Source organism: Segeticoccus rhizosphaerae (assembly GCF_005222685.1).
Classification (GTDB): Bacteria; Actinomycetota; Actinomycetes; order Actinomycetales; family Dermatophilaceae; genus Segeticoccus; species Segeticoccus rhizosphaerae.
The window spans coordinates 1-57671 of record NZ_SWMA01000013.1 but is presented as its reverse complement, the minus strand read 5'-3'; the positions used below and the strand labels follow the sequence as shown (position 1 = coordinate 57671).

Genomic DNA, 57671 nt, shown 5'->3' with positions numbered 1-57671 from the left:
TCCACCGGCGAGCTGTTCCAGCTGCGGGCACGGGGCCGTGTCCCCGGTGTAGACGAAGGAGCCTGCGGGTGCATCGAAACGGACGGCGACGTTGGGGAGGTGGTGCGGGGTCGTGACCGCGGTGAGTCGCCAGGGCCCCACGACGATCTCACCAGGCAGGGCCACGAAGTCGAGGACCTGACTCGGGCCGTCAGGATCCTCGGGGTCGATCCCCGACAGGGTCTGCATCACCTGCGGTGGCGCGTACAAGGGCAGTCGGTGCCCTGTCCCGTGCATGGGGGCTGCATAGCGCCGCGCCCGGTAGAGCCCGTGGACGTCCACGAGATGGTCGGGATGTGCGTGTGTCACCACCACCGAGTCAACCTTTTCCGCGTCGCCACCCAGCACCGTCATCAGCCGGGACAGCGCACCGTAGCCCAGGTCGACCACCACTCGATGGCCGTCCAGCACCAGCAAGAGGCCGGCGCACGCTCTGCCGGGCTCGGGCCACGCACCGCAACTGCCCAGGATCCGCACGCTTGCGTTGGTCACTCGGCACAGCCTAGGGAAGCGGGCCCCGTCGGAGCAGCGTGCGCCGAGAGCCAGAGCCACCTCAGACGTCCCCGGCTCGCTCCCGCAGGAAGCGCCGCACCGTGGACGAGACGTCTCCGGCGAACTCGTCGAAGAACCCGTGCCGACCCCCCGCGATCGTGACGAGCTCCGCTCCGCGGATGCGCTCGGCTATGAGCTGGGCGTTCACGACAGGCGCCATCAGATCATCGCTGCCGTGCATCACCAACGTCGGCACAGCGACCTCGCCGAGCCGGTCCGCAGCATCGTGCCGAGCGCTGACGCGCAGGTGGAGAGCCTGCGCCCGCGAGGTCATCGTCGGGTCCCCCAGCAGCTGGCTGCGCCGTCCGTGTCCGAACCAGTCGGGGGTGTACTTCAGCCGCAGCAGGGCCCGCGTGCGCTCACGCGGATCTGGTTGCGACAGCTCCCTCCTGACTTCCTGGCTCCGCTCGACGGCGACCGCGCCACCGGGCGACGTGCAGGCCAGCACCAGCCTCTCGACGTGCCCGGGAGACTGTATGGCGAGCATCTGCGCCACCCCTCCCCCCATGGACGTGCCGTAGACGAAGGCACGTGGCGCCCCCGACGCGTCGAGCACCTCGCGGGCATCGTCCGCGAAGAGGCTGGTGGACCACTTGTCCTCCGCGGCGCGCGTCCCACCCGTCCCGCGGTAGTCGAAGGTGATGGTGCGGTGGGTGTCGGCGAACCGCTCCCGCAGACGCGTCCACCACGTGTGCGAATTGGCTTGTCCCTGCAGAAGGAGCAGCGCCGGCGCGTCGGCTCGGCCTGACTCCTGCACGGCGAGTGCGGTTCCATCGGCAAGCTCCACGATGCTGTGCCGCACCACGGACTGCTCAGGCCTCACCGAGCAACTCCGTGAGGGTGTGGCGGTAGCGGTCGAACGCCGCCTGTCCCGCGGACGTGATGTGCACCGAGGTCTCCGTGCTCCCCCGACGTCGCGACTTGGCCATCTCCACGTAGCCGCCCTCGTCCAGCTTGCGCAAGTGGGTGATGCGGTTGCCCGCCGTCAGATCGAGCAGCTGCTGCAGCCGCGCGAAACTGAGCGTGTTGTCGGCGCCGATCCCGGCCAGGGTCACCATGATCCGCAGCCTGGCAGGAGCGTGGATCAACGAATCGAGACCCTCGGTGGCCGCGCTCATGTGCCGGAGCCGCCTCTCGCGCGGGCGTCCGGCGAGTCACGCTCCTCGTCCGGCACCAGCGTTCCTCTCGACAGCGGTTCGTCGATGCCGATCCGCACGGACCTGCCCCGCCCCACCGCCTGTCGCAGGACCTCGAGCCGCGGGTCCGGCAGGTTCCACAGCTCCCGGCGCGGCAGCCGCGCCAAGGCGGCCAGCCGGCGGTCGGCCAGCACGTCCCGCACCAGCGCGCGGTCGCCGCCGACCACCAGGGCCGAGGGTGGCGAGCCCGGAGCAGGAATGATGATGCGTATGACGTGTTCCACCACCGAGCCGACCAGCGCCTCCGCCTGGTTGCCGCGTCGACGGGCGAAGCGCTGCTGCGACCAGCCGCCCGCCGCGGTGCGGGACTGCACGTAACGGGTCCCGCACTTGTGGCTGGTGAGCGTGCGGCCCTCGGCCCGCCCCACGGCATACCCTCCCCGTCGCACGAGGACGAGTCCGAGTGCCGCGGGCGGTGCGGCCCACTGTGCCAGTCCCTCCCCCATCACCGGAGGCGTCCCGCTCGCGGCGAAGGGCGTCAGGGACGCGCGAGCCCCGTCCGCTGCGCTGAGCAGCAGGCGGGGCCCGTCGGTGGTGCGGTCGGTCGCGCCATGGCGCTCCGTGAATCCTGCGACCCACCGGTCGATCCGCTCGGGATCGACCTCGAGCCAGCGCGTCACGCGGCCATGGCTGCCATGGCGGTCAGACGTTGAAGCCGAGGGCGCGCAGCTGCTCGCGGCCGTCGTCGGTGATCTTGTCCGGGCCCCACGGCGGCATCCAGACCCAGTTGATCCGGTGGCTGACGACGACGTCCTGGAGCGCCTGGCCCACCTGGTCCTCGATGACGTCGGTGAGCGGGCAGGCCGCGCTCGTAAGCGTCATGTCGATGATGGTGTGCGAGTGCTGGTCGACGGTCACGCCGTAGACGAGTCCGAGGTCGACCACGTTGATGCCGAGCTCGGGGTCGACCACGTCGCGCAGCGCCTCCTCGACATCGGCGACGTTGGGCGGGGTCGGTGTGCTGGCAGCGGTCGTGCCAGTGGTGGTCTCACTCATGAGGTCTCCCTGCTGGTGCTGGCGGGTTCTGGGGTTGGTCCGGCCTCACGGCCAGTCTGGTCGGGGATCGCGGTGATGTCGACCCCGGCCCGGGCGAGGGCGTCGGTCAACGCCGACCACCCGAGCATGGCGCACTTGATGCGCCCGGTGTACTTGGAGACACCGGCGAAGGCGACGCCGTCACCGATGACGTCCTCGTCGCCGCTGTCGGCGCCACGGCTGGTGAGCATCGTCCGCATGGCGGCGTAGACGCGCAGGGCCTCCGGCACGGTGCGGCCGATGACCTCGTCGGTCAGGACGGAGGTCGAGGCGGTCGAGATCGAGCAGCCGAGCGCGTCGTAGGAGACGTCGCGGATGGTGGCCGTGTCCCCCTCGCCCTCGAGCCGCACCCGCAGGGTGACCTCGTCACCGCAGGTCGGGTTGACGTGTTCCACCTGGCTGTCGAACGGCTCGCGCAGCCCGGCATGGTGCGGTCGCTTGGAGTGCTCGAGGATGAGCTCCTGGTAGAGATCCATCAGATGCTCACCTCGAAGACCTCCGGGACGCGGTCGAGAGCCGCGAGGAGCGCGTCGACCTCGTCGAGAGTCGTGTATGGCGCGAAGCTCGCCCGGGTGGTCGAGCTCAGCCCGAACCGGCGGTGCAGCGGCCACGCGCAGTGGTGGCCGACGCGCACGGCGACACCCGAGTCGTCGAGGACCTGGCCCACGTCGTGCGGGTGCACGTCCTTGACGACGAACGAGACGGCGCCGACGCGGTCGTCGGCGTCGGTGGGGCCGACGACCGTGACCCAGGGGCGATCGGCCAGGCCGGCCAGCAGGGCGGCGATCAGCTCGTGGTCGTGTGCGGCCAGCCGGGACATGTCCAGGGCGGTGAGGTAGTCGCAGGCGGCGGCCAGGCCGACGGCCTGCGCCGCCATCGGCACACCGGCCTCGAATCGCTGCGGCGGCGCGGCATACGTCGAGCCCTCCATCCGGACGACCTCGATCATCGAGCCCCCGGTGAGGAAGGGCGGCATCGCCGCGAGCAGCTCGGCCCGGCCCCAGAGCACCCCGATGCCCATCGGGCCGAGCATCTTGTGCCCGCTGAACGCGAGGAAGTCGACGCCGAGCCCGGCCACGTCGACGGGCAGGTGCGGCACCGACTGGCACGCGTCGAGCACGGTGAGGGCACCGACCTCTCGCGCACGTTCGACCAGGGTGGTGACGGGGTTGACGGTGCCCAGCACGTTGGAGACGTGGGTGAAGGCGATCACCTTGGTGCGCTCGCCCACCACGGTGTGCAGGTCGGACAGGTCGAGCCGGCCCTCGTCGGTGAGCCCGAGCCAGCGCAGCGTGGCCCCGGTCCGCCGGGCCAGCTCCTGCCACGGCACCAGGTTGGCATGGTGCTCCATCTCGGTCACGACGATCTCGTCACCGGGACGCAGCACGAATCGCTCCGCGACCTCGGGGTCCACCCCGGTCATGGCCCCGGGAGCACCGGCGTTGCTGAACGCGTAGGCCACGAGGTTGAGCGACTCGGTGGCGTTCTTGGTGAACACGACCTCGCCCGCCGGGGCGCCGATGAAGCGCGCCACGGTCTCGCGCGCGCCCTCGAAGGCGTCCGTGGCCTCCTCCGCGAGCAGGTGGGCACCGCGGTGGACAGCCGCGTTGTGCTGTTCGTAGAACGCCCGCTCCGCGTCGAGCACCCGCACCGGCTTGTGCGAGGTGGCGCCCGAGTCGAGGTAGACCAGCGGGCGGCCACCGCGCACGGTCCGGGTGAGGATCGGGAAGTCGGCACGCAGCCGCGCGACCTCCGGTGCCGTGAACGCCGTGGCACCCGCAGCCGAGCCGGATCGGGTCGGGCGGGTGGTGGTCGTCACAGCCGCCACGGCGCTCAGGCCTCGACCCTCGCGAAGCGGTCGTAGCCCTCGGCCTCGAGGCGGTCGGCCAGCTCGGGGCCACCCTCCTCGGCGACCTTGCCGTCGATGAAGACGTGCACGAAGTCGGGCTTGATGTAGCGCAGGATCCGCGTGTAGTGGGTGATCAGCAGGATGCCGACGTCGCTGCCGCTCCGGACCCGGTTGACGCCCTCGGACACGATCTTGAGGGCGTCGACGTCGAGGCCCGAGTCGGTCTCGTCCAGGATCGCGAAACGCGGCTTGAGCAGTTCCATCTGGAGGATCTCGTGCCGCTTCTTCTCACCACCGGAGAAGCCCTCGTTGACGTTGCGCTCGGCGAACGAGTCGTCCATCCGCAGGTTGCCCATCGCGTTCTTCACGTCCTTGACCCAGTGCCGCAGCTTGGGCGCTTCGCCGTCCACGGCGGTCTTGGCCGTGCGCAGGAAGTTGGAGACGCTGACGCCGGGCACCTCGACGGGGTACTGCATGGCGAGGAACAGACCGGCGCGGGCGCGCTGGTCCACGGTCATCGCGAGCACATCCTCGCCATCGAGGGTGACGGTGCCACCGGTCACGGTGTACTTGGGGTGGCCGGCGATGCTGTAGGCGAGGGTCGACTTGCCCGAGCCGTTGGGGCCCATGATCGCGTGCGTCTCACCCGACTTCACCGTCAGGTCGACGCCGCGCAGGATCTCCTTGACGCCGTGCTCGGTGTCGACGGTGACCGTGAGGCCACGAATCTCGAGGGTTGCCATAGGTTCAGTTCACTTTCCGGTAGCTGAGGGGTTCATGGGGTCCGCGCCGACGAAGACGTCGCCGTCCTCGATCTTGACCGGGTAGACCTGGACGGGACGGGTGGCCGGCAGGCCCGTGGGTGCGCCACTGCGCAGGTCGAAGCGCGAGCCGTGCAACCAGCACTCGACCTCGCCGTCCTCGACCTCGCCCTCGGACAACGAGATGTTCTCGTGCGTGCAGGTGTCGTCGATGGCGTGCACCGCCCCGGACGACTCGCGCACCACGGCGATGGCGTGCCCGTCGATCTCGACGCACACCGCGCCCACGTCGGGCAGGTCGTCCAGCGAGCAGACCTTGACGAAGGTGCCCTGGCTGGTGTCGATCTCGGTCACGCTGTCACCTCCGGTGCCACGGACGGGATGTCGTCGATCGTGGCCTCACCCATCGACACGGCCAGCTCGGCGTCGATGGCGACCATCAGTGGCTCCTGGACCTCCGGCACACCGATCCGGTGGATGATGTCGGCGAAGAAGCCGCGCACCACGAGCCGGCGCGCCATGTCCTCGGGGATGCCCCGCGACTGCAGGTAGAACAGCTGCTCGTCGTCGAACCGACCGGTGGCGGAGGCGTGCCCGGCGCCGATGATCTCGCCGGTCTCGATCTCCAGGTTGGGCACCGAGTCGGCGCGCGCGCCGTCGGTGAGGACGAGGTTGCGGTTGAGCTCGTAGGTGTTGGTGCCCAGCGCCTCGGCCCGGATCAGCACGTCACCGACCCAGACGGTGTGCGCCGTCTCCCCCTGCAGTGCGCCCTTGTACTCCACGTTGGAGATGCAGTTGGGCGTGCCGTGGTCGACGAACAGCCGGTTCTCCTGGTGCTGCCCGGCGTCGGCGAAGTAGACGCCGAGCGCCGTGGCGTCGCCGCCCGGCCCGGCGTAGCGAATGTTCGTGCAGACGCGCACCACGCGTCCACCCAGGGTCACCGCGATGTGCTTGAGCCGCGCGTCGCGACCGACCAGCGCGTCGTTCTGGGCCAGGTGGATCGCGTCCTCGTCCCACTCCTGCACGGTGACGAAGGTCAGGTCGGCGCCGTCGCCGACCCGGATCTCGACGTTGCCGGCGTGCTGGGCTCTACCGGAGTGGGCGAGCACCACCGTCGCCTTGCTGAAGGCGCCCGCGTCGACCACGGTGTGCCCGTTGCCGCGCCGCCCCTCATGGCCGGTCAGCCGCACCACGACGGGTTCGGTCAGCTCGGCCTCGGCCGGGATCCCGACATACATCGCCGAGGCGGTCCCGGCCCAGCCGGCGACCGCGGCCCGGTCGGCGGGGACGAAGGCCGTGCCGACCCGCGCGTCGTCCATCGGCAGGTCGAGCAGCTCGACCTGCTCGGGGGCCGAGGTCTCGCGGGTGATGGCACCGTCCTCGCTGCCCTCGATGGCGAACAGCCCGACCAGGCGGTCGACCGGCGCGAAGCGCCAGTCCTCCTCCCGCCCGCTCGGCTCGGGGAAGTCCGCGACGTCGAACGACGTCTTGCGCGCCGCACGTGACTCGTCCGGGATGAACGCCCCCTCTGTGTGGGGCTTTTCGGTGATCAGTGACATGTTTCCTCTGAGGCGTCGGTGATGGCTCGGGGTCCCCGCGAAGTGTCGGTGAGGCGAAGGAGCGGAGAACGTCGTGGTGCATCCATCAACCGACCGCTCCTTCCATCTGCAGCTCGATCAGGCGGTTGAGCTCGAGGGCGTACTCCATCGGCAGCTCACGCGCGATGGGCTCGATGAACCCGCGCACGATCATCGCCATGGCCTCTTCCTCGGTCAGACCGCGCGACATCAGGTAGAACAGCTGGTCGTCGCCGATCTTGGAGACGGTCGCCTCGTGGCCCATCTGCACGTCGTCCTCGCGGACGTCGACGTAGGGATAGGTGTCCGACCGGCTGATCTGGTCGACCAGCAGCGCGTCGCAACGCACCGTGGCCTTGCTGTGGTGGGCACCGTCCATGATCTGGACGAGCCCGCGGTATGACGACCGCCCGCCTCCGCGCGCCACCGACTTGGAGACGATGCTGGAGGAGGTGTAGGGCGCCGCGTGCACCATCTTGGCGCCGGCGTCCTGGTGCTGGCCCTCGCCCGCGAACGCGATCGAGAGGGTCTCGCCCTTGGAGTGCTCGCCGAGCAGGAACACGGCGGGGTACTTCATCGTCACCTTGGAGCCGATGTTGCCGTCGACCCACTCCATCGTGGCGCCCTCGGCGCAGCTCGCCCGCTTGGTCACCAGGTTGTAGACGTTGTTGGACCAGTTCTGGATCGTCGTGTAGCGCACGCGGGCGTTCTTCTTCACGACGATCTCGACGACGGCCGAGTGCAGCGAGTCGGACTTGTAGATCGGTGCCGTGCAGCCCTCGACGTAGTGCACGTAGGAGCCCTCGTCGGCGATGATCAGGGTCCGCTCGAACTGGCCCATGTTCTCGGTGTTGATCCGGAAGTAGGCCTGCAGCGGGATGTCGACGTGGATGCCCGGCGGGACGTAGATGAACGAGCCGCCCGACCACACCGCGGTGTTGAGCGAGGCGAACTTGTTGTCGCCGGCCGGGATCACCGAGGTGAAGTACTCGCGGAACAGGTCCTCGTGCTCGCGCAGGCCGGTGTCGGTGTCGACGAAGATGACGCCCTGCTGCTCGAGGTCCTCGCGGATCTGGTGGTAGACCACCTCGGACTCGTACTGCGCGGCGACGCCGGCCACGAGCCGCTGCTTCTCGGCCTCGGGGATGCCCAGCCGGTCATAGGTGTTGCGGATGTCCTCGGGCAGGTCATCCCAGGAAGCGGCCTGGGACTCGGTCGACTTCACGAAGTACTTGATGTTCTGGAAGTCGATGCCGGTCAGGTCGGAGCCCCACGTCGGCATCGGCTTCTTGTCGAACAGCCGAAGCGCCTTGAGCCGCAGCTTGGTCATCCACTCGGGCTCGTTCTTGCGAGTCTGCGAGATGTCGCGCACGACCTCCTCGGACAGGCCTCGTCGCGCCGTCTCGCCGGCCAGGTCGCTGTCGGCCCAGCCGTACTCGTAGGTGCCCAGCCCCTTCAGGCCGGGGTTGAGCTCTTCAATGTGGGTGCTCATCGAGAGAACCTTTCATCAGAGGTGTGCTGGGACGGGCGTGCCGTGCGCTCGGGGGTGGACGGGGTCGGGATGAACGTGGTGCAGACGTGCTCGCCGCCGGCGAGCGTGGCGAGGCGCTGCACGTGCACCCCGAGCATGCGGGAGAAGGCTTCGGTCTCGGCCTCGCAGAACTGCGGGAACTGCGCTGCGACGTGCTGCATCGGGCAGTGCCCCTGGCACAGCTGCACGCCCGCGAGCGGCCCGCCCTGGCCGACCGGCCGCGCCGAGGCAGCGTAGCCCTCGGCCGTCAGCGCCCGGACCAGGGCATCGGTGCGCGATGCCACGTCGTCGTCAGCTGCCTCGAGCTCCGCGGCACAGCGTGCCTCCAGCTCGGCGATGCGCTGGCGCGCAAAGGCGGACACGGCGTCCTCGCCCGCCTGCTGCTCCAGGAACCGCAGCGCGGCGGTGGCCACACCGTCATACGTGTTGCGCAGGGTCCGGTGCCCGCTCTCAGACAGGACGTAGCCGCGTGCGGGGCGGCCGCGCCGGCGCAGCCCGGCCGTCGCGGGCTCGCGCTCGTCCAGCGTGCCGTCCTCGACGAGGGCGTCGAGGTGCCGTCGCACCGCGGCAGGGGTCAGCTGCAGGTGCTCGGCCAGTCCGGCTGCGGTGATCGGGCCCTCCTCGGAGACGACGCGCAGCACCCGCTGTCGGGTGCTCGCTTCCATCTCTTCGATAAACACCACACCAGTGTGACGTAATTCCCCCGAGACCTCCAGAAAGGCTCACCTAACCTGACGGCCGCCCGGACGTGATCCTCGTCATACTCTCACCCGCCCCCCGCGCGAGGCGGCCCACCGCGGTCGGAAGCGCTCAGGGCGGCTGCCTAGACTCGGTGGTCGTGACCGATGCCGTGCGCCTGCGCAACCTCGCCAAGCGCTTCGGTCGCGTGGCGGCCGTGGACGGAATGACCTGGTCGGCGCAGCCGGGGCGTGTCACAGCGGTCCTCGGCCCCAACGGTGCGGGCAAGACCACGACCATCGAGTGCGCCGAGGGACTGCGCCGCGCGGACACCGGAGAGGTGCGCGTGCTCGGCGAGGACCCCTGGGGAGCCGGCGCCGACCACCGCGCCAGGGTGGGTGTGATGCTGCAGGACGGCGGGCTGCCCACCGGGAGCCGCCCCCTGCGCCTGTTGCGCCACCTGAGCCAGATGTATGCCGCGCCGCTGCCCCTCGAGCCTCTGGTCGAGCGTCTCGGCATCGCCGACTTCGACCGGACCACGGTGCGACGCCTCTCCGGCGGCCAGAAGCAGCGCGTCGCCCTCGCGGCAGCGCTCATCGGCCGACCCGAGGTGGCCTTCCTGGACGAGCCCACGGCCGGCCTGGATCCGCACGCCCGCCGCGACGTGTGGGACCTGGTGCGCGAGACCCGCGACTCCGGCTGCGCGGTGGTCGTCACCACGCACTCCTTCGCGGAGGCCGAGCGGCTGGCGGACCATGTCGTGATCGTCAGCGCAGGGAGGGTCGTCGGGGCCGGTTCGCTTCGCGAGCTGACCGCCGCGTGCTCGCTGGAGGACCTCTACTTCGACCTGACCGGGGAGGGCGACCGATGACCGCGGCGCCCACAGCCCCCGACAAGTCGATGGTCGCCGCGCCGGCCCGCGACCGGGTGCTGGCCCAGGCGCGGTTCGAGGCGGGGACCCTGCTGCGCAACGGCGAGCAGCTGCTCGTCTCCCTCGTGCTGCCGTGCCTGGCGTTGGTCGCGCTCACCCTCTCGTCGGTCCCGTCGCTCGGCGCCGGTCGCCGCGTCGACCTGGCCGTGCCGGGCGTGATCGCGCTCGGGATCCTCTCCACGGCGTTCACCGGACAGGCGATCGCGACCGGGTTCGACCGCCGCTACGGCGTCCTGCGGCTGCTCGGGGTCTCTCCGCTCGGCCGGTCCGGCTTGCTGGTGGCCAAGGCACTCGCGGTCCTGGTGGTCGAGGCGCTGCAGGTGGTGGTCATCGGTGTGATCGGCCTCGGTCTGGGCTGGGAGCCGCACTGGGTGGGTGTCCTCCCGGCGCTGCTCATCGGGCTGCTGGGCACCTGGACCTGGGTGGCCCTGGCCCTCCTGCTCGCCGGGACGGTGCGCGCAGAGGGCGTCCTCGCCGTCGCGAACCTGCTGTGGATCCTGCTGCTCGGGCTCGGCGGCGTGATCCTCCCCCGCGACCAGCTCTCCGGCGCCGCGTCGACCATCCTCGCGTTCCTGCCCTCCAGCGCCCTCGGCGACGGGTTGCGCACGGCCTTCACCCAGGGCCGGCTGGACCTCGTCCCCCTGGTGGTGCTCCTCGTGTGGGGCGCCGTGGCCACGCTGCTGGCCTCCCGGCTGTTTCGCTGGTCCGACTGAACGGCTCGCCGGCCCGACGTGGGGAGTGATCGTGGGGTTTGCGACAGCGGGCTGTCGCAAACCCCACGATCATTTCCTACGGGTGAGACCGGCGCCGACCACCACGTCGGTCCCCGACTCGGTGCGGGGCCGCCTCACCACGGCGGCGTGCAGGGCCACCACGGGAGCCAGCAGCAGCGCCGCCCCGATCCAGACCGGGTGCTCCCCGAATCCGCAGGCGAGCAGCAGCAGGACGGCGAGGACTCCGGGCAGGACGAGGTATGGCGCGTCGCGTCGCCTCGAGCGCGCCGGTCGCATCAACCAGGCGAGGCGCGCTGCCATCAGCCCCATGACCGCGTAGGCCACCGCTCGCGCCGGCTCCGGCGTGGTCAGGGCCGACCAGGTCCCGGCGGCCACCATCGTGGCCGCGGACGCGCCGGCCAGGCGGTCGCCGGGGGCACCCCTCGCACGCCGACCACGTGCTCGAGCGCCGTGACGTGCCGCGTCCGCTGGCGCAGGACGCGAACCGGTGGCGAGATCGTTCGGGCGAGGGTCGGCAGGGGTTGCGCGGGGTGCCACGTGGACAGGGCGAGCGGGCCTCGTCAGGTGCCGGGTCGTCATACCCTCCAGTCAGCCAGCCGAGGGGCGGGCGCACCATCGGCCACCACCCCGAGCCGTCCCTGAGCCGACCCTGATCCGGCCCTGAGCACCGCTCGACCTACCATCGGGGGGTGGCAACCCCCTCCCCTCGGGCCTCGCTGTGGCTGCGGCGCGTCCTCGTCTTCAACCTCGTCGTCGAGGTGCTCATCGTCGTCACCGGTGGGCTGGTCCGGCTCACCGGATCGGGCCTCGGCTGCCCGTCCTGGCCGCACTGCGTGCCGGGGTCGTTCGTCCCGGTCGCCCACCAGGCGCAGGGCTTCCACAAGTACATCGAGTTCGGCAACCGGACGCTGACCGGTGTCGTGAGCATCGCGGTGGTCGCCGTGATCGTCGGGCTCTGGTTCTGGGCGCCGACGCGCCGCCGACTGCTGCGACCGGCGTTCCTCGTCCTCGCGGGAGTCGCCGCCCAAGCGGTGATCGGGGGCATCACGGTCCGCACCGGCCTCAACCCGGCGATCGTCGCCGGGCACTTCCTGGTGTCCATGCTGCTCGTCGCCACGTCCGCGTGGCTGCTCGAGCGCTACGACGAGGGCGACGGGCCGCCACGGACCCTTGTGCGACCCGAGATCCGCGGACTGGCCGCGCTGGCGAGCGTGCTCGCGGCCGTGATCCTGGTGCTCGGCACCCTCGTGACGGGCTCGGGACCGCACTCGGGCGACGCCCAGGAGCCCGCCCGCCTCGGCCTCGACCCGCGCTCCATGTCGTGGTTGCACGCCGATGCGGTGATGCTCTTCGTCGGTCTCGTCGTCGCCGTGCTGCTCGCGGTCAAGGTCACCGACGCGGGCGCGCGTCCCCTGCGCGCCTGGCTCCTCGTGCTGGCCGTGACCCTGGGCCAGGGCGTCGTCGGTTACGTGCAGTACTTCACCGGGCTTCCCTGGCCGGTCGTGCTCGTGCACATGCTCGGGGCGAGCCTGCTCGTCGTCTCCCTGGTGCACGGAGTGCTCAGCCTGCGCGTGCGCGAGCCCGTGCCCCTCACCGCGCCGGTCGCGCACGCTCCCGACACGGCCGAGGCGCCCGCCTGAGATTGATGGCAGGACGCCCTGCCGTGCCAGTTCCGCGGGTCCGTGGACTCTGCACCCGGCTGGGCCGAGCGGTCAGAGGGAGAGGTGCAGCAGAGGGTCGATGGCCACGCCCAGGAACAGCAGCGTGAGGTAGCTGATCGAGTAGTGGAACAGGCGCATCGCGCGGAGCGCCTTGGCGTCCGCGCCGGCCCGGGCCCGGGACAGCAGGCGGTGCGCCTCCACGAGGAACAGCGCGCCGGACACGACCGCGACCACCAGGTAGAGCCAGCCCATCGACGCGACCGGCACCAGCGCCAGGGAAGCGGCCACCGTGGCCCAGGTGTAGAGCACCACCTGGCGGGCCACCGCGAGGTCCTTGGCCACCACCGGCAGCATCGGCACGTGCGCCGCCGCGTAGTCCTCCTTGAACCGCATCGACAGCGGCCAGTAGTGCGGCGGGGTCCAGAAGAAGACCACCAGGAACAGGACGACCGCCGGCCATTCGACCTTGTTGGTGACGGCCGACCACCCGATGAGCACCGGCATACAGCCCGCGACCCCACCCCACACGATGTTCTGGGACGTGCGCCGCTTGAGCAGCATCGTGTAGAAGCCGACGTAGAGCACGATCGCGCCGAGCGAGAGTGCGGCCGAGAGCCAGTTCACGAGCAACCCGAGCCACACCACCGAGAGCGCGCCCAGCACGATGCCGAAGACCAGGGCCGCCCGCGGGGTGATCGCTCCCGTGACCAGGGGCCGGTTCGACGTGCGGTGCATGACCTTGTCGATGTCGCGGTCGAGGTAGCAGTTCAGGGTGTTGGCCGAGCTCGCCGAGAGCGTGCCGCCCACGAGGGTCGCGGCGACCAGCCACGCCGGCGGGAAACCGCGCTCGGCCAGGAACATCACGGGAAAGGTCGTGACAAGCAGCAACTCGATGATCCGGGGCTTGGTCAGCGCCACGTAGTCGTGGACCACGCTCCGGAACCCGCCGGTCCTGACGGCACCGGAGCCAGTCGTCGACGCGTGGGAGCGCGGCTCGAGAGCGGTCACGATGTCCTTCGGTCGGTGGTGCGGTGGGAGTGTGTCGTGGCGGGGGCGGATGGCCGTGCCGAGTCTATCTCGCCGAGACCTCCACCCGGGCCCGGCCTACCCGAGGCCGCCGTGCCCTGACGGGACTAGGCTCGCCACGAGCGAAGGACCACCAGCCCACGAAGGAGCCGTGATCGTGACCGCAGGGACCGAGCAGAACCGACTGGGCCGGCGTGACCCCGCCCTGGCCCTCCCCGTCGCCGACCAGGTCGGCTGGAACGACCTCGACGTGCGTGCCGTCGACACGGTCCGCGTGCTCGCGGCGGATGCCGTGCAGAAGACCGGCAACGGTCACCCCGGCACCGCGATGAGCCTCGCGCCGGTGGCCTACCTCCTCTACCAGAAGGTCATGCGCCACGACCCGAGCGACGCCCACTGGCTCGGCCGCGACCGGTTCGTCCTGTCCTGCGGGCACTCCAGCCTCACGCAGTACATCCAGCTCTACCTGTCCGGCTACGGCCTGGAGCTGTCCGACCTGGAGGCCCTGCGCACCTGGGGGTCCAAGACGCCCGGCCACCCCGAGGTCCACCACACCACCGGCGTGGAGATCACGACCGGCCCACTCGGCTCCGGGCTCGCCTCCGCAGTCGGTATGGCGTTCGCCCAGCGTCGCCAGCGGGGCCTGTTCGACCCCGACGCGGCACCCGGCGAGAGCCCGTTCGACCACCACATCTACGTGCTGGCGTCCGACGGCGACATCATGGAGGGCGTCTCGTCCGAGGCGAGCTCGCTGGCCGGTCACCAGGAACTGGGCAACCTCACCCTGATCTACGACGCCAACCAGATCTCGATCGAGGACGACACCGACATCTCGTTCTCCGAGGACGTCGCCAAGCGCTACGAAGCCTACGGCTGGCACGTCGAGACGGTCGACTGGCGCGAAGGGCACCCCTACACCGAGAACGTCGACGCGCTGTATGCCGCCATCGAGAGCGGCAAGCACGTCACCGACAAGCCGACCCTCGTGGTGCTGCACACCATCATCGCGTGGCCGGCGCCGACCAAGCAGGACACCGGCGCCTCCCACGGCTCGGCCCTCGGCGCCGACGAGGTCGCAGCCACCAAGCGGCTGCTCGGGTTCGACCCCGAGCAGAACTTCGCGGTGGAGGACGACGTCATCGCCCACGCCCGTCAGGTGGTCGAGCGCGGACAGAAGGCGCACGCCGACTGGCAGCCCTCCTTCGACGCCTGGCGCGAGGCCAACCCCGAGCGGGCCGCACTCTACGACCGGGTTTCCGCACGCCAGTTGCCCGACGGCTTGGATGAGGCCCTGCCGACCTTCGAGGCGGACGAGAAGGGACTGGCCACCCGCGCGGCGTCGGGCAAGGTCCTGAACGCCCTCGCCGACGTGATGCCGGAGCTCTGGGGTGGGTCGGCCGACCTGGCCGGCTCCAACAACACCACCATGGAGGGCGTCCCGAGCTTCATCCCCACTGGCAAGCAGACCGAGGAGTTCCAGGGCAATCCCTACGGCCGCACGCTGCACTTCGGCATCCGCGAGCACGGGATGGGGATGATCCTCAACGGCATCGCGCTCGAGGGACTCACCCGGCCCTACGGCGGCACCTTCCTGGTCTTCTCCGACTACATGCGGCCGGCGGTCCGGCTCGCGGCCATCCAGCAGCTGCCCGTCACCTACGTGTGGACGCACGACTCGATCGGCCTCGGCGAGGACGGGCCCACCCACCAGCCGGTGGAGCAGCTGGCCGCGCTGCGCGCCATACCGGGCCTGGACGTCGTCCGCCCGGCGGACGCCAACGAGACCGCCGTCGCCTGGCGCACGGTGCTCGGTCACCACGACCGGCCCGCCGCGCTGGCGCTCACCCGGCAGGCCGTGCCGACGGTCGACCGGTCCACCTACGCGTCCGCCGACGGTGTCGCCCGCGGCGGCTACGTGCTCGCGGAGGCGGATGGCGGCACGGCCCAGGTCATCGTCATCGCCACCGGCTCCGAGGTCAGCATCGCGCTGGACGCACGCGCCACCCTCCAGGCCCAGGGCGTGCCGGCCCGGGTGGTGTCCATGCCCTGCCGCGAGTGGTTCGAGGCCCAGGACGACGCCTACCGTGAAGAAGTGCTCCCCCACGGTGTCCGGGCGCGGGTCAGCGTCGAGGCGGCCGTCGCGTTCGGCTGGCGCGACCTCGTCGGCGACGCCGGGCGCTCGGTCAGCCTGGAGCACTTCGGTGCGTCGGCCGACTACAAGGTCCTCTACCAGGAGTTCGGCATCACCGCGGAGGCCGTCGTCTCCGCCGCACAGGAATCCATCAAGGCTGCAGGAGGCAACTGACATGGCACCACAGAACGGCAATCTCAAGGCCCTCTCGGACGCCGGGGTCTCCATCTGGCTCGACGACCTCAACCGGTCCCTGATCACCGACGGTGGGTTGCAGCAGCTCATCGACGAAAAGTTCGTCGTGGGCGTGACGACCAACCCGACGATCTTCGCCACCGCGCTGTCCGAGGGCTCCGCCTACAACGCGCAGGTCAAGGACCTGGCCGAGGCGAGCAAGGACGTCCACGGTGCCGTCTTCCAGATCACGACCGAGGACGTACGCACCGCCTGCGACGTGATGCGTCCGGTCTACGACCGCACCGACGGGCTGGACGGACGGGTGTCGATCGAGGTCGACCCGGGCCTGGCCGGCGACACCGCTGCGACCGTCGAGGAGGCGAAGCACCTGTGGGCCACGGTGGACCGGCCCAACGCCTACATCAAGATCCCGGCCACGGTGGAGGGGCTGTCGGCCATCTCGCAGACCCTGGCGGAGGGCATCAGCGTCAACGTCACGCTGATCTTCTCCCTCGACCGATACCGCGGCGTGATGAACGCCTTCCTCACCGGCCTCGAGCAGGCTCGTGAGGCCGGCAAGGACCTGTCGCAGATCCGGTCGGTGGCTTCCTTCTTCGTGTCCCGGGTGGACAGCGAGGTCGACAAGCGGTTGGACGCCCTGAACGAGCAGGGCGACAACGCCGAGATCGCGGCGCTCAAGGGCAAGGCAGGCATCGCCAACGCCAGGCTCGCCTACCAGGCCTACGAGGAGGTCTTCTCCACCCCGCGCTGGGCCAACCTGGAGGCCGACGGCGCACACCGGCAGCGTCCCCTGTGGGCGTCCACCGGAGTCAAGAACCCGGACTACCCCGACACCATGTATGTCGTGGAGCTGGTCGCTCCCAACACGGTCAACACCATGCCCACCAAGACGATGGAGGCCGTCGCGGACCACGGCGAGATCAAGGGCGACCAGGTCACGGGTCACTACGAGGACGCCAGGCAGGTGCTCGACGCCCTCGAGCGGGTCGGTGTCCCCTACGCCGACGTCGTCGACGTGCTCGAGAAGGAGGGCGTCGAGAAGTTCGAGAAGTCCTGGAGCGACCTGACCGGAAGCGTCCGGTCCGAGCTGGAGAAGGCCAAGGGTGACGACAGCTACGTCGAGGAGGGCAAGTGAGCTCGTCCAGCGTGACTGTGGTCGCCTCGGGCGCCGCTGCTGACGCGGTCGCCCGTCACGTGCCCACGCTGGTCAAGGAGGGTTTCGCGGGCAAGCTCTTCGCGCAGGACCCGACGTTGTGGGGCCACGACGCGGAGGCCGAGTCCGGCAAACGACTTTCCTGGGTCGACCTTCCCCGAAGCTCCAGGCCGTTGGTCGGCGAGGTGGCCGCGTTGCGCGAGCACTTCACCAGCCAGGGGCTCGACCACGTGGTGCTCTGTGGGATGGGCGGTTCGTCCCTCGCACCCGAGGTAATCACCGCCACCGCGGGGGTGCCCCTCACCGTGCTCGACTCCTCGGACCCGGACTACGTCCGGGCCGCGCTCGAGGACCGTCTGGACCGGACCGTCGTGGTGGTGTCGAGCAAGTCCGGCTCCACGGTCGAGACCGACTCGCAGAAGCGGGCCTACGAGCACGCGTTCACCGAGGCGGGCATCGATCCGACCGAGCGGATCGTCATCGTCACCGACCCGGGCAGCCCGATGGATGAGGCGGCCCGAGCCGCGGGATACCGCGTGGTCAACGCCGATCCCGATGTGGGTGGGCGCTATTCAGCCCTCACGGCCTTCGGACTGGTGCCGAGCGGTTTGGCCGGTGCCGACATCGAGGCGCTGCTGGACGACGCCGAGGCGGTGGCCGACCTGCTGGCCGCGGACGACGAGGCCAACCCTGCGCTGCGCCTCGGCGCAGCGCTCGGCGGCACCGACCCCCTGCGCGACAAGCTCCTCCTGCGCGATGCGGGCACCGAGATCATCGGCTTCGGCGACTGGGCCGAGCAGCTGATTGCCGAGAGCACCGGCAAGAACGGCACGGGACTCCTGCCGGTCGTGGTCGGCACGGGCGGCCCTTCCGGCCCCGAGCTGGCCGCCGACGAGCTCGTGGTGCTGCTCCAGCCGGCCGAACAGTCCGACGAGCAGGTCGTCGAGGGCGACTCGGTGGGCGTGTCCGGCACACTCGGCGCACAGCTGCTGCTCTGGGAGGCCGCCGTCGCGACGGCCGGTCGACTCCTCGGCATCAACCCGTTCGACCAGCCCGACGTCGAGAGCGCCAAGCAGGCCGCCCGCGACGTGATGGCCGGCGGTGGCGGCGCCTCCGCCGGGCCGGCCTTCACCGACGGGGCCATCGAGGCGCGCGCCCTCGGCGGCGACTGGCTCGGTGAGGCGGGCAACGTGCCGGCCGCCGTCGAGGCACTGCTCGGTCAGCTCGACCCGGAGCGGGGCTACCTCGCGGTCATGGCCTACCTCGACCGCGTCGAGGACGCCTCCTTGGCGGACGTGCGACAGGTGCTGGCCGAACGCGTGCGGCGCCCGGTCACCTTCGGCTGGGGACCACGTTTCCTGCACTCGACCGGGCAGTACCACAAGGGCGGCCCGGCCACCGGCGTCTACCTGCAGGTGACCTCCGCACCGCGACAGGACCTCCCGGTCGCGGGACGTGACTTCACCTTCGGGGAGTTCATCGCCGCCCAGGCGGCCGGCGACGCCAAGGTCCTCGCGGAGCACCAGCGCCCAGTCCTGCGCCTGCACCTGACCGAGCACGACGCGGGTCTGGCGCAGCTGCGCGGCGTGCTGGGACTGGCCGAGTCGCAGGTGACCGACAGCGGAGGTAGCCGGTGAGCCCGTCCCGCATCGCCCAGGGCGTCAACCCGCTGCGCGACCCGCGCGACAAGCGCCTGCCGCGCATCGCGGGGCCGTGCGGCCTCGTCCTGTTCGGCGTCACCGGAGACCTGGCCCGCAAGAAGGTCATGCCGGCCATCTACGACCTGTCCAACCGCGGTCTGCTGCCCCCGGGCTTCAGCCTGGTCGGCTTCGCTCGTCGCGACTGGGCCGACCAGGACTTCGGCAAGATCGTCTACGAGTCGGTGCGCGAACACGCCCGGACCCCGTTCCGCGAGGACGTCTGGCGCAACCTGGCCGACGGGTTCCGTTTTGTGCCAGGCACGTTCGATGACGACCACGCGTTCCAGCTGCTCAGCAAGACGGTGGCCGAACTGGATGAGGCCCGCGGGACCGGCGGCAACCACGCCTTCTACCTGTCGGTGCCACCGGCCTTCTTCTCCGTGGTCTGCCAACAGCTCGACGAGAGCGGCCTGTCCACCCCCCGGCCCGGCACCTGGCGCCGGGTCGTCATCGAGAAACCCTTCGGCCACGACCTCAAGAGCGCCCGCGCGCTCAACGAGATCGTGGAGGGAGTCTTCCCACCGGACTCCGTCTTCCGGATCGACCACTACCTGGGCAAGGAGACGGTGCAGAACCTGTTGGCGCTGCGCTTCGCCAACCAGCTGTTCGAGCCGGTGTGGAACGCCAACTACGTGGACCACGTGCAGATCACCATGGCGGAGGACATCGGCATCGGCGGCCGTGCCGGCTATTACGACGGGATCGGGGCGGCCCGCGACGTCATACAGAACCATCTGTTGCAGCTGCTCGCGCTCACGGCCATGGAGGAGCCCGTCTCCTTCCATGCCCAGGACCTGCGGGCGGAGAAGGAGAAGGTGCTGTCGGCGGTCCGCCTTCCCAAGGACCTGGCCAAGAGCACCGCGCGTGGTCAGTACGCCGCCGGATGGCAGGGCAGCGAGCAGGTCGTCAGCTACTTCGGCGAGGAGGGGATCCCCTCCACCTCGACCACCGAGACGTATGCCGCGGTGAAGCTCGAGATCGACACGCGTCGGTGGGCCGGGGTGCCGTTCTACCTGCGCACCGGCAAGCGGCTCGGCAAGCGGGTGACCGAGATCGCGGTGGTCTTCAAGCGGGCACCGCACCTGCCCTTCAGCGATACCGCGACCGAAGAGCTCGGTCAGAACGCCATCGTCATCCGGGTGCAGCCCGATGAGGGTGTCACGATCCGCTTCGGCTCCAAGGTCCCGGGCGCGGGGTCGATGGAGGTGCGCGACGTGACCATGGACTTCGGCTATGGCAGTGCCTTCACCGAGTCGAGTCCCGAAGCCTACGAACGGCTGATCCTCGACGTACTGCTCGGTGATCCACCGCTGTTCCCTCGGCACGAGGAGGTCGAATTGTCCTGGAAGATCCTCGACCCGGTGGAGGAGTTCTGGGCCAAGAAGGGCACACCGGAGCCGTATGCCGCAGGCGGCTGGGGACCGGCCAGCGCCGATGAGATGATGCGCCGGGACGGGCGCCACTGGAGGATGCCTTGACCACCCCGCTCAGTTCTCCACTCGTTCCTCGCTCCGATACTGATCGGGGACCCCGGTGATCGTCGACCTGCCGAGCACCTCGACCACAAGCATCAGCAAGCGCCTCGTCCGGATGCGCAACGAGATGGGCGCCACCACCCTCGGCCGAGTCCTCACGCTGGTCGTCCTGGTCAACGAGACCGACGCCGACCAAGCGATCGAGGACGCCAACGACGCGAGCCACCAGCACCCGTGCCGCATCGTCGTGGTCATCCGGGGCGACAAACGCGGCGCCAACCGGCTCGACGCGCAGATCCGGGTGGGCGGCGACGCCGGGGCCAGCGAGGTGGTGGTGATGCGCCTCTACGGCAAGCTGGCCGACCACGGGCACAACGTGGTCACCCCCCTGCTGCTGCCCGACTCCCCCATCGTGGCCTGGTGGCCCACCGAGGCACCCGACGACGTCGCGACGTCCCCGCTCGGCCAGATGGCGGGACGGCGCATCACCGACGCAGCCACCGGCAGCAAGCCGCACGTGCAGCTGGCCAAGCGGGCCATGACCTACCGCGCGGGCGACACCGACCTGGCGTGGACCCGCGTCACATTGTGGCGGGGTCTGCTCGCCGCGGCGTTGGACCAGCCGCCCTACGAGCCGGTCCTCGAGGCCACGGTCTCCGGCGCCGGGGACTCACCGAGCACCGACCTGCTGGCCGCCTGGCTCGCTCTCACGCTCAAGTGCCCGGTGCGCCGCACGCGCGGCCGCAACGGGGTGGGGATGACCAGCGTGCGCCTCGAGCGCAAGAGCGGACCGGTGGACCTGGTGCGTCCCGACGGACGGGTCGCCACCCTCGCCCAGACCGGCCAACCCGTCCGCCGCATCTCACTGGCTCGGCGCACGACCGCACAGTGCCTGGCCGACGAGCTGCGGCGCCTCGACCGCGATGAGGTCTACGAGGAGGTCCTGACCAAGGGCCTGCAGCTCATCGACCCCAAGAAGGGCATGCCCACCAGCGAGGCCGTGGCAGAGGGCGAGGCGCCCTCGTTGCAGCAGTCACGTCGAGCGGCCCGCGCGGCGGCTCGGCGCAACAAGGACATCGGCAGCAGCAAGATGGTGCAGTCGCCGTCTCCGGAGGGCAAGGGAACGGCCCGCTCCGACACGAAGGCGGTCAAGGAGGCCGCGGCCCGCAAGCTCAAGGCGAAGACAGAAAGCGGCACCAAGGAGCCGGGCAAGCGGGACGCCGCCACGAAGGGCCAGGGGAAGGGCTCGACGTGACCGATCGCACGCCCGGCGTGGTGGTCCACGCGGACCGGCAGACGCTGGCGGAGGCTGCCGCCGACCGGATGGTCACGACCGTGGTCGAGGCGCAGTCCGCCCGCGGGCGGGCCGACGTTGTCCTGACCGGCGGCTCGATGGGCTCGGCCCTCCTCGTGGCACTGGGCTCGTCGCCCGGTCGGGACGCCATCGACTGGTCCGGGGTCGACCTGTGGTGGGGTGACGAGCGCTACCTGCCGGCCGGGGACCCCGACCGCAACGAGACGCAGGCACGAGACGCTCTGCTCGACCAGCTCCCGCTGGATCCGTCGCGGGTCCACCCGATGCCCGCGGCTGGGGACGACTCCGACGTCGACGCAGCGGCCGCACGGTATGCCGAGCAGCTGGCGGCCCGCGCCGCCGAGGAGTCACCTCGCCAGGACGTGCCGACGTTCGACCTGCTGCTGCTCGGTGTCGGACCGGACGCCCACGTCGCGTCTCTCTTCCCCGAGCACCCCGCTCTGCACGAGCAGGACCGCAGTGTCATCGGGGTCCGCGGCGCCCCGAAGCCGCCACCGACCCGGATCTCCCTGACCTTCCGCGCCCTGTGTGCCGCGCACGACGTCTGCTTCCTGGTGTCGGGCTCGGACAAGGCGGACGCGGTGGGCCTGGCGTTGTCGGGCACAGGACCGATGCAGGCCCCGGCCGCCGGTGTCCGCGGTGTCCGCTCCACCACCTGGCTGCTCGACCGCGCTGCGGCTGCTCGCGTGCCGCGGCAGCTGGTGCGTCCTGCAAGCCCCTGACCAGTCCCTGACCGGCTCCGGCTGGGGAGGAGCCGCGGCGGGCACTCTGCCGCGGCAGAACCGTGCCGCGGCAGAACGGTTCAGCGGATCAGTCCGCGATCGCGCAGGTTGGACAGGGCTTCGTCGAGGATGGCCTGGCCGTCGGCGTCGTTGCGCCGCTCCTTCACGTAGGCCAGGTGCGTCTTGTACGGCTCGGCCCGCGGCGGGGCCGGAGGGTTGGTCTGGTCCTGACCCGCAGGGAACCCGCATCGCGGGCAGTCCCACAGTTCGGGCACGACCAGCTCGGCCTCCTCGGCGAAGCTCGGACGGGTCTCGTGGCCGTTGGAGCACCAGTAGGACACGACGACACGCGCCGCGGCCTCTCCCCTCTCCGCCTCGCCCATCGGTCCGGCGCCGACCCGGCTGCCGCGAATCGCATTACCACTTGCCACGTTGGTGACTCCTTGAGGTCGGTGCCGGCTGGGCGGGTGTCGGGGGTCGGTGGGTCAGAGCCCGAAGCGGTTGATCAGCCCGATCCCGACGATCGCCGCGAACCAGATGATCGCCACGGCCACGGTGAACCGGTCGAGGTTGCGTTCGGCGATCGACGACCCACCCAGGTTGCTCGTGACGCCACCGCCGAACATGTCGGACAAACCGCCGCCCTTGCCCTTGTGCATCAGGATGAGCAGGGTCAGGAAGATGCCGCCGACGATGAGGAGCACCTCGAGGCCCGTCTTCACTGCTGTCACGTTCGTCCACCCGTCAAATCTCGGTCGTCGGTCGGGATCAGGGCCGTGCGCACGGCCAGACGGCTCACGTCCTCAGCGGCCCGCAGGATCCTGCGTCAGGATACACCGAGCGCTGCGGGCGCCGGGGTGGTCCCCGCCCGCGCGCTGGGGTTCAGGCCGTCTGCAGGTGGTCGCGGTAGCGACAGATCGAGGCGAAGTCGTCGACCACGATCGAGGCTCCCCCCACGAGCGTTCCGTCGACGTCCTCCTCCGACATGAGCGCGGCGACGTTGCCGGGCTTCACCGAGCCGCCGTAGAGGATGCGTATGCCGTCCGCCGTGTCGCCGGAGTAGAGCTCGGCCAGGCGGGTGCGGACACCGGAGCAGACCTCCTGGGCGTCCGCGGGGGTGGCGACCTCGCCGGTCCCGATCGCCCACACCGGCTCGTAGGCCACGACCAGGCCCCGCGCCTGCTCCGGGGTGACTCCGTCCAGCGCGGTGTCCAGTTGCGAAGTGCAGTGGGCCACGTGCCCCTGGTCCTGCCGCACGTCGAGCGACTCGCCGACGCACAGGATGGGGGTGAGGCCGTGCCGGAGCGCCGCCTTGACCTTCGCGCCCACGACCGCGTCGTCCTCGCCGTGGTGCTCCCGGCGCTCGCTGTGCCCGACGAGCACGTAGTGGCAGCCCAGCTTGGACAGGAACGCCCCGGAGACCTCCCCGGTGTAGGCACCCGAGTCGTGCACGGACAGATCCTGGGCGCCGAACCGGAGGTCGAGCTTGTCTCCCTCGACCAGGGTCTGCACGCTGCGCAGGTCGGTGAAGGGCGGTAGCACGGCGACCTCGACGGCCGCGTAGTCGTGCTTGGCGTCGCGCAGGGTCCAGTCCAGCTTCTGGACCAGGTGGGTGGCCTGCAGGTGGTCGAGGTTCATCTTCCAGTTGCCGGCCATCAGCGGGGTGCGCCCCGTCGCCGGGGGGTTGTTGCGTGCCATGCGTGCTCAGCCCTCCAGGACCGTGAGACCGGGGAGCTGCTTGCCCTCAAGGTACTCCAGGCTCGCACCCCCGCCGGTGGAGATGTGTCCGAACTGGTCGTCGTCGAAGCCGAGCTGGCGCACGGCCGCTGCCGAGTCGCCGCCGCCGACGACGGTGAGAGCCCCGCCGGCCGTCACCTCGGCGAGCGCCTGCGCCACGGCCTTGGTACCGGCCGCGAAGGGAGCCATCTCGAAGGCCCCCATCGGACCGTTCCAGAACACCGTGCGGGTGTCGGTGAGGGCGGCGGCGAACGCCTCGGCCGAGTCCGGACCGATGTCCAGGCCGATCCGGTCAGCCGGAATGGCCTCGGCCGACACGACCTCGTGGTCGGCGTCGGCGGAGAACTCGGTCGCAGCCACGATGTCGGTGGGGAGCACGATCTCCACACCGCGCTCCCGGGCCAGGTCGAGGTAGCCCTTGACGGTGTCGATCTGGTCGCGCTCGAGCAGGCTCTTGCCGACCTCGTGGCCCTGCGCGGCCAGGAAGGTGAACACCATGCCGCCGCCGATGAGCAACCGGTCAGCGGTCTGCAGGAGGTTGGCGATGACCTCGAGCTTGTCACTGACCTTGGCGCCACCGAGGACCACGGCGTAGGGGTGCTGGGGGTCCTCGGTGAGCCGCCGGAGGACCTCCACCTCGGCCTGCACCAGGCCACCGGCCGCGTGCGGCAGTCGCTGCGCCAGGTCATACACGCTGGCCTGCTTGCGGTGCACGACCCCGAAGCCGTCGCTGACGTAGCAGTCCGCGAGCGACGCGAGCTGGTCGGCGAAGGCGCCGCGCTCGGCGTCGTCCTTGGCCGTCTCCCCCGGGTCGAACCGCAGGTTCTCCAGCACCGCGACCTGACCGTCCTCGAGCGCTGCCACCACGCTGCGCGCGGAGTTGCCGACGGTGTCCTGGGCGAGGGCGACGGGTATGCCGAGCAGCTCGCCCAGCCGGTGGGCCACCGGCGCGAGCGAGAACGCCTCGTCGGGCACGCCCTTGGGGCGGCCGAGGTGGGCGCACACGATGACGCGCGCACCGGCCTCGATCAGGCGCCGCAGCGTCGGGACCGAGGCGCGGACCCGGCCGTCGTCGGAGATCGCACCGTCCTCGTCCAGCGGCACGTTGAGGTCACTGCGGACGAGCACCCGCTTGCCGCGGAGGTCGCCCAGCGTGTCGATCGTGAGCATGCCTCAGAGGCTCTGGCCGACGTAGTCGATCAGGTCGACGAGGCGGTTGGAGTAGCCCCACTCGTTGTCGTACCAGCCGACCACCTTGACCTGGTTGCCGATGACCTTGGTCAGACCGGCGTCGAAGATGCACGAGCTCGGGTCGGTCACGATGTCGCTGGAGACGATCGGGTCCTCGGTGTACTTCAGGATGCCCTTGAGCGGTCCCTCGGCAGCCGCCTTCACCGCCGCGTTGACCTCCTCCACGGTGGTCTCCCGGGCCGCCTCGAAGGTCAGGTCGGTGGCGGAGCCGGTCGGCACCGGGACGCGCAGGGCGTAGCCGTCGAGCTTGCCCTTGAGCTCGGGCAGGACCAACCCGATGGCCTTGGCCGCGCCCGTGGAGGTCGGCACGATGTTGATTGCCGCGGCCCGCGCCCGGCGCAGGTCACGGTGCGGACCGTCCTGCAGGTTCTGGTCGGCGGTGTAGGCGTGGATCGTCGTCATCAGACCCTTGACGATCTCGAACTCCTCGTGCATCACCTTGGCCATCGGGCCGAGACAGTTGGTGGTGCAGGAGGCGTTGGAGATGATCGTGTGCGCCTGCGGGTCGTAACCGTCGTGGTTGACACCCATGACGACCGTGAAGTCCTCGTTCTTGCCGGGTGCCGAGATAATGACCTTCTTGGCGCCGGCGTCCACGTGGGCCTTGGCCTTGGTGGCGTCGGTGAAGAACCCGGTGGACTCGAGCACCACGTCGACCTTGAGGTCGCCCCACGGCAGCTTGGCTGGGTCCTTCTCGGCAAACGACTTGATCGTCTTGTCGCCGACCTGGATGCCGCCTTCGACGACGCTGACCTCGGCGTCGAGGCGCCCGAGGATGGAGTCGTACTTCAACAGGTGTGCCTGGGTCTTGGCGTCGTCGAGGTCGTTGAAGGCAACGACCTCGATGTCTGCGTCAGAGGCCAGGACGGCCCTGAAGAAGTTGCGGCCAATCCGGCCAAAGCCATTGATGCCAACGCGAACGGTCACGGGAATCATGCCTTCCTGAACGAGATCGGAGGTCGCGTGCGGAGCCGGGCCCCGAGCGCGCGCACCGCAGTGCGACAGGTCGAGCCTATGGGATGGACCCGATTCCTTCAGCCGTGGGTCACGAGCAGGTCGGGCTCAGCCGTCGAGCATCTCCGGGGTGAGGTTGGCCTCGGTGCCGGGGATGCCGAGGTCGGAGGCGCGCTTGTCGGCCATCGCGAGGAGCCGACGGATCCTGCCGGCGACGGCGTCCTTGGTCATCTGCGGCTGGGCCAGCTGGCCCAGCTCCTCGAGGCTGGCCTGCTTGTGCTCCACGCGCAGCTGCCCGGCCTCACGCAGGTGCTCCGGCACGTCCTCGCCGAGGATCTCCAGCGCCCGGGCGACCCGGGCGCCCGCCGCGACCGCAGCCCGCGCGGAGCGGCGCAGGTTGGCGTCGTCGAAGTTCGCGAGCCGGTTGGCCGTCGCCCGCACCTCGCGACGCATCCGTCGCTCCTCCCACGCCAGCACGGCGTCGTGCGCGCCGAGCCGGGTGAGCATCGCGCCGATGGTGTCACCGTCACGGATGACCACCCGGTCCACGCCGCGGACCTCACGCGCCTTGGCCTGGATGTCGAGGCGCCTGGCCGCGCCCACCAGTGCGAGCGCCGCCTCGGGACCCGGACAGGTGATCTCCAGCGCGGATGAACGACCCGGCTCGGTCAACGACCCGTGTGCGAGGAAGGCACCGCGCCAAGCCGCCTCGGCGTCGCAGACGGCGGCGCTCACGACGCGCGGGGGAAGTCCGCGCACCGGTCGACCACGGGTGTCGATCAGACCGGTCTGCCTGGCCAGCGCCTCGCCGTCCTGCACCACCCGCACGACATACCGGCTGCCACGGCGCAGTCCGCCGGCCGCGACGACGACCATCTCGCTGGAATGGCCGTAGACGTCCGCGATGTCGCGCCGGAGCCGGCGCGCGGCGTTGGCGGTGTCGAGCTCCGCCTCGATGACGATCCGGCCGCCGATGATGTGCAGCCCTCCGGCGAAGCGGAGCGTCGCCGAGACCTCGGCTTTGCGGCAGCAGGTCTTGGTCACCTGGAGGCGACTGAGCTCGTCTTTCACCCTTGCCGTCATCGCCATGCGAGCCATCCTGTCATTCCTCGTCGCGTCATGGGGCAGGCCGTGCCCCGGTCCCCCCGTGTGCGCGCCATCATCTCATCCGGCGTCAACGCGCGGCGCCGCCTCAGAGCAGGACGTCACGGTAGGCCGCGGCCAGACGCAGGGAGTCGTGGTGGCCGGGTTGGTCGACGTCGGCGACCGGTGCGATCACCACCTCTGCGCCCACACCGGCGGCGACGCGACGCAGCAGCGCTCCCGAGTCGTCCAGCGTGCTCGGGTCGGCGAGCACCACGTCGATGTGCAGGTCGGGCGCGTGGGCGGCCAGCACCTCCAGGTGGTCGGCCGCCGAAAAGCCCTCTGTCTCCACATCATTCATTAGCAGGTTGAGGGTGAGCAGCTTCTTGGCCTTGGTCTTGACGAGCGCCTCGTGCAATTTCGGCACGAGCAGGTGCGGCATCACCGAGGTGAACCAGGAGCCCGGCCCCAGCACCACCCAGTCTGCGTCGAGGATAGCGGTGACGGCCTCGCTGCACGCCGGTGGTTCCTCGGGGAAGAGACGGACGCCGAGCACCTTGCCGGGTGTGGTGGCGACGGCGTACTGCCCGCGCACCTGGGTGACCTCGTCCGGCCGATGGGGGTCGGCGCCGAGGACACTGGCCTCGATGTCGAGGGGCACCGACGCCATCGGCAGCACCCTCCCCCTGGCGTTCAGGAGCCGGGCCACCAGGTCGAGGCCGGCGACCGGGTCGCCGAGCAGGTCCCAGAGCGAGGTGATGAGCAGGTTGCCCAGCGCGTGTCCGCCGAGGTCGCCGTCGCCGGCGAAACGATGCTGCAGCACGTCGCCCCACTGATGGCCCCACTCCGTGTCGTCGCACAGGGCCGCGAGCGCCATCCGCAGGTCGCCTGGCGGCAGCACGTCGAACTGCTTGCGCAGCCGGCCGCTGGACCCGCCGTCGTCCGCGACCGTGACGATCGCGGTGATCCCGTCGGTGACCAGGCGCAACGCCGACAGCGAGGCCGCCAATCCGTGGCCACCGCCCAGCGCCGCGACCCTGGCCCGGCTCATTCGCGCCCCAGGTCGCGGTGCACGACGATGGTGCCAACGTCGGGGCCGGCCAGCCGGGGAGCGAGGGCCTCGGCCATCGCCACCGACCGGTGCTTGCCGCCGGTGCACCCCACGGCGATGGTGACGTAGCGGCGGCCCTCGCGTTGGTAGCCGGCGAGCATCGGCTCGCACAGGCTCACCACCCGCTCGAGGAAGTCGAGGGCGCCCTCCTGGGCGAGCACGAAGTCGGAGACCGCCTGGTCCTGACCGGTGAAGGGCCGCAGCTCGGGGATCCAGAACGGGTTGGGGAGGAAGCGCATGTCGAAGACGAGGTCGGCGTCGAGGGGGATGCCGTACTTGAAGCCGAACGACATCACCGCGATCCGCAGCCGTGGGCCTGCCGAGGTGCCGAGGATCTCGTCGACCTTCGCGGCGAGCTGGTGCACGTTCAGGCCCGAGGTATCGATGAGCACGTCGGCTTCCGAGCGCAGGTCACCGAGCATCTCCCGCTCGCGGAGGATGCCGTCGAGCATCCTCCCGTCCCCCTGCAGCGGGTGCGGCCTGCGGACCGACTCGAAGCGTCGCACGAGCGCCTCGTCGGTGGCTTCCATGAAGACCACCGTTGCGTGCCAGCCCTTGGCCCGAAGGGTCTCCAATGCCGAATGGAATTCGTCGAAGAAGTTGCGGGCCCGCACGTCGACCACCGCGGCGAGCCGCGTGACCGCGCCACGTGACCTGCTGGCGAGCTGGATCATCGGCAGCAGCATCTGCGGCGGCAGGTTGTCCACGACGTACCAGCCGTGGTCCTCCAGGACGTTGGCGGCGGTGGTGCGGCCGGCACCGCTCATGCCGGTGACGACCACGATCTCGGTGTCGTCGGGCACGGCGGCCTCGGCCGACTCGACCGGACGGCCGGGGTCCTTGCCGGAATCGCTGTCGGAACTCGCGCCCGAGGCACCGCCTGCGTCGGCGTTGTCCGCGGCGCGTTTGCCCGGTCCCCCTGCGACAGGTGTCGGGGGTGTGGGGTGATCGGTCACCTGATCCTCCTTCACCTAGTCGAGCACCTCGCCGGTCGTGACGTTGACCGCCGGTTCGGCCGGGGACTCATCATGCAGTACACGATGAATGGTGACAGCCAACGCGGGGCCGATGCCGCGAACCTGCTGGATCTCGTCCACCTCGGCCGCGCGGAGCCGCTTGACCGAACCGAACTGTCGCAGCAGCGCCTTGCGCCGCACCTCACCCAGTCCGGGGACGTCGTCCAGCACGCTGTGCGTCATCGCCTTGGACCGACGCTGACGGTGGAAGGTGATGGCAAACCGGTGCGCCTCGTCGCGCACGCGCTGGAGCAGGTAGAGGCCCTCGCTGGTGCGGGGAAGGATGACCGGGAACTCCCGCCCGGGCAGCCAGACCTCCTCGAGCCTCTTGGCGAGGCCCACGACGGCCACGTCGTCGACGCCGAGCCCGGCCAGGGCCGCGGCGGCCGCGTTGACCTGGGGCAGGCCGCCGTCCACGACGACGAGCTGCGGGGGGTAGGCGAAGCGGCGCGGCCGACCGGTCTCCGGGTCGATCGGCCCGGACCGCCCACCGTCGTCGCCGTCGTCCGCGCCATCGCCATCGGTGCCCTCGATGTCCGTGGCCTCACTGCGGTCCTCGATGTAGCGGCGGAACCGGCGCGTGAGCACCTCGTGCATCGCGGCGGTGTCGTCGGTGCGGCCCTCGAGCGCGGTCCCCTCCGGGCCGCCGCGGATGATGAACCGGCGGTACTCCGACTTGCGCGCCAGCCCGTCCTCGAACACGACCATCGAGGCGACGACGTTGGTGCCCTGGACGTGGCTCACGTCGTAGCACTCGATGCGCAGCGGCGCCTCACCCAGCTCGAGGGCCTCCTGGAGCTCCTCGAGCGCCTGGCTGCGCAGCGTCAGGTCACCCGCTCGGGCCACCTTGTGGCGGGCCAAGGCCTGGTCGGCGTTGCGCCGGACGGTCTCCATCAGGGTCCGCTTGTCGCCCCGGCGCGGCACCCGCAGGTCCACCCGTGCGCCGCGCCGCTCGGCGAGCCACTCGGCCACGGCCGTGTCGTCGGGTGGCAGGACGGGGACGAGCACCTCACGCGGGACACCCTCGGGTGACTCACCGCCATACACCTGTTGCAGGAGGTGCTCCACGAGCTCGGGCAAACCCTCGTCGATCTTCTCGACGACCCAGCCGCGTTGCCCGCGCACCCGACCGCCCCGGACGTGGAAGACCTGGACCGCGGCCTCGAGCTCGTCGTCGGAGAGCGCGAAGACGTCGGCGTCGGTGGCGTCCGGCAGGACCACCGCCGACTTCTCGAGGGCCCGTTCAAGGGCACCGATGTCATCCCTCAGCCGGGCCGCACGCTCGAAGTCGAGCTCGTCGGAGGCCGCCCGCATCTGCCGCTCGAGCCGCTTGACGAACTTGCTCGTGTTGCCGGCCATGAAGTCGCAGAAGTCCTCCGCGATCGCACGGTGCTCCTCGGGGGTCACCCGCCCGACGCAAGGCGCGGAGCACTTGTCGATGTATCCGAGGAGGCAGGGACGCCCCACCTGCGACGCACGCTTGAAGACGCCTCCGCTGCAGGTGCGCACCGGGAAGACGCGCAACAATTGGTCGAGGGTCTCGCGGATCGCCCACGCGTGCCCGTAGGGACCGAAATATCGGGTGCCCTTGCGCTTGGCCCCGCGCATGACCTGGGCGCGGGGGAACTCATCGCCCATCGTGACCGCGAGGTAGGGATAGGACTTGTCGTCGCGGTACTTGACGTTGAATCGCGGGTCGAACTCCTTGATCCAGGTGTACTCGAGCTGCAGCGCCTCGACCTCGGTGCGCACCACCGTCCACTCGACGCTCGCGCCGGTCAGGACCATCGTGCGGGTGCGCGGGTGGAGCGCGCTGAGGTCCTGGAAGTAGGACGACAGCCGCGAACGCAGCGACTTGGCCTTGCCCACGTAGATGACGCGACGGTCCTTGTCGCGGAAGCGGTAGACACCCGGATCCACCGGGATCTGCCCCGGCTTCGGACGATAGGACGACGGGTCAGCCACACCCCCACCCTAGGTAATGCGACAGACAGCAGCCCAGGCGTCCCCGTCAGCTGATCTCGAGCCGCGTGCCCTTCCGGGTGATCCTCTTGGCGGGCAGTGGCGTGCTCGCCGGGCCCTGGACCGGTTTGCCGTGGGTGATGTCGAACCTGCTGCCGTGGCAGGGGCAGTCGATGGTCCCGTCGGCGACCCGGTCCACCGTGCACCCCTGGTGGGTGCAGATCGCCGAGAACGCCTTGAACTCCCCCTTGGTCGGTTGGGTGACGACGGCTTCGTGGATGGCGTCTATCACGCCGCCCCCGACCGGGACGTCGGACTCCTTCACCTCGAACGGGCCGGACTGGGCGCTGCTGCCTCCGCCACAGGCCGCCAACGCTGCCACGCCGGCAACACCGGCTCCGACGACCCCGACTCCCTTGACGAAGGTCCGCCGGCCGAGCCCTGCGCAGGGACCGCCTGCACAGGCGTCGGCTCCACGGTGGTGGGACGGTGACTCCACTGCCACGATCACGGCCCTTCCGCGAACGCCGGCCCCGGTGGCCGGCTCCTGCGCCCACCGTATGCCGAGCGGCTGCGGCCGAGGTGCTGGCCCCTCCTCCTCTCAGCCCAGTCTCAGCGCGGCCCCAGGGTGTCTCAGCCGGCCGCCAGCCGCGGGCTGCGAGGTCGGCGACCAGACGTCTCCACCGGACGGCTGCCGACGATGGGCATGCTCGTGCCCAGCATGTGCCACAACGGGCATGGTTATGTACCCGCCTCGGGTGTGGCGGGTGGGGGCGGGGTGGTCAATAGCGCCAGGCGGGGGTGCCGTCGGGGTCCGTGACGTAGTGCAGGTCGTGCTCATGGACCTTCGTATGGTGGCGGGGGCACAGCAGGTGCAGGTTGTCGTGGTCGGTCGCCCCGCCGCGGGACCACCAGATCGCGTGGTGGGCGATGCACCACTGGCCGGGCATGGTGCAGCCCTGGTAGGTGCATTCGGGTTCTTCCAGCCACAGCGCGGCGCGTTGGGCGGGGCTGGCCAGTCGGGCGGTGTGGCCCAGGTCGAGGACGTGACCGGCCGTGTCGAGCACGACCGGGACCAGGTCGGCCTGGCAGGCCAGGCGTCGCACCGCCGCCGCGGTCAGCTGTTCCCCGGTCAGCGTGCAGCCCAGCCCGGACAGCTCACCCACCAACTGCTGCAGCGACAGGGTGATGAACACCTTCGCGTTGCTGGTGGTCGGCGCCGCGCCGGGCGAGGTCATCCCGCGCTGCACGATCGCCATCAGCGCGTCGCTGCGCCGCTGCTGCGGCGAGCGGGGGTCGGGCCCGTCCTCGTCGGGCACCGGTTTGGCCAGCGGACCGATCGCGGCCCGCACGAACGCCGCGCCCTCGGGGTCCAACCTCCACACGAACTCCGTGGTTCCGCCGGTCGAGGTTCGCTCGTACAGACCCCGGTTGCGTTTCTGCGCCTTCTCCAGTTCGTCGGAGTCGACCGGCTTGTGCTCGTCGACCAGGTCCCGCAGGACCCGGCGCAGTACCCGGTCGCTGGCACCGCCGGTGCAGGTGGTGATCAGGTCGTCCTGGCAGGCGGTGTAGCTGTCCGGGTCCAGGTAAGGCTGGATCTGTTCCAGCACGCGCAACACCCTGGCGGCCTGGTCGACCCGCACCCGCCCGGCCTCGACGGCTTTCGCCAACGGCTGGTGCCGGGGGTCGCGGCAGCCGGTCGCGACCGACCCGGTCCGGTGCGCGGCGGTCGGATCCATGCCGCCGGCCCCGTCGCCGAGGTGGGCTCGCAGGTAGTCCCCCGTCGAGGAGTGCCCTTCTCGATCGGGCGCGGACCGGCTGGTCGCCTCGGTCACGGCCGCGGTCAGCAGTCGTGCGGTGTCGCGACGCAACCGGCCCAGCTGGTCCAACAACGTCCCGAGCTGGTCATCGCCCAGACGCCACACCTGATCGTCGAGCGCCTCGGACAGACATACGACCGCGCCACCAAGCCGGCCCAGCACCGGCTGGTCCGCGTCCGGTCCGGACACTTCCACCCGCACCCCCGCGGCCCGATCACCCGCATCAGTGGCGCCACCGGCGAGGCCGGGCGTGTCGGCGCCATACGAGTCACGGAGAGGTTGCGTGTCGCGTACCGTCCGTGCCGAGCCGGTGGCCGGCGACGTGCCCTCAGCCGCGGACGGGGCGGGACAGTTGCGCGAGGAAGGCCTTGAGCACCGCCTCGCGCAGGTCCGGCGCCGCGAGATCGAGGAGGGCGTTGACCGGCGCCATCCGAGCCGGCAGGCCGGCCGCGAGATCGAGCCCCGCCGTCGCCAGCAGCCCCTCGAACGTCGCCTCGTCGAGCTCGGAGGGGTCGAGCCGTCCCACCGCGTCGGCCAGCCCCTCCGGCACGACCACGGGGCCGGCCGAGACGGCAGCAGCCACGGACGAGCGTAGGACAGCGGCGAACTCGTCCAGGTGAGCGCTCGTGCCCGCGCTGACGGAGAGGTGCAGGGTGGCTGGCACCTCGGCGAACCCCATCTGCGGCTGCACGTACCAGCCCCGCTCACCCATCTCGTCGGCCAACGTGAAGACGTCACAGCTGTCGTCCGTGGCCAGAGCCACGAGAGTGCTGTCCGGTGGCACCACCACGCGCAGCTGCGGAATGCCGTCGACCTCGGCGACAACCCGGTCGACGGCGGCGAGGGCCTCGCGCGTCGCCTCGAGGTAGCCGTCGTCGCCGAAGGCCTTGGTGACGGCCCAGGCGGCAGCCACCGGCCCACCCGACTTGGTCGACTGCATGGTGCTGTTGAGCATCGTGTAGCCGGGCCACGCTGCGCTGGCATAGAGCTGGGGCTCCCGCAGCACCCCGTTGCGGTGCAGCAGCAACGAGGCGCCTTTCGGGGTGTAGGCGTATTTGTGCAGGTCGACCGAGATGCTCGTGACCCCCGGCACCGCGAACGTCCAGGGCGGGACCGACCGGCCCAGCCGCACGGCATACGGGAGGATCCAGCCGCCGATGCACGCGTCGACGTGGCACCGGATGCCGCACTCCGCCGCCGCTGCCGCGATGGGCTCGACCGGGTCCACGACTCCGTGCGCATAGGACGGGGCCGACGCCACCACGAGGACGGTGCGCTCGTCCAACGCCGCGGCCATGGCGTCAGGGGCGGCGCGCAGCGTGGCCGGGTCCACCGGGACGGACACCGGCTCGACGCCGAAGTAGTGCGCGGCCTTGTGGAAGGCAGCGTGGGCGGTGCTGGGCAGCACCATCCGGGGCCGCCGGACCTCGGGCCGAGAGTCCCGGGCGCCCTGCACGGCCAACAGGATCGACTCGGTGCCGCCCGACGTGAGGTTGCCGACCGCGTCGTCCGGGGCGTCGAGCAGGTCGGCCGCGCGCCCGACGAGCTCGTTCTCCATCCGCAGCAGACTCGGGAAGGCGGTCGGGTCGAGGGCGTTGCTGCCGGCATACGCCGCCATCGCGGCGCGTCCCACCTCTTCCGCGCGTTCGACCCCACCGTCATAGACGTAGGCGAGGGTGCGACCACCGTGGACGGGCAGGTCGGCACGCTGGAGCTCTGCGAGCCGGGCCAGCACGAGCGAGGCGACCTTGGAGCGGGGCGGAGTCATCGGTGCTCCTTCGGCAGGTAGCGGTCCACGTCGGCGGCAGTCAGCGAGTAGCGACGCAACCACCACAGGCTGAGCACCGTCAGTGTCCCAGGGAGCAGCGAGAACCCGAGCACGATCGCAAGGATCGCCGAGCTCGGCTGGTGGGGAGTCACCCCGCCCGAGGACGAGACGTAGCCACCGAGCGCGAGGCAGAGGCCGTAGAGGCCCGGGCCGAGGGCCAGGCCCAGGGTCTCGCCGGCGGTCCAGACCCCGGTGAACACCCCGACCCGCCCCGACCCCGTGCGGGCCGCGTCCACCGCCGCGGCATCCGCGAGCATGGCCAGCGGGAAGACCTGCGCGCCCGCATACCCGGATCCAACCAGCGCGGTCGCGAGGTAGACCCCGAAAGCCGGCAGGCGCGTGGCTGCGATCAGGACGAGGGCACCGGCCGCGAGCAGCACCGAGGCCGCGAGATATCCGTTGCGCTTGCCGAACCGTGCACCGACCCGGCTCCACACCGGCGTCAGGAGAAGCGCGGGCCCGACGAAACAGACGAAGAGCACTGTGGAGGCGCCGGATCCGCCCAGGATGTAGCGCGACACGTAGTCGACGCCCGCCAGCATCGCACCGGTGGCGAGCGCCTGGAGCACGAAGGTGGTGAGCAGCCGGCGGAAGTCCCGTGCTCGTGCGACCACCCGCAACTGGTCGCGCAGCGAGCCGACCCCGGACTCGACGGAGTGCGAGGGCGCACCCGCCGTGCCGCGCCAGGCACCGAGCACGCCCACCAGGATGACGGCTGCGACGACGACGCCCATCGCCCGGTAGCCCGGCCGCCCCCCGACCGCGTCGCGGATCGCCGGCGCGCTCGCGCCGGTGAGCAGGATCGTCAACGCCAGCAAGGAGACCCGCCAGATCATCAGCCGGGTCCGCTCGTCATAGGACCGCGTCAGCTCGGCCGGCATCGCGACGTAGGGCACCTGGAAGAAGGCGTATGCCGTGGCGCACGCCAGGAAGCACACGACCACCCAGGTGGCCTCGCCGGTCCTCCCCAGACCCGGTCCGGCGAAGAGCAACGCGAAGGCGACCGCCAGACCCACTCCGGCTCGAAGCAGGAACGGTCGGCGAGGCCCGGCGGCAGACCTGCTGCGGTCGCTGATCCGGCCGGCGATCGGGTTGAGCACGACGTCCCAGGCCTTGGGTGCGAAGACGATCACTCCGGCCACGCCGGCCGCCACCCCCAGCGTGTCGGTGAGGTAGGGCAGGAGCATCAGACCCGGCACGGTGCCGAACGCCCCGGTGGCGACGCTGCCCATGCCGTAGCCGACCCGGACCCGGGTGGGAAGGGGGTCGGCGTGGATCACCTGGCTACGACTCGCGCCGCTCTGCCCCGGCGACCTCGCCCAGGGTGTCCTCGAGCGCCTCGAGCAGCTGGTCGGCGTCGGATCGCTGGAACACCAGGGGTGGCCGGATCTTCAGGACGTCTTCGTGCGGTCCACTGGTGCTCACCAGCACTCGCCTGTCGCGCAGACCGTTGACCACGGCGTCGGCCAGGTCAGGTGCCGGCTCGCCGTCGCGCTGCAGGTCCACGCCGACGAACAGACCGTCCGCCCGCACGTCGCCGAGCGCCTCCTGCCCACTCGACAGGTCGCGCAGCCCGGCCGCGAGGTGCTTCCCCACGTCGGCGACGTGCTCCCGCAGGTGCTCCTGCTCGATGACGTCCAGCACCGCCGAGCCCACGGCGCACGCCACGGGATTGCCCCCGAACGTGTTGAAGTAGCGGGTGCGCGCACCGAACTCCGCCGCGATGTCGGCCCGGCTGACGACGCCTGCCATCGGATAGCCGTTGCCCATCGGCTTGCCGAGGGTCACGAGGTCGGGCGCGAGCTCGGCCGTCAGCCCGTGGCGTTCGAACCCCCACATGGCCGGCCCGAGGCGAGCGAAGCCGGCCTGGACCTCGTCGGCCACGAACAGCCCGCCGGCGCGCCGGAACTCCCCGACCGCCTCCTGCAGCGCACTACGGGGATCCGGCAGCACGCCGTCGCTGGAGAAGATCGTGTCAAGCAGGAGCATGGCTGGCTGGATGCCCTGGGCCACCAGGTCCGCCACGGACGCTCGGACGTCAGCCGCGAGGACGGCGCCCGCCGGCCCTCGTCGTTCGTGCGGGTCCGGGGGCGGCACGGTCCGGACGTGGTCGGCCACGCCGAGGCCGAGAGACGGTGACATCTGCGCGATCGCCGTGGTGACACCGTGATAGGCGTGGTCGGTGACGACGACCCCGGTGCCGCCGGTCACGGTGCAGGCCATCCGGTAGGCGAGGTCGTTCGCCTCGCTGCCGGTGCAGGTCAGGGTGAGCTGTGACAGCGTCGGGGGGAAGAGCGCGAGGAGGCGCTCGGCATACTCGACGATCCCGTCGGTGAGGTAGCGCGTGTGGGTGTTGAGCGTCTGCGCCTGCTCGGTCATGGCCCGGACGACGTGGGGGTGGCTGTGCCCGACGCAGGCCACGTTGTTGTAGGCGTCGAGGTAGGCGTTGCCGTCGGGGTCGAACAGCCGCACGCCCTCTCCACGAACGAGGTGCACCGGCTCGCGGTAGAACAGCCGGTAGGCGGCCCCGAGGTGCTGCCGGCGCCGTCCGAGCAACGCCGCATCACGCGGGTTCACGGCGCCGCTCCGGTCGGGGTCGAACGCATTCGCCATCCGCACGGGTCCTCACTCCTTGATCGCGTCGCACAGGAAGGCAGTCGCCTGCGGGCAGCCCACCGGCCCGAGCCGGCGCAGCCCGGAGCGGGCGGCCGCACTGTTGCGCAGGATGTAGTCGTGGTTCTCCGGCTGTCGGCGCGCCCGCCAGCCGGTGATCGTCGTGGTGAGCACCCACCGTGCCGTGATGAGGTCGGCCACCACCTGGATCTCCTCGGGACGCAAGGGCAGCCGCTGGTGGTAGGCGCGGAGCACGTCGGCCGGTCCGGCCAGGGGGTGACCCGTCTCCCGCACCTGGTATGCCGCGGCGGTCGCCACGTCCTGCACCAGCGGGGCGCGCAGCAGGTCGCCGAAGTCGATGACCCCGCTGATCGTCGGGTCGTTCACTGCGACGGTGAGCACGTTGTCCAGGTTGGCATCGTTGTGGATCACCTGCCGCCGCAGCTCCGACACCAGCGCGCTGGTGTGGGACCGGAAGTGGTCGAGCGCCGCCTCGACCAGGTCCCTCTCCTGCGTCGGGAGGCCGTCCACGAGGTGCTCGACCGACTCGACGCGGTGTGCGTCCCAGGCAAGATCCTGCGTCTGGCCCGGGTGGTCCAGGTCCGCGAGCGCCAGGTCGAGCTCGGCGACCAGCGTGCCGACGTTGCGGGCCAGCTCGGGCCCGAGGGCACTGCGGGCCATCGGGATCCCCGGGAGGTAGGAGTACATCCGCACCCGCAGCTCGGCGCCGGAGGCGGACGGATCGGATGGGTCGCGCCACCGGGCGGTCGGCCCCCCGTTGCAGGAGGTGCGGACCCTCGGGACGGGCAGCGCCGGGTTGCGCGATGCGACGTGCTCGAGCGCGACGCTCTGCAGCTCGGTCACCGCCGGGTCCTCCTGCGGGTGGACCACCTTGAGCACCCAGTCCCCACCGCGGGGATCGCGCACGAGGAAGTTCCGGTCGCGCTCACCGCTCAGCTCACTGACGATCCCGTGCACGTCGAAGAGCTCCGCGGCCATGCGCTGGGCGAGGGAGGCATCGACCACCGGCGGGGGCACGTCGAGCAAGGCGCCGAGGCTCTCTGGTTCCACGCCCGCAGCCTAGGACCTGATGACGGTCGCGGGCGCTACGGTCTGCGCATGGGCTCCTTCGGCTGGGGCGATCTGATCGCCGTCGTCGCGGTGCTGGTGAGCCTGGCCAGCGTCGTCGTCACCGTGCGCACCTCTCGTGATGCCGAGGCAGCAGCCGTCGAGGCGGCGAAACGGCAGGAGCACATGGCTCGCGCCTTCGACGAGCTCGTGGCGGCGGCCAAGCGGATAGCCGACGCGCAGGGCGGCCACCACGGTGCCGCGGCACGTGCCGAGGGCCCACCCGCACCGCAGTGGCAGGTGGAGAACCCCAGCGCCGGTCACTACCTGCTCCGCAACCTCTCGTCCTCCACGCGACACGACGTGCGAATCTCCTTCTCCGGAGAGGACAACGGCGAGCCGTCCACGGGGGTCGAGCTGCCACCGCTCGCTGCGCACCCCTTCGTGATCGACCACGCTGCCGGCGACGCGACACCGCAGGTGATCCTGGTGAGCGACGCGGAGCACCGCGAGCCGGTCGAGGTGGCCGTCGAGCGCTGGTTCTGACCGCTGCAGGGAAGCAGCAGGCGGCGTGTCTAGTCCGTGCCGAGCCAGGCGAGGGCGGCGACGACGAGCGCCTCCGTGCCGGTGTCGAGCGTCGGCTGGATGACGGGGGCAAAGAGCGGTGAGTGGTTGACAGGAATGTCCTGCGCCACCCGGCCGGCGGCCTCGGCGGCACGGTAGGTCTCCGCGTCAATGCCGCCGAGGCCCCAGTAGCTGTACGGCACGCCGAGCGCCTCCGGAATGTCGCTGAAGTCCTCGCTGGCGCTTTGCAGCGGCAGCTCCTGCGCGCGATCGCCGAAGTATGCCGTGAAGCCCGTGTGCAGGCGCTCGGTCGTGGCAGCGTCGTTCACCGTGGCGGGGAACTGGTCGAACAGCTCGAACTCGGGATCGGACGGCGTCCCGGAGGCTTGGCACTCGCCCACGACGATGCGGCGGATCGCCTCCATCACCGTGTTGCGGGTGGACTCGTCGTAGGTCCGGACGTTCAGCTCGAGCACGGCACGGTCGCCGATGACGTTGCTCTTCGTCCCGCCGCGGATGCTGCCCACCGTCAACACCGCTGGTTCGGTCGGAGCGATCTCCCTGGAGATCACCGTCTGGAGCCGGACCACGATCATCGCGGCGAGCACCACCGGGTCGATGGACGACTGCGGCATGGAGCCGTGCGCCCCACGGCCGTGGACCGTGACACGCATGCTGTCGGCTGCCGAGAGCACCGAGCCGGTGCGGGTTCCCACCGTGCCGGCCGGCAGCGCGAGGACGTGCTGCGCCAGCGCCGCGTCCACCGGGCCGACGAGATCCGTCAACCCGTCGGTGACCATGCGCTTCGCCCCGTCGCCAGCTCCTCGGCGGGCTGGAAGAGCACGACCAGCGTGCCGTGCCAGCGGTCACGGGCACCAGCCATCAGCTCGGCCGCCCCGAGCAGGCAGGTGACGTGCACGTCGTGGCCGCAGGCGTGCATCACCGGCACCGAGTCACCCGCCGCGTCCACGGCTGTCGCCGTGCTCGCGTAGGGCAGCCCGGTCCGCTCCTTCACCGGCAGGGCGTCCATGTCGGCCCGAAGGAGCACCGAGGCACCGGCACCGTTGCGGAGCTTTCCGACCACACCGGTGCCGCCGACCCCTTCGTGCACCTCGAATCCGAAGCCCCGCAACCTCTCGCTCACTGCTGAGGCCGTCCGGTGCTCCTGGTGCGACAGCTCCGGGTGCTGGTGCACGTCCTGGTAGAACGCCTCCTGCCACACCCGGGTGTTCCCCAGTCCCGCCAGCACGCCCTCGGCGGCAGTCTCAGTACTCATCTCGACTCCTTTGTTCGGGCCAGGTGCAGGGTGACCGTGCGGTCGAGGGGCACCCGGGCGGGCAGGACCGCAGCGATGCGGCGCAGCACGTCGACGCGTGCCTCCGGCGTGAGCACCAGGTAGGCGGAGACGGTGGACAGCTCGTGCAGGAAGTCGTCGCGGGACACGGTGTCCTTCCCCGGGATCCGCCGCTGCGTGACGTCGGTGAACATCCCCGAGGCCTCGAGCTCGGTGCCCGGCCAACGAAGCTCTCCCCGAGGCTCCCGCTCCCCGTCGGGGTGCACGTCGTCGTCCGGGACGACCGCACGCTGAGCGGCAGCGACCGCCTCGGCAAGGTCGGGATCGTCCACTCGCGTCGGGCTGCCGAAGAACGCGACCGTCCCGCCGGGGCGCACCAGTGCGACCGTGCGCGCCCAGCGCGTCGCGGGATCGGTCCAGTGCCAAGCGGCCGCCGAGTAGAGCAGGTCGAACTGCCCCGACGTCGCAAAGGTCTCGAGGGTCGCCTGGACCGGCGTGATGTCGAGCTCCGCCGACTCCCGGCGCAGCACCGTCAGCATCCCGGCATCGGGCTCCACTGCGGTGACCGCGATCCCCAGGGAGGCGAAGCCACGGGTCGCCTTGCCGGTGCCCGCCCCGATCTCGACGGCCGTGCGGGTCGGCTCACTGGCGTAGGCCAGGACCTGGGCCGCAACCTCCCCGGGATAGCCGGGTCGGTAGCGCTCGTAGTCCTCGGCGACCGACCCGAAGGTCAGTCCACGCTGCCGGTTGCCCATGTCACGAGGTTAGTCCCGGCTGCCCCGTCCCTTGGACCTGACGTGTTTCGCGGCGCTCGTCTTCGCGGCCTTCGAGGTCGCGGCCGAGCGGCCGGTGGTGCCGGCCTTGGCCGTCCGGCCTGTCGCCGCGGACCTCGCCGTCTTGCCTGCACCGGCACGCTTCTTCGGCGCGACCGTGGCCGCCTTGGATCCGGACCTCGCGACCACCGCCGCGGCGGTCTTCTTGGCGGTCCGTCCAGTGCCCTTGCGCCGCTGTGACACCTCGGTGGCGGTCACCGGCGCCTTCGCCATGGACCGGGTGACCTTCGCGCCGGTGGCGCGACCCGCCGAGCGTGCGTTCTTGGCGAGCACCGGCGCGAGGAACCTCCCGGTGTGGCTCTCCTCGATCTCGGCGACCTCCTCGGGGGTGCCCTCGGCGACGACCCGGCCTCCGCCGTCGCCGCCCTCGGGCCCGAGGTCGACGATCCAGTCGGCGCTCTTGATCACGTCGAGGTTGTGCTCGATCACGATCACGGTGTTGCCCTTGTCGACCAGGCCCTGCAGCACGCCGAGGAGCTTGCGGATGTCCTCGAAGTGCAGACCGGTGGTCGGCTCGTCCAGCACGTAGACGGTCCGGCCGGTGGAGCGCTTCTGCAGCTCGGACGCGAGCTTGACCCGCTGGGCCTCACCACCGGACAGGGTCGGCGCGGGCTGCCCGAGCCGGACGTAACCGAGCCCTACGTCCACCAGGGTGGTCAGGTGTCGGGAGATCCGCGGCACCGCCGCGAAGAACTCGGACGCCTCCTCGATCGGCATGTCCAGCACGTCGGCGATGGTCTTGCCCTTGAAGTGGACCTCGAGCGTCTCGCGGTTGTAGCGCGCGCCGTGGCACACCTCGCAGGGCACGTAGACGTCGGGCAGGAAGTTCATCTCGATCTTGATCGTGCCGTCGCCTGAACACGCCTCGCAGCGGCCGCCCTTGACGTTGAACGAGAACCGGCCCGGCAGGTAGCCCCGGACCTTCGCCTCGGTGGTCTCGGCGAACAGCTTGCGGATGTTGTCGAAGACTCCGGTGTAGGTCGCCGGGTTGCTCCGGGGGGTCCGGCCGATCGGGCTCTGGTCGACGTGCACGACCTTGTCGAGCTGGTCCAGCCCCTTGACCGTCTTGTGCCGACCCGGCACCTGCCGGGCACCGTTGAGCTGGTTGGCCATCACGGTGTAGAGGATGTCGTTGACCAGGGTGGACTTGCCGGAGCCGGAGACCCCCGTCACCGCGATGAGGTTGGCGAGCGGGAAGCTCACGTCGATGCCGTGCAGGTTGTGCTCACGCGCCCCCACCACCGTGACGAGCCGTCCGTCCTGTGGTCGCCGGATCGCCGGCGTGGGGATCTCGCGGCGACCGGAGAGGTACTCCCCCGTGATCGAGTCGGGGTGGTTGAGGAGGCCCTCCACCGTGCCGGAGTGCACGACGTGCCCGCCGTGCTCACCCGCTCCGGGGCCGATGTCGACCACCCAGTCGGCCGTGGCGATGGTGTCCTCGTCGTGCTCGACGACGATCAGGGTGTTGCCGAGGTCGCGCAGCCGGGTGAGCGTCTCGATGAGCCGGTGGTTGTCGCGCTGGTGCAGGCCGATGGACGGTTCGTCCAGCACGTAGAGCACGCCGACCAGGCCCGAGCCGATCTGGGTGGCCAGCCGGATCCGCTGCGCCTCGCCGCCGGACAGCGTGCCCGCCGGCCGGTTCAGCGACAGGTAGTCGAGCCCCACGTCGAGCAGGAAGCCCAACCGGGCCTCGATCTCCTTGATCACCCGCTCGGCGATCGCCCGCTCCCTGCTGGTGAAGTCGACCTCGACGAGGAACTTGGCACAGTCGGCGATGGCGAGGCCACAGATCTCGGAGATGCTCCGGCCTCCGACCAGCACCGCCAGTGACTCCGGCTTCAGCCGCGCGCCACCACACACGGGGCACGGCACCTCGCGCATGTAGCCGGCATACCGCTCGCGGCTCCAGTCGGACTCGGTCTCGGCGTACCGCCGCTTGACGAACGGCACGACCCCCTCGAACCCGGTGCTGTAGGACCGCTCGCGGCCGTAGCGGTTGCGGTAGCGCACGTGCACCTTGTGGTTGCGGCCGTGCAGCAGCGCCTCCTTGGCGCGTGCCGGCAGGGCCCGCCACGGCACGTCGAGCGAGAACTTCAGCTCCTGGCCGAGCGCGTCGATCACCCGCAGGAAATAGTCGGCCGACCCGGATCCCTGCGCCCACGGAGCGATCGCGCCCTCGCGGATCGTCTTGTCCACGTCGGGCACGAGCAGCTCGGGATCGACCTCGAGCTCGGTGCCGATGCCGGTGCAGTGCGGGCAGGCCCCGAACGGCGAGTTGAACGAGAACGATCGGGGCTCGATCTCGTCCATCGACAGCGGGTGGTCGTTGGGGCACGCCATCTTCTCCGAGAAGCGCCGCTCGCGCTCCCGTCCGTCGGGGTCGTCCTCGGGGATGTCGACGAACTCGACGACCAGCACCCCTCCGGCGAGCCCGAGGGCGGTCTCGACCGAGTCGGTGAGGCGGCGCTTGACACCGGTGTCGTCCCCCTTGGCCACCAGCCGATCGACCACCACGTCGATGCTGTGCTTCTTCTGCTTCTCCAGGGTCGGTGGGCTGGACAACGACACGACCTCGCCGTCGACCCGCGCGCGGGAGAAGCCCTTGGTCTGCAGCTCGCTGAACAGGTCGACATACTCGCCCTTGCGGGAGCGCACGACCGGCGCGAGCACCTGGAACCGGGTCCGCTCGGGCAGCTCGAGCAGCCGATCGACGATCTGCTGCGGCGTCTGCCGGCCCACCGGCTCCCCACAGACCGGGCAGTGCGGGCGCCCGACCCGGGCGAAGAGCAGCCGCAGGTAGTCGTAGACCTCGGTGATCGTGCCGACCGTCGATCGGGGGTTGCGGTTGGTCGACTTCTGGTCGATCGACACGGCCGGCGACAGCCCCTCGATGAAGTCGACGTCCGGCTTGTCCATCTGACCGAGGAACTGCCGGGCGTAGGCCGACAGCGACTCGACGTAGCGCCGCTGTCCCTCCGCGAAGATCGTGTCGAAGGCGAGCGACGACTTGCCCGAGCCGGACAGCCCGGTGAAGACGATGAGGCTGTCCCGGGGCAGCTCGACCGAGATGTCCTTGAGGTTGTGCTCGCGCGCGCCGCGCACAAGCAGGTGGTCACGGCTGATGGGAGTCGTCACTTCGGGCACGTCCGCCATCGTAAGCGTCGCCACCGACACCCACCGAAAGCGCGGTCATCGAGCGTCGGCCCTCACCCCTGAACGCGTATGGCGTGCCTCACCCGCCTGCCGGGCCCCACTCCCAGTCGGCTCACCCGGCCGCCTCGCCAGCTGCCTCCCCCGTAGCCTCGTCCTCGGCATGCTGTCGGGCGGCGAGGCGGTCGGCGAGCACGCGGTCGGCCTGCACGGGGGTCACGCGGGCCCCGACCAGGGGGAAGACCGCGACCAGGCCGAAGGCCCACGCATAGCCCCAGGCCCCGGCCATCGCGCCCACCACCGGCGCGGTCGCGAAGGCCGCGAGGTTCTGCACCGTGTTCTGCAGGCCGAGGGAGCGTCCGGACCACGCCCGCCCCGCGATCTCCGCGGTGGCGGTGAACCCCAGTCCGTTGTCGGACACCGAGACGATCGAGGCGACCGCGAGGGCCAGCACGACCAGTGCGCCGGTGGTCGACTCGGTGAGCGCGACGCCCAGCATGGCCACGGCCGACGCGACGGCGATGATCCGCATGGGTCGCAGCCGGCTGCCGGCCAGGTCCGACCAGCGCCCCGCGACCAGCCGGCCGCCGGCGCCGCCGAGGGCCACCACCGCGAGCACCCGCCCGGCAGTCTGCGCGTCCCAGCCGCGCTCGGAGACGAGGAACTCCGCCGAGAACGACGCGGTGGTGAACTGCGGCACCACGAGCAGAGCGCTTGCGACGTGCACCCGCCACAGCTGCGTGGTGCGGTAGGGCGACGGCACCTTCCCGGACACGCCGCCTGCGGCACCAGCCGCCGTCCCAGCCCCGGCAGTGGACGTGACGGGGTGCGGCGGGTCCTCCGCGAACACGGCCACGAGCAGCATGACCGCGAGACAACCCACCGCCGGGACGCCGAGGGCCAGCTCCAGTCCACCTCGCTGGGCCAGAGGCGGGAGCGCCGCGGCGCCCAGGGCCACGCCGAGTGGCTGACCCATCTGGCGGATCCCCATGGCAACCCCTCGTTGCCGTGGCGCGAACCAGCCCATCACGAGGCGCCCGCTCGCGGAGTTCACCGAGGCGCCCGCCGCGCCCACGAGGACGAGCAGCACCGCACGGGTCCCCAGCCCACCCGCCGCCGCGGCACCGAGTCCGGTGAGGCCGGTCAGGGCGAGCCCGAGCGCGATGGCCAGCCGCTCTCCGTACCGGTCGGCGAAGGCGCCCCACGCGACCAGGGTGAGGAACAGCCCCAGCGACGGCGCCGCCACGAAGGCACCGCCGGCAGCGAGGTCGACGCCCTCCGTGCGACGCAGGTAGGGCAACAGGAAGGGCAACCCGAACAGCAGCGAGCACACGATGGTCTGCGCACCGGTGCCGAGCGCCAGCATGACCCAACGGCGCCGTTCGGAGGTCGGGTCCTGACGGGTGGGCACGAGCCGACGTTAGCTCCCGCGGCCGCGGAGTGAGACGTCGATTTCAGGGCGTGGACAAGCGGGTGAACCTGCGCGTCCTTGACCTCCCCCTCTACGGTGCAGGCATGACGACGCCGATCGAGGACTACGCCGTACTGGGTGACAGGGGCACGTGCGCCCTGGTGAGCCGCGGAGGCTCGGTGGACTGGCTCTGCCTCCCCCGCTTCGACTCCCCCGCCTGTTTCGCCGCCCTCGTCGGGCGCCCCGACAACGGCCGCTGGCTGCTCGCACCCGTCGACGAGGCGACGTCCACCCGCCGCTACCTCGGCAACACCTTCGTCCTCGAGACGAGGCACGAGACCAAGGACGGCGTGGTCACCGTCACCGACTTCATGCCCGACGGCGACGGCCGGGCCGACCTGGTGCGCATCATCAAGGGAGTGTCCGGCACGGTGCGGATGCAGCACGACTGGGTGGTCCGCTTCGACTACGGCAAGGTGCGTCCGTGGGTCCGGCGTCAGCCCGACGTCGAGGGCGCGACGGTCCTCAGCGCGATCGCCGGATCCGACATGCTGGTCCTGCGGGGGGAGCGCCTGCCCCGCGCCTTCGACGGCCGGCACTCCGACGAGTTCGACGTCCACGAGGGCGAGGAGATCGCCTTCTCCGCGACCTGGTTCCACTCCTGGCGGGAGATCCCCCCGGCGCTCGACTACGACGCGCGCCTCGAGTCGACCGTCTCCCGGTGGGAGCACTGGCTGTCGAGCTACCAGCACACCGGGCCCTATGACGCGGCCGTGCGCCGCTCGCTGCTGGTGCTGCGGCTGCTCACCCACGCCGAGACCGGGGGCATCGTCGCGGCTCCCACGACCTCGCTGCCGGAGGACTTCGGCGGGACCCGCAACTGGGACTACCGCTTCTGCTGGCTGCGCGACGCGTCGCTCACACTGCAGTCGTTGCTGGGCTGCGGTTTCGCCGCCGAGAGCGAGCTGTGGCGCGCCTGGTTGCTCCGCGCGGTGGCGGGAGACCCCCAGGACATGCAGATCATGTACAGCGTTGACGGCGACCGGGAGCTGCCCGAGCGCGAGCTGGACCACCTGGACGGCTACGCCGGCTCCGTCCCCGTCCGCATCGGCAACGGTGCGGTCCACCAACGCCAGACCGACGTCCTCGGCGAGGTGATGAACGCGCTGGACAAGGCCCGGCTCGCGGGCGTCGAGGAGCACGGGGCGTCATGGGCGCTGCAGCGGGTGCTGGTCGACGAGCTCGCCGAGCACTGGGACCAGCCCGACAACGGCCTGTGGGAGATCCGGGGCCCGCTGCGGCACTTCACCCACTCGCGGGTGATGGTGTGGGTCGCCTTCGACCGGGCCATCACCGCCGTCGAGCAGCACGGCCTGCCCGGATCGGTCGACCGCTGGCGCAAGATCCGCGACAAGGTCCGGGACGAGATCCTCGAGCACGGCTACAACGAGGCCGCCGGGACGTTCACCCAGCACTACGACACGACAGAGGTGGACGCGTCGCTGTTGGTGATCCCCATCGTCGGCTTCCTGCCCGCGGACGACGAGCGCGTCAGGGGCACCATCGAGGCGGTCGAGCGCGAGCTGCTGCGTGACGGGCTGGTGCTGCGCTACCGCACCTCGGCGGGCGTCGACGGCCTCCCCGGCGACGAGCACCCCTTCCTCGCGTGCTCCTTCTGGCTGGTCTCCGCCTACGCCCTGAGCGGTCGAGTCGACGACGCCCACGCACTCATGCGTCGTCTCGTCTCCCTCGTGAACGACCTCGGCCTGCTCTCCGAAGAGTACGACCCCGGCGACTCCCGGATGGTCGGCAACTTCCCACAGGCCTTCTCCCACCTCGCCCTCGTGGGCGCCGCGCTCACCCTGCAGGAGGCCGAGCAGGGTGCCACGGTCGCCCACAGCGGCCACGCCTGAGCCGCGACGACAGCGGCGAAGCTGGAGCGGAGCCACCTGCCGCGGAGGAGCTGCGGCACAAGGCTCTGACAGGATCGAGTCATGACCTACACCGGATCCGTGCAGCCCGGCGGACGCAGCGACGTCCGGGAGCTGGACGCACTCACCATCCGCAAGGCGAGCGTGTCGAGGATGGACAACAACGTCTACCTGCTCACCTGCCGGGAGACCGGCGAGCAGCTGCTCATCGACGCCGCGGACGACGCCTCCCGGATCCAGAAGCTCATCACCGAGGGCACCGGGGCCGTCGACACCATCGTCACGACCCACCAGCACTGGGACCACCACCGGGCGCTGCCCGAGATCGCGGGGGCCACAGGGGCCACCACGGCCGCGGGCGCGCCCGACGCGGACGCGCTGCCCGTCATACCCAACCTCCGGCTGGCCCACGGCGACCGGGTGACCTTCGGCGCGATCGAGCTCGACGTCATACAGCTGCGTGGCCACACACCCGGCTCGGTGGCGCTCGCGTATGCCGACCCGGCCGGAGGCGCCCACCTGTTCACCGGTGACTCGCTCTTTCCCGGCGGCCCCGGGAAGACCTGGGCGGCGGCCGACTTCGCCTCGCTCATGTCCGACCTCGAGGCCCGGGTCTTCGACGTCTACGACGACGACACGTGGGTCTACCCGGGACACGGCAAGGACACCATGTTGGGGACCGAGCGACCGCACCTTCATGAATGGCGCGAACGCGGTTGGTGACGCTCGCGATTCAAGAGACGCCGGGAGCCAAGGCGGCGAAGTCCTGCCGCCTGACCGGGCGTGAGACCAGCCGCCCCGAGCCGACGGGGGTGTCGAGCAGGTGCTTGCCCCTGACGAGACGCATGCTTCCAACCGGTAGCTGAGCAGTGAGAGTGTAGAGGACCTGGGCGACGGCCAGCACGCGCTCGGAGTTGGGCAGGGTGTCGAAGCCCGCGGGCACCTGGACCAGGGCGACGCCGTCCTCGATGCTGACCCGGATGCGGGTCGCAGTGGCGGGGATCGCGGTGCGCAGGTGCCGCGCCTTCTCGTCGGGAGTGGGACGATCGACCAAAGTGGCAAGGACCGCGGACAGGTCCTGGCCCCGCGGCGACGGCCGCCAGACTCGGACCAGCTTGCCGTCGCGCACCAGGAACAACGCGATCTGCAGGGCCGTTCCGGGTAGCTCCGAGGATGCGCCGCTCGCCCCCGTCGGCGCCCAGCTCGGAGTCGCCGAGCCGAGGGAGACCGGGTGAGGCTGGGGACCGACTCCACAGCCTGACAGGACCAGCAGGGCGGGCGTGAGACCGGCCGCGGCCAGCCTGACCGCCCGCGCCCTCATGGCTCCCCCCGCTGCGGCCGCTCGTAGGGCAACCAGACCACGAAACGCGCGCCACCCCCGGGCCGGTCCTCGACGTGCACCCTTCCCCCGATCGCCCGGGTGTGGCGCGCCACGATGGCCAGTCCGAGGCCGGTCCCTGTCCCTTGTGCGCTCCGACCGCGGACGAAGCGTTCGAAGAGACGGACACGCTGGTCCTCGGGCACGCCCGGACCCCCGTCGTCGACCTCGATGCGCGCCCAGGTGCCCTCGGTGTGGACCCGCACCCCCAGGCAGCCCCCGCCGTGCACCTGCGCGTTGGTCACGAGGTTGGTCACGACCTGCTCGAGGCGCCGCTTGTCGGCCAGCAGCACGATGCCGTCGGCCTCCGCATCCGCGCTGGCGACGGGATGGCCGGCGGCCGCGTCCGCCGCCCGGGCGACCAGCTCGGTGAGCCGCACGGGTTCGAGCCGCACCGGTGCCCCGCTGTCGTCACGGGAGATCTCGAGCAGGTCGATCACCAGCTGGCGGAAACGGGCGAGGTCGTCATCCAGCAGGTCCAGGGGCTCACGCGCCGACTCCGGCAGCTCACTGCGTCGGTTGCGCAGCAGCTCCATCGAGTTGAGCATCGTCGTCAGTGGCGTCCGCAGCTGGTGGCTGACGTCGCCGGCGAAGCGCGCATCGGCGACCACACGGGCCTCGAGAGCCTCCGCCGTGCGGTTGAAGGACCGGGCCAGCTGGGCGAGATCGGGGTCGTGCTCCGCGTCCAGCCGCACGCCTCGGATGCCGCGCGCCACCTTGGCGGCGACCTCGTTGAGCTCGGTCAGCGGCCGGAGCGCCCGGCGACTGGCCATCCTGCCGACACCCAGACCCACGACGGCCGTCACGGCGGCCGCGGCGACCAGGATGATGCTGAGCGTGCGGATCGTGCGCTCGAGCGGGGCGAGTGGGTACACCTCGACGTAGACGTTGCTGGGGTCACGCATGGGCTGTGCCACCGCAAGATAGGTGACATCGTCCAGGTCGAACCGTTGCGACGCCGGACCCGAGACCTCGGCGGTGCTGATCAGCTCGCGCGGGAGGGTGTCGCGCCCGAAGGCCAGGTTGGTGCTGTACCACGCGCCCTGATAGAGCAGCGCGGACGAGAGACGGTCGGTGGGCGGCAACCGCTCCAGCGCGTCCGGGATGTGGATCGCGCCGGAGTCCAGGGTGCCCTGCAGCGAGATCGCGTCGACCGACGACTCGGCAACTGCCGCGGACTCCTGCTCGGAGAGAAGGTAGCGGGAGACGAGGAACCAGACCACGACCGAGAGCAACACCGACAGGGCGAGCGTCAGCAGCCCGAAGCCGAGCGTGACCCGGCCTCGCAGGCCTGGCCTGCGGATCCCCCAACCGTGCGGCACGTTCACCCGGCGAGACGGTAGCCGAGCCCACGCGCCGTGACGACGTGCACCGGCGCCGCCGGGTTGCGCTCCACCTTGGTGCGCAGACGCCTGATGTGCACGTCGACGATCCTGCTGTCGCCGAAGTAGCCGTATCCCCAGACCCGTTCGAGGAGGTGCTCGCGGCTGCACACGTTGCCGTCCGCCAGTGCGAGTTCGGCCAGCAGCCGGAACTCGGTGCGTGTCAAGGAGATCGGCTGACCATCCCGGAGCACGACGCCTTCGCCGATGCGAATCTCGAGCTCCCCCAGCGTGACGTGATCGGTGTGCACGTTGGGAGCCGCCTCAGCCCGCCGGAGGAGCGCGCGGATCCGCGCAGACAGCTCCTTGGCGACCAGCGGCTTGGTGACGTAGTCGTCCGCGCCGGCCTCCAGCCCCGCCACCACGTCGTGACTGTCCGTGCGCGCCGTGACCATGATGACCGGCACATCACTGTCACGGCGGATCGAGCGGCACACCGAGAACCCGTCCGCGCCCGGCAACATCAGGTCCAACAGGACCACGTCGGGCTGGTGCGCCCCCAGCTCCACGAGGCCCTGCTCGCCGTCCTCGGCCTCCGTGACGTGGTAGCCCTCGTCCTGCAACGCCAGGCGCAGCACCCGGCGCACCCGAGCATCGTCCTCCACCAGCAGCACACGGCGCGTCACGGTGCCAGTATGCGCCGATCGGCAGCCGGTACGCAGGCCCATGTCGAATCGACGATGTGTCGTCACCCGATCGACACACTGCGCGGGGACGTGTGACAGTTCCGTCGCGGCACCATGACATCCGCCGCCGATCCGTTGCTGCTCAAGGGGACTCGTACCTAACGTGCAAAGCACGGAACGAACAACGGAGGACGTCATGACCCACAACAAGAGCATGCTGACCGGCGCCACGGCGCTGTGCATGGTGAGTCTCGGACTGGCCGGGTGCAGCAGCGGCAACGGCGGCGGCTCCCCGAGCGCGACCGGCTCGCAGGGGTCGACGCAGACCGCGGAGACCAGCGGCGCCCAACGTGGTGGGACGCTCAACATGCTCGGCACCGGTGACATCGACTTCATGGATCCCAACATCAGCTACTACTCGATCGGCTACCAAGGTCTGCGGGAGTGGACCCGACAGCTGTTCACCTACCCGGCGACGCCGGGCCAGACGACCAAGCCGGCACCCGACCTGGCGACCGAGATGCCGACCACGCAGAACGGCGGCATCAGCAAGGACGGCCTGACCTACACCATCCACCTGCGCAAGGGCCCGATGTGGAACACCAGCCCGGCGCGGCCGGTCACAGCCCAGGACGTCGCGCGCGGCGTCAAGCGCACCTGCAACCCGGTGCAGCCGTTCGGCGGGATCCCGGACTTCGCAACCCTGATCAAGGGCTACCAGTCGTTCTGCGACGGCATGAAGAATGACAAGACGGCACCCGCCATGGCCAGGTACATCGAGGGCCACCAGATCTCCGGCGTGGTCGCCAAGGACGCCAGCACCGTCGTGTTCCACCTGACCAAGCCGGCCACCTACTTCACCGGCATCCTGACCATGCCGGCCTTCTCACCGGCGCCCAAGGAGTTCCTCAAGTACCTGCCCGCCTCAGCGCAGCTCGCGCAGCACACCATCTCCGACGGCCCGTACCAGGTCGAGAGCTACAAGCCGACCAAGGAGATCGTCTTCACCCGCAACCCGGCGTGGAAGGCGTCGAGCGACCCGATCCGCAAGGCCTACGTCGACAAGATCGTGATCAACGAGACCGGCCAGCAGAACTCCATCCAGCAACAGCTCGAGACCAATACCGCGTCGGCCGACATGGGCTTCGACACCGGCCCCGCACCGTCGCAGCTCCCGGGCCTGATCGCCAAGAAGGACCCGAACCTCAACCTCGGTCCGACCCAGTCGAGCAACCCCTACGTGCTCTACAACACGGTGTCCCCCAACAACAACGGGGCCTTGTCCAAGGTCAAGGTCCGCGAGGCCCTGTCCTACGCGCTCGACCGGGCCAACATCCTGCAGGTGCTCGGTGGCACCAAGGTCAACCCGCCGTTGACCCACGTGCTGCCGCCGGGGGTCGTGGGAGCCAAGAACTTCGACCTCTACCCGCACGACGTGGCCAAGGCCAAGGCGCTGCTCAAGGAAGCCGGCTACCCCGACGGGTTCACCCTGAAGTTCCTCTACCGCAACGCGAGCGAGGGCAGCAGCAAGGCCTTCCAGACCATCCAGCAGGACCTGTCCAACGTCGGCATCAAGGTCAAGGGTGTCACCTCCCCGAACGCGGACTTCTACACCAAGTACCTCGAGGTGCCGTCCGTGGCCAAGCGGGGCGTCTGGGACCTGTCCCTGGCCGGCTGGGGCGCTGACTGGTATGGCAACTCGGCGCTGTCCTTCTTCAACCCGCTCTTCTCCGGCAAGCCCTCCTTCCCCCCGATCGGCAGCAACTTCGGGCTCTACAACGACCCGATGACCAACAAGCTGATCAAGGAGGCCTCCACGGCGAAGACCGAGAACGAGGCGGCGTCGCTGTGGGAGAAGGCGGACCGCCAGGTGATGAAGGACGCCGCGTTCTACCCACTCACCTCGCCACTGAACGCGAACTACCACGCGTCACAGGTGCACAACGCGATCTACATCCCGGCGATCCAGCAGTTCGACCCGACCAACGTCTGGCTGGAGAAGGGCAAGCAGGGCGGCTGAACCTGACCCCGCTCGACGGGGTGCCCCGGACCAGGACCGCGGGGCACCCACCGGCCCAGCCCACGTCAGGAAGGAGGTCGTCATGGCCTTGTTGGAGGTCGAGGACCTGTACGTCTCCTTCGACACCCCCGACGGTCTCGTCCAAGCGGTCCGTGGCCTGACGTTCTCGGTCGATCGGGGCAAGACCCTCGCCATTGTCGGCGAGTCGGGGTCGGGCAAGAGCGTGGCGACCCAGACCATCACCAAACTCACGCGAGGAGCGCGCGTCTCGGGGCGCGCGGTCTTCGAGGGGGAGGACCTGCTCAGTGCGAGCGCCGACCACCTCCGCCGGGTGCGGGGCGCCAAGATCGGCATGATCTTCCAGGACCCCCTCTCCAGCCTGCACCCCTACTACCGGGTGGGCTGGCAGATCGTGGAGATGATCAGAGCACATGACCACTCCACCTCACGGCGCGCAGCCCGGAAGCGCGCCGCGGAGTTGCTCGGCCTGGTCGGGATCCCCCGACCGGCCGAGCGACTCGACGACTACCCCCACCAGTTCTCCGGTGGGATGCGACAACGCGTGATGATTGCCATGGCGATGGCGCTCAACCCCGCACTGCTCATCGCCGACGAGCCGACCACCGCCCTCGACGTCACCGTCCAGGCGCAGGTGCTCGCCGTGATGCGCGACCTGCAGGAGGAGTTCGGCACCGCGATCATCCTCATCACCCACGATCTCGGCGTGGTCGCCGAGATGTCCGACGAGGTCGTGGTGATGTATGCCGGGCGGGTCATGGAGCGTGCCTCCCGGCGGGACATCTTCTACCGTCACCACCACCCCTACACCGAAGGCCTGCTGCGTTCCCTCCCGGCTCACGGTGGCGGCAAGGGCCGGCTGACTCCCATTGCCGGCAGTCCCCCGAGCCTGATCAACGTTCCACCCGGTTGCCCGTTCGCGCCCCGCTGCCCGTACGCCTGGGACAAGTGCTTCCGGGAGACACCGCCGCTGGAGGAGGTCTTCGACGAGGCCGGGCACCGGTCGGCCTGTTGGCTCCCACACGACTGGGACGGACGTCAGGCCTGTGAGCCACGCGTCGTGGCGGAAGACACGGAGGTGACAGCATGAGTGAGGCCATCGATCTGACCCGCTCCGGTCGGGGAGAAGAAGCCCCCGGGGGCGCGGACGTGCTGATGGCCGCCCGCGGCGTCCGTAAGCTCTTCCCCGTCGCGCGGGAGGGACTGTTCGGCGAGCGCGACTACGTGCACGCGGTCGACGGCGTGTCCCTGGACGTCCGCCGTGGCGAGACGCTCGGACTCGTCGGTGAGACCGGCTGCGGCAAGTCGACCCTCGCCCGCTGCCTGTCCCGGCTCTACGAGCTGACCGAGGGCACCATCGAGTTCGACGGCCAGGACATCACCAACCTGAGCCGGCGGCGACTACGGCCGGTGCGCCGCGAGGTGCAGATGATCTTCCAGGATCCGTACGGGTCGCTCAACCCGCGGCGTCGGGTCGGGTCGATCATCGGCGACCCGTTCGTCATCCACGGCATCGACTCCCGGCAGGACCGCAAACGCCAGGTGCAGTCGCTGATGGAGAGGGTCGGCCTCAATCCCGAGCACTACAACCGCTTCCCGGCCGACTTCTCCGGAGGCCAGCGCCAGCGCATCGGCGTCGCCCGGGCGCTGGCACTCCATCCCAAGCTGGTCATCTGCGACGAGCCGGTCTCCGCGCTCGACGTGTCGATCCAGGCGCAGATCCTCAACCTGTTGTCCGACCTGCAGGACGACTTCGGCCTGACCTACGTCTTCATCTCCCACGACCTCTCCGTGGTGCGACACGTCAGTGACCGGGTCGCCGTCATGTACCTCGGCAAGATCATGGAGATCTCCGCGTCCGAGGACCTGTTCACGACGACCCGGCACCCCTACACCAGGGCGCTCCTCTCGGCCCTGCCGACTCCCGACCCGGACGAGGCCGACAGCAGAGAGCGGATCGTCCTCGTCGGGGACGTGCCCTCCCCCGTTCACCCGCCGAGTGGTTGCCGGTTCCACCCCCGCTGCCCCAAGGCACGCTCCCACTGCGTCGAGGCGGTGCCGCCGCTCGAGCAGGTCTTCGACGACCTCCCGTCCCACCGCACCGCCTGCTTCTACCCGCTGGCGATCGGTGAGGACCTCTCCCAGTCCGTGCCCCAACTGGGCGCCGGGGAGAGCGAGATCGTCTCCTCGGACGGAGCGGAGGAATCATGAGCGACGTCCCCCCTGTCGGAGTCGGCGCCGGCGTCGACAGCGCAACGCCGTCCCAAGGTCCTGCTGGCGGCCCCGGCGCCGAAACCAGCACCGGCATCGAGGGGCGCAGTCCGTGGGTACTGGCGTGGCAACGGCTTCGTCACGACCGGGTGGCGATGATCTCCCTGGTCGTGATCTGCCTGATCGGCCTGGTCGCCATCATCGCTCCGCTGTTCGCCTCCGTGACGGGTCACCCGCCCAACCAGCAGTACCGCGGCCCGGGCGCGCTGTCCCCCGAAGGGCTCCCGGCCCACCCGAGCTCCGCCTTCTGGCTCGGCACCGACGACCTCGGCCGCGACATCCTCGTGCGCATCGCCTACGGCTCACGCATCTCGCTGCTCGTGGGCGTCGTGGCGACAGGGATGACGGTCGCGATCGGTGTCGTGGTCGGGCTCGCCGCGGGCTACCTCGGGGGCATCGTGGACACCGTCCTCGCTCGACTGGTCGACGTGGTCCTGTCCGTCCCGTTCCTGCTGGTCGCGGTCGCGCTCGTGTCGATCACCGGAGCGAGCCTGACGATCACCATTCTGGTCATCGGCTTCTTCAGCTGGGCGTCGGTGGCCCGCATCGTCAGGGGGCAGGTCCTCTCCCTCCGGGAACGGGAGTTCGTCGAGGCCGCGAGATCCTTGGGCGCGAGTGACCGGCGCATCATGTTCGTCGACGTGCTGCCCAACGTGCTCGCCCCGGTGATCGTCTACGCGACCCTTCTGATTCCCGTGGTCATCGTCGTCCAGGCAACGCTGTCCTTCCTCGGCCTCGGCCTCCCCCCGCCGACGGCGGACTGGGGCGGCATGATCAGTGAGTCGGTCCAGTACTACACCGTCGCATGGTGGTTCGTGTTCTTCCCGGGCGCCGCCCTGCTCATCACCACCTTGGCCTTCAACCTCTTCGGTGACGGCGTGCGTGACGCGTTCGACCCGCGCACCGACCGGCTCATCGGACAGAAGTGAGGCGGACATGATCCGGTTTCTGATCCGACGGGTCGCTCTCGGCGTGCTCGTGATGTGGCTCATCACCGTCGCGGTGTTCGGCCTGTTCTTCGTGGCGCCCAACAACGTGGCCCGGACGCTCGCCGGGCGGCAGGCCACCCCCGCAACGATCCACCTGATCGAGCACCGCCTCGGTCTGGACCTGCCGCTGTGGAAGCAGTACACCAACTTCGTCGGCAACGCGCTCCACGGTGATCTGGGGTTCGACTACTACCACGGCGTGCCGGTGACCCAGATCATCGGCCAGGCCCTGCCCATCACGCTCTCCCTCGCCATCGGGGCCGCAGTGATCTGGCTCCTGCTCGGCGTGTTCAGTGGTGTCCTGTCGGCCGTGCGCCCACGGACCTTCAGCGATCGGTCCACGACCGCCCTGGCGCTCTTCTTCTACTCGATGCCCTCCTTCTTGCTCGCCCTGCTCTTCCTCTACTTTCTCTACTTCCGTCTGACCAAGGCGGGATTCGCCATCTTCCCCGCCGGCGGATACTCCGGTCTCACGGCCGGCGTCGGCGAGTGGGCGCGCCACCTCATCCTGCCCTGGGTGGCCCTCGCGCTGCTGCTCGCAGCCACCTATACCAGGCTCACCCGTGGGTCCATGCTCGACGTCCTGGGCGAGGACTACATCCGCACAGCGCGGTCCAAGGGCCTGCGGGAGAGGCGCGTGGTGCTCCGGCACGGCTTGCGCAGCGCGCTCACCCCGGTCGTCACGCAGTTCGGCATCGACCTCGGGCAGCTGGTCGGCGGTGTCGTCGTCACCGAGACCGTCTTCAGCCTCCCCGGCCTCGGCAAGACCGCCATCGACGCGATCAATACCCAGGACCTCCCGGTGATCATCGGCATCGTCATCTTCGCCTCGGCCGCCGTGGTGGTCGCCAACATCCTGGTGGACATCATGTATGCCGTGCTCGACCCGAGAGTCCGCCTGCACTGACCTGCCCTCCGACACCTCCCGTGGGAATCTTCGCGAGGTTTGGTGCGGCGGATTCAAGCGGTGGGTGCAACACCGTGTGGATCTGACTGTTCCGACAGTAGTTGGTCGAGGGCTTCGGCGGGGGTGCGCCAGCCGAGGCGTTTGCGGGGCCGGTCGTTGAGCTCGGCGGCGACCATGTCCAGGTAGCCCG

Annotated in this window: 54 protein-coding genes and 1 pseudogene (1 of these 55 running past the window's edge); 17 read left to right on the top strand and 38 right to left on the bottom strand. The window is 70.5% G+C overall.

All coding sequences use genetic code 11. From position 1 onward, the window contains the following. From FCN22_RS10910 to FCN22_RS10855, 12 genes are all read right to left on the bottom strand, one after another. Positions 1 to 531, bottom strand: partial view of an MBL fold metallo-hydrolase gene (locus tag FCN22_RS10910; protein WP_137121574.1) — the 5' portion only. 255 nt of this gene lie to the left of the window's left edge; only the first 531 of its 786 coding nucleotides appear in the window; the start codon lies at positions 529 to 531; the stop codon falls past the left edge of the window. A 61-nt stretch (positions 532 to 592) separates the two neighbouring features. Continuing rightward, positions 593 to 1414 carry an alpha/beta fold hydrolase gene (locus FCN22_RS10905; RefSeq protein WP_238384674.1) on the bottom strand — a complete coding sequence of 274 codons (822 nt, stop codon included), beginning with the start codon at positions 1412 to 1414 and terminating at the stop codon, positions 593 to 595. Then, complete coding sequence (locus FCN22_RS10900) at positions 1404 to 1709, bottom strand: transcriptional regulator (RefSeq protein WP_137121573.1); 306 nt, start codon at positions 1707 to 1709, stop codon at positions 1404 to 1406. Before FCN22_RS10900 ends, FCN22_RS10905 begins: the two co-directional genes overlap by 11 nt. Continuing rightward, entirely contained in the window at positions 1706 to 2407 is a 702-nt protein-coding gene (locus FCN22_RS10895; RefSeq protein ID WP_162308187.1) for an acVLRF1 family peptidyl-tRNA hydrolase, read from the bottom strand. Before FCN22_RS10895 ends, FCN22_RS10900 begins: the two co-directional genes overlap by 4 nt. A gap of 22 nt (positions 2408 to 2429) precedes the next feature. Then, entirely contained in the window at positions 2430 to 2783 is a 354-nt protein-coding gene (locus FCN22_RS10890; RefSeq protein ID WP_137121572.1) for a metal-sulfur cluster assembly factor, read from the bottom strand. Continuing rightward, positions 2780 to 3298 (bottom strand): Fe-S cluster assembly sulfur transfer protein SufU, encoded by a 519-nt coding sequence (sufU, locus tag FCN22_RS10885; protein ID WP_137121571.1) that lies wholly within the window; start codon positions 3296 to 3298, stop codon positions 2780 to 2782. Before sufU ends, FCN22_RS10890 begins: the two co-directional genes overlap by 4 nt. Next, a complete protein-coding gene (locus FCN22_RS10880) occupies positions 3298 to 4641 on the bottom strand; it encodes a SufS family cysteine desulfurase (RefSeq protein ID WP_137121570.1) in 1344 nt (447 codons plus the stop codon). The genes sufU and FCN22_RS10880 overlap by 1 nt, the downstream gene beginning before the upstream one ends. A gap of 14 nt (positions 4642 to 4655) precedes the next feature. Continuing rightward, positions 4656 to 5414, bottom strand: coding sequence for a Fe-S cluster assembly ATPase SufC (gene sufC, locus FCN22_RS10875; protein ID WP_137121569.1), 759 nt, complete (start codon positions 5412 to 5414; stop codon positions 4656 to 4658). Positions 5415 to 5423: 9 nt separating this feature from the next. Then, positions 5424 to 5786: a non-heme iron oxygenase ferredoxin subunit gene (locus tag FCN22_RS10870; RefSeq protein ID WP_238384673.1), complete on the bottom strand. Its 363-nt coding sequence runs from the start codon at positions 5784 to 5786 to the stop codon at positions 5424 to 5426. Next, positions 5783 to 6991, bottom strand: a complete 1209-nt coding sequence (sufD, locus tag FCN22_RS10865; protein WP_137121568.1) for a Fe-S cluster assembly protein SufD — start codon at positions 6989 to 6991, stop codon at positions 5783 to 5785. The genes FCN22_RS10870 and sufD overlap by 4 nt, the downstream gene beginning before the upstream one ends. An 85-nt stretch (positions 6992 to 7076) precedes the next feature. Beyond that, positions 7077 to 8501 (bottom strand): Fe-S cluster assembly protein SufB, encoded by a 1425-nt coding sequence (gene sufB, locus FCN22_RS10860; protein ID WP_137121567.1) that lies wholly within the window; start codon positions 8499 to 8501, stop codon positions 7077 to 7079. Continuing rightward, on the bottom strand, positions 8498 to 9220 hold the full coding sequence (locus FCN22_RS10855; protein WP_373681295.1) for a helix-turn-helix transcriptional regulator: 723 nt from the start codon (positions 9218 to 9220) through the stop codon (positions 8498 to 8500). The genes sufB and FCN22_RS10855 overlap by 4 nt, the downstream gene beginning before the upstream one ends. A gap of 158 nt (positions 9221 to 9378) precedes the next feature. Between FCN22_RS10855 and FCN22_RS10850 the strand changes: the two genes are divergently transcribed. Both FCN22_RS10850 and FCN22_RS10845 read left to right on the top strand, forming a co-directional pair. Then, positions 9379 to 10089, top strand: coding sequence for an ABC transporter ATP-binding protein (locus tag FCN22_RS10850; protein ID WP_238384672.1), 711 nt, complete (start codon positions 9379 to 9381; stop codon positions 10087 to 10089). After that, a complete protein-coding gene (locus tag FCN22_RS10845; RefSeq protein ID WP_238384671.1) occupies positions 10086 to 10862 on the top strand; it encodes an ABC transporter permease in 777 nt (258 codons plus the stop codon). Before FCN22_RS10850 ends, FCN22_RS10845 begins: the two co-directional genes overlap by 4 nt. A 69-nt stretch (positions 10863 to 10931) precedes the next feature. Here FCN22_RS10845 and FCN22_RS10840 read toward each other — a convergent pair whose 3' ends face one another. Next, positions 10932 to 11261 carry a hypothetical protein gene (locus tag FCN22_RS10840; RefSeq protein ID WP_137121566.1) on the bottom strand — a complete coding sequence of 110 codons (330 nt, stop codon included), beginning with the start codon at positions 11259 to 11261 and terminating at the stop codon, positions 10932 to 10934. A 311-nt stretch (positions 11262 to 11572) separates the two neighbouring features. On the opposite strand from FCN22_RS10840, the gene FCN22_RS10835 reads away from it, so the two are divergent. Beyond that, entirely contained in the window at positions 11573 to 12523 is a 951-nt protein-coding gene (locus FCN22_RS10835; RefSeq protein WP_137121565.1) for a COX15/CtaA family protein, read from the top strand. A gap of 72 nt (positions 12524 to 12595) precedes the next feature. On the opposite strand, the gene FCN22_RS10830 is transcribed toward FCN22_RS10835, so the two are convergent. After that, positions 12596 to 13552, bottom strand: a complete 957-nt coding sequence (locus FCN22_RS10830) for a heme o synthase (RefSeq protein ID WP_137121564.1) — start codon at positions 13550 to 13552, stop codon at positions 12596 to 12598. Between the two features lie 175 nt (positions 13553 to 13727). Between FCN22_RS10830 and tkt the strand changes: the two genes are divergently transcribed. The 6 genes from tkt to pgl are packed head-to-tail and all read left to right on the top strand — an operon-like array spanning position 13728 to position 22264. Beyond that, positions 13728 to 15875: a transketolase gene (gene tkt / locus FCN22_RS10825; RefSeq protein ID WP_238384670.1), complete on the top strand. Its 2148-nt coding sequence runs from the start codon at positions 13728 to 13730 to the stop codon at positions 15873 to 15875. A gap of 1 nt (position 15876) precedes the next feature. Beyond that, positions 15877 to 17034 (top strand): transaldolase, encoded by a 1158-nt coding sequence (gene tal, locus FCN22_RS10820; RefSeq protein ID WP_137121562.1) that lies wholly within the window; start codon positions 15877 to 15879, stop codon positions 17032 to 17034. Continuing rightward, positions 17031 to 18689, top strand: coding sequence for a phosphoglucose isomerase-related protein (locus FCN22_RS10815; protein WP_137121561.1), 1659 nt, complete (start codon positions 17031 to 17033; stop codon positions 18687 to 18689). The genes tal and FCN22_RS10815 overlap by 4 nt, the downstream gene beginning before the upstream one ends. Further along, the gene (zwf, locus tag FCN22_RS10810; RefSeq protein ID WP_137121560.1) at positions 18686 to 20230 is read left to right on the top strand and encodes a glucose-6-phosphate dehydrogenase; all 1545 of its coding nucleotides are present in this window, start codon (positions 18686 to 18688) and stop codon (positions 20228 to 20230) included. Before FCN22_RS10815 ends, zwf begins: the two co-directional genes overlap by 4 nt. A 55-nt stretch (positions 20231 to 20285) precedes the next feature. Next, complete coding sequence (gene opcA, locus FCN22_RS10805; protein ID WP_137121559.1) at positions 20286 to 21482, top strand: glucose-6-phosphate dehydrogenase assembly protein OpcA; 1197 nt, start codon at positions 20286 to 20288, stop codon at positions 21480 to 21482. Further along, positions 21479 to 22264 (top strand): 6-phosphogluconolactonase, encoded by a 786-nt coding sequence (gene pgl, locus FCN22_RS10800; protein ID WP_202911526.1) that lies wholly within the window; start codon positions 21479 to 21481, stop codon positions 22262 to 22264. The genes opcA and pgl overlap by 4 nt, the downstream gene beginning before the upstream one ends. Positions 22265 to 22344: 80 nt before the next feature. On the opposite strand, the gene FCN22_RS10795 is transcribed toward pgl, so the two are convergent. The 15 genes from FCN22_RS10795 to FCN22_RS10725 all read right to left on the bottom strand — a co-directional run bounded on the left by FCN22_RS10795 (position 22345) and on the right by FCN22_RS10725 (position 38710). Continuing rightward, a complete protein-coding gene (locus FCN22_RS10795; protein WP_137121558.1) occupies positions 22345 to 22695 on the bottom strand; it encodes an RNA polymerase-binding protein RbpA in 351 nt (116 codons plus the stop codon). A gap of 54 nt (positions 22696 to 22749) precedes the next feature. After that, positions 22750 to 22995, bottom strand: a complete 246-nt coding sequence (secG, locus tag FCN22_RS10790; RefSeq protein WP_137121557.1) for a preprotein translocase subunit SecG — start codon at positions 22993 to 22995, stop codon at positions 22750 to 22752. Positions 22996 to 23146: 151 nt separating this feature from the next. Further along, positions 23147 to 23962 carry a triose-phosphate isomerase gene (gene tpiA, locus FCN22_RS10785; protein ID WP_137121556.1) on the bottom strand — a complete coding sequence of 272 codons (816 nt, stop codon included), beginning with the start codon at positions 23960 to 23962 and terminating at the stop codon, positions 23147 to 23149. Between the two features lie 6 nt (positions 23963 to 23968). Further along, positions 23969 to 25171 carry a phosphoglycerate kinase gene (locus FCN22_RS10780; RefSeq protein WP_137121555.1) on the bottom strand — a complete coding sequence of 401 codons (1203 nt, stop codon included), beginning with the start codon at positions 25169 to 25171 and terminating at the stop codon, positions 23969 to 23971. Positions 25172 to 25174: 3 nt separating this feature from the next. Continuing rightward, entirely contained in the window at positions 25175 to 26179 is a 1005-nt protein-coding gene (gap, locus tag FCN22_RS10775) for a type I glyceraldehyde-3-phosphate dehydrogenase (protein ID WP_137121554.1), read from the bottom strand. 135 nt (positions 26180 to 26314) lie between these two features. Further along, positions 26315 to 27295, bottom strand: coding sequence for a DNA-binding protein WhiA (gene whiA / locus FCN22_RS10770; RefSeq protein WP_137121617.1), 981 nt, complete (start codon positions 27293 to 27295; stop codon positions 26315 to 26317). Between the two features lie 103 nt (positions 27296 to 27398). Then, on the bottom strand, positions 27399 to 28340 hold the full coding sequence (locus tag FCN22_RS10765) for a gluconeogenesis factor YvcK family protein (RefSeq protein ID WP_137121553.1): 942 nt from the start codon (positions 28338 to 28340) through the stop codon (positions 27399 to 27401). After that, positions 28337 to 29167 (bottom strand): RNase adapter RapZ, encoded by an 831-nt coding sequence (rapZ, locus tag FCN22_RS10760; RefSeq protein ID WP_238384677.1) that lies wholly within the window; start codon positions 29165 to 29167, stop codon positions 28337 to 28339. Before rapZ ends, FCN22_RS10765 begins: the two co-directional genes overlap by 4 nt. Before the next feature lie 204 nt (positions 29168 to 29371). Then, on the bottom strand, positions 29372 to 31381 hold the full coding sequence (gene uvrC, locus FCN22_RS10755; RefSeq protein ID WP_137121551.1) for an excinuclease ABC subunit UvrC: 2010 nt from the start codon (positions 31379 to 31381) through the stop codon (positions 29372 to 29374). A gap of 46 nt (positions 31382 to 31427) precedes the next feature. Beyond that, entirely contained in the window at positions 31428 to 31889 is a 462-nt protein-coding gene (locus FCN22_RS10750) for a QcrA and Rieske domain-containing protein (protein WP_238384669.1), read from the bottom strand. Positions 31890 to 32160: 271 nt separating this feature from the next. Then, a complete protein-coding gene (locus tag FCN22_RS10745; protein ID WP_137121550.1) occupies positions 32161 to 33387 on the bottom strand; it encodes an HNH endonuclease signature motif containing protein in 1227 nt (408 codons plus the stop codon). Positions 33388 to 33526: 139 nt separating this feature from the next. Continuing rightward, positions 33527 to 34966 (bottom strand): pyridoxal phosphate-dependent decarboxylase family protein, encoded by a 1440-nt coding sequence (locus FCN22_RS10740; protein WP_137121549.1) that lies wholly within the window; start codon positions 34964 to 34966, stop codon positions 33527 to 33529. Beyond that, positions 34963 to 36306, bottom strand: a complete 1344-nt coding sequence (locus FCN22_RS10735; protein ID WP_238384668.1) for an MFS transporter — start codon at positions 36304 to 36306, stop codon at positions 34963 to 34965. The genes FCN22_RS10740 and FCN22_RS10735 overlap by 4 nt, the downstream gene beginning before the upstream one ends. Positions 36307 to 36310: 4 nt before the next feature. Continuing rightward, on the bottom strand, positions 36311 to 37639 hold the full coding sequence (locus FCN22_RS10730; protein ID WP_137121614.1) for an aminotransferase class III-fold pyridoxal phosphate-dependent enzyme: 1329 nt from the start codon (positions 37637 to 37639) through the stop codon (positions 36311 to 36313). A gap of 12 nt (positions 37640 to 37651) precedes the next feature. Beyond that, positions 37652 to 38710, bottom strand: a complete 1059-nt coding sequence (locus FCN22_RS10725) for a phosphotransferase (RefSeq protein WP_137121548.1) — start codon at positions 38708 to 38710, stop codon at positions 37652 to 37654. A 48-nt stretch (positions 38711 to 38758) separates the two neighbouring features. Here FCN22_RS10725 and FCN22_RS10720 point away from each other — a divergent pair, with 48 nt between their 5' ends. Continuing rightward, positions 38759 to 39253 (top strand): hypothetical protein, encoded by a 495-nt coding sequence (locus FCN22_RS10720; protein ID WP_137121547.1) that lies wholly within the window; start codon positions 38759 to 38761, stop codon positions 39251 to 39253. A 29-nt stretch (positions 39254 to 39282) separates the two neighbouring features. On the opposite strand, the gene FCN22_RS22695 is transcribed toward FCN22_RS10720, so the two are convergent. The 5 genes from FCN22_RS22695 to FCN22_RS10700 form a co-directional block, all read right to left on the bottom strand. Continuing rightward, on the bottom strand, positions 39283 to 40071 hold the full coding sequence (locus tag FCN22_RS22695) for a peptidase dimerization domain-containing protein (RefSeq protein WP_338016651.1): 789 nt from the start codon (positions 40069 to 40071) through the stop codon (positions 39283 to 39285). After that, positions 40053 to 40547: a M20/M25/M40 family metallo-hydrolase gene (locus FCN22_RS22690; RefSeq protein WP_338016650.1), complete on the bottom strand. Its 495-nt coding sequence runs from the start codon at positions 40545 to 40547 to the stop codon at positions 40053 to 40055. Before FCN22_RS22690 ends, FCN22_RS22695 begins: the two co-directional genes overlap by 19 nt. Then, positions 40544 to 41320: a class I SAM-dependent methyltransferase gene (locus FCN22_RS10710; protein WP_137121546.1), complete on the bottom strand. Its 777-nt coding sequence runs from the start codon at positions 41318 to 41320 to the stop codon at positions 40544 to 40546. The genes FCN22_RS22690 and FCN22_RS10710 overlap by 4 nt, the downstream gene beginning before the upstream one ends. Before the next feature lie 9 nt (positions 41321 to 41329). Then, entirely contained in the window at positions 41330 to 44551 is a 3222-nt protein-coding gene (uvrA, locus tag FCN22_RS10705) for an excinuclease ABC subunit UvrA (RefSeq protein WP_137121613.1), read from the bottom strand. A gap of 112 nt (positions 44552 to 44663) precedes the next feature. Further along, complete coding sequence (locus FCN22_RS10700) at positions 44664 to 45959, bottom strand: MFS transporter (RefSeq protein ID WP_202911525.1); 1296 nt, start codon at positions 45957 to 45959, stop codon at positions 44664 to 44666. Positions 45960 to 46063: 104 nt separating this feature from the next. Here FCN22_RS10700 and FCN22_RS10695 point away from each other — a divergent pair, with 104 nt between their 5' ends. After that, complete coding sequence (locus FCN22_RS10695) at positions 46064 to 47872, top strand: glycoside hydrolase family 15 protein (protein WP_137121545.1); 1809 nt, start codon at positions 46064 to 46066, stop codon at positions 47870 to 47872. A gap of 81 nt (positions 47873 to 47953) precedes the next feature. After that, the gene (locus tag FCN22_RS10690) at positions 47954 to 48613 is read left to right on the top strand and encodes an MBL fold metallo-hydrolase (RefSeq protein WP_137121544.1); all 660 of its coding nucleotides are present in this window, start codon (positions 47954 to 47956) and stop codon (positions 48611 to 48613) included. A gap of 10 nt (positions 48614 to 48623) precedes the next feature. Here the strand turns inward: FCN22_RS10690 and FCN22_RS10685 are convergent, their stop codons facing one another. From FCN22_RS10685 to FCN22_RS10675, 3 genes are read right to left on the bottom strand one after another with little or no spacing between them, the layout of a single operon-like run. Further along, positions 48624 to 49211: a GerMN domain-containing protein gene (locus tag FCN22_RS10685; protein WP_137121543.1), complete on the bottom strand. Its 588-nt coding sequence runs from the start codon at positions 49209 to 49211 to the stop codon at positions 48624 to 48626. Next, on the bottom strand, positions 49208 to 50596 hold the full coding sequence (locus FCN22_RS10680) for a HAMP domain-containing sensor histidine kinase (RefSeq protein ID WP_137121542.1): 1389 nt from the start codon (positions 50594 to 50596) through the stop codon (positions 49208 to 49210). Before FCN22_RS10680 ends, FCN22_RS10685 begins: the two co-directional genes overlap by 4 nt. After that, positions 50593 to 51276: a response regulator gene (locus FCN22_RS10675; RefSeq protein WP_137121541.1), complete on the bottom strand. Its 684-nt coding sequence runs from the start codon at positions 51274 to 51276 to the stop codon at positions 50593 to 50595. Before FCN22_RS10675 ends, FCN22_RS10680 begins: the two co-directional genes overlap by 4 nt. A gap of 196 nt (positions 51277 to 51472) precedes the next feature. Here FCN22_RS10675 and FCN22_RS10670 point away from each other — a divergent pair, with 196 nt between their 5' ends. From FCN22_RS10670 to FCN22_RS10650, 5 genes are all read left to right on the top strand, one after another. Then, on the top strand, positions 51473 to 53296 hold the full coding sequence (locus FCN22_RS10670) for an ABC transporter substrate-binding protein (protein WP_137121540.1): 1824 nt from the start codon (positions 51473 to 51475) through the stop codon (positions 53294 to 53296). 82 nt (positions 53297 to 53378) lie between these two features. Continuing rightward, the gene (locus FCN22_RS10665) at positions 53379 to 54404 is read left to right on the top strand and encodes an ABC transporter ATP-binding protein (protein ID WP_137121539.1); all 1026 of its coding nucleotides are present in this window, start codon (positions 53379 to 53381) and stop codon (positions 54402 to 54404) included. Beyond that, positions 54401 to 55525, top strand: coding sequence for an ABC transporter ATP-binding protein (locus FCN22_RS10660; protein ID WP_137121538.1), 1125 nt, complete (start codon positions 54401 to 54403; stop codon positions 55523 to 55525). Before FCN22_RS10665 ends, FCN22_RS10660 begins: the two co-directional genes overlap by 4 nt. Then, complete coding sequence (locus tag FCN22_RS10655) at positions 55522 to 56514, top strand: ABC transporter permease (RefSeq protein WP_137121537.1); 993 nt, start codon at positions 55522 to 55524, stop codon at positions 56512 to 56514. Before FCN22_RS10660 ends, FCN22_RS10655 begins: the two co-directional genes overlap by 4 nt. A 7-nt stretch (positions 56515 to 56521) precedes the next feature. Further along, positions 56522 to 57481 carry an ABC transporter permease gene (locus FCN22_RS10650; protein ID WP_137121536.1) on the top strand — a complete coding sequence of 320 codons (960 nt, stop codon included), beginning with the start codon at positions 56522 to 56524 and terminating at the stop codon, positions 57479 to 57481. Positions 57482 to 57534: 53 nt separating this feature from the next. Here the strand turns inward: FCN22_RS10650 and FCN22_RS22945 are convergent. Continuing rightward, positions 57535 to 57671: pseudogene (locus FCN22_RS22945) on the bottom strand (IS30 family transposase); the annotation flags it as partial.

Bases quoted from the DNA above. Each gene is read 5' to 3' on its own strand.
- FCN22_RS10900 (WP_137121573.1), bottom strand. From the start codon at position 1,709: ATGAGCGCGGCCACCGAGGGTCTCGATTCGTTGATCCACGCTCCTGCC.
- FCN22_RS10890 (WP_137121572.1), bottom strand. From the start codon at position 2,783: ATGAGTGAGACCACCACTGGCACGACCGCTGCCAGCACACCGACCCCG.
- sufU (WP_137121571.1), bottom strand. From the start codon at position 3,298: ATGGATCTCTACCAGGAGCTCATCCTCGAGCACTCCAAGCGACCGCAC.
- sufC (WP_137121569.1), bottom strand. From the start codon at position 5,414: ATGGCAACCCTCGAGATTCGTGGCCTCACGGTCACCGTCGACACCGAG.
- sufD (WP_137121568.1), bottom strand. From the start codon at position 6,991: ATGTCACTGATCACCGAAAAGCCCCACACAGAGGGGGCGTTCATCCCG.
- sufB (WP_137121567.1), bottom strand. From the start codon at position 8,501: ATGAGCACCCACATTGAAGAGCTCAACCCCGGCCTGAAGGGGCTGGGC.
- FCN22_RS10845 (WP_238384671.1), top strand. From the start codon at position 10,086: ATGACCGCGGCGCCCACAGCCCCCGACAAGTCGATGGTCGCCGCGCCG.
- FCN22_RS10840 (WP_137121566.1), bottom strand. From the start codon at position 11,261: ATGGTGGCCGCCGGGACCTGGTCGGCCCTGACCACGCCGGAGCCGGCG.
- tal (WP_137121562.1), top strand. From the start codon at position 15,877: ATGGCACCACAGAACGGCAATCTCAAGGCCCTCTCGGACGCCGGGGTC.
- tpiA (WP_137121556.1), bottom strand. From the start codon at position 23,962: ATGGCACGCAACAACCCCCCGGCGACGGGGCGCACCCCGCTGATGGCC.
- FCN22_RS10780 (WP_137121555.1), bottom strand. From the start codon at position 25,171: ATGCTCACGATCGACACGCTGGGCGACCTCCGCGGCAAGCGGGTGCTC.
- whiA (WP_137121617.1), bottom strand. From the start codon at position 27,295: ATGGCGATGACGGCAAGGGTGAAAGACGAGCTCAGTCGCCTCCAGGTG.
- FCN22_RS10765 (WP_137121553.1), bottom strand. From the start codon at position 28,340: ATGAGCCGGGCCAGGGTCGCGGCGCTGGGCGGTGGCCACGGATTGGCG.
- rapZ (WP_238384677.1), bottom strand. From the start codon at position 29,167: ATGAGCGGTGCCGGCCGCACCACCGCCGCCAACGTCCTGGAGGACCAC.
- FCN22_RS10740 (WP_137121549.1), bottom strand. From the start codon at position 34,966: ATGACTCCGCCCCGCTCCAAGGTCGCCTCGCTCGTGCTGGCCCGGCTC.
- FCN22_RS10730 (WP_137121614.1), bottom strand. From the start codon at position 37,639: ATGGCGAATGCGTTCGACCCCGACCGGAGCGGCGCCGTGAACCCGCGT.
- FCN22_RS10720 (WP_137121547.1), top strand. From the start codon at position 38,759: ATGGGCTCCTTCGGCTGGGGCGATCTGATCGCCGTCGTCGCGGTGCTG.
- FCN22_RS22695 (WP_338016651.1), bottom strand. From the start codon at position 40,071: ATGGTCACCGACGGGTTGACGGATCTCGTCGGCCCGGTGGACGCGGCG.
- FCN22_RS22690 (WP_338016650.1), bottom strand. From the start codon at position 40,547: ATGAGTACTGAGACTGCCGCCGAGGGCGTGCTGGCGGGACTGGGGAAC.
- FCN22_RS10710 (WP_137121546.1), bottom strand. From the start codon at position 41,320: ATGGGCAACCGGCAGCGTGGACTGACCTTCGGGTCGGTCGCCGAGGAC.
- uvrA (WP_137121613.1), bottom strand. From the start codon at position 44,551: ATGGCGGACGTGCCCGAAGTGACGACTCCCATCAGCCGTGACCACCTG.
- FCN22_RS10695 (WP_137121545.1), top strand. From the start codon at position 46,064: ATGACGACGCCGATCGAGGACTACGCCGTACTGGGTGACAGGGGCACG.
- FCN22_RS10690 (WP_137121544.1), top strand. From the start codon at position 47,954: ATGACCTACACCGGATCCGTGCAGCCCGGCGGACGCAGCGACGTCCGG.
- FCN22_RS10685 (WP_137121543.1), bottom strand. From the start codon at position 49,211: ATGAGGGCGCGGGCGGTCAGGCTGGCCGCGGCCGGTCTCACGCCCGCC.
- FCN22_RS10670 (WP_137121540.1), top strand. From the start codon at position 51,473: ATGACCCACAACAAGAGCATGCTGACCGGCGCCACGGCGCTGTGCATG.
- FCN22_RS10665 (WP_137121539.1), top strand. From the start codon at position 53,379: ATGGCCTTGTTGGAGGTCGAGGACCTGTACGTCTCCTTCGACACCCCC.
- FCN22_RS10660 (WP_137121538.1), top strand. From the start codon at position 54,401: ATGAGTGAGGCCATCGATCTGACCCGCTCCGGTCGGGGAGAAGAAGCC.
- FCN22_RS10655 (WP_137121537.1), top strand. From the start codon at position 55,522: ATGAGCGACGTCCCCCCTGTCGGAGTCGGCGCCGGCGTCGACAGCGCA.
- FCN22_RS10650 (WP_137121536.1), top strand. From the start codon at position 56,522: ATGATCCGGTTTCTGATCCGACGGGTCGCTCTCGGCGTGCTCGTGATG.